This is a genomic window from Maridesulfovibrio zosterae DSM 11974, from assembly GCF_000425265.1.
In the GTDB taxonomy this organism is placed as follows: Bacteria; Desulfobacterota; Desulfovibrionia; order Desulfovibrionales; family Desulfovibrionaceae; genus Maridesulfovibrio; species Maridesulfovibrio zosterae.
Window position 1 is genome coordinate 2,673 of sequence record NZ_KE384344.1, and the last position, 57,671, is coordinate 60,343.

The following is a 57,671-nucleotide window of genomic DNA, read 5'->3' on the forward strand; positions in this document are numbered from 1 at the left end:
CCGCTTCGCTCAAAAACTCAAGCCATATATCCATGGCATTCTGGTTCACTGCGATTTCCGATTACACACCAGTCTATTGGAAGGGATCAACAACAAAATCAAGGTGATCAAAAGAATGGCATACGGGTTCAGGGATCATGAATATTTCTTTCTAAAAATCAGGGCTGCTTTTCCCGGAAATAGGTGATGAACCTTTTAATTGGAGCAAGCGATATTCAGGATGTATTTACGAGTTATGCTGTAATAAAAGTAGCTGCTAAGTTCATATTTATTACTGAAGATATTTTCCTCACAATTGGTAGGAATAAAACCTCAAGGAGCATGACGCCCCACTGCAGCTAATGGGTCAACTTCAGAAAACATACTATAAGGATAGTTTGCTATGAACATTATAGCCTTTAACGGCAGCCCGCGTAAAAAGAATTGGAACACAGTTTCACTGCTGGAAAGTGCTCTTGAAGGTGCGGCATCGGCAGGAGCGGAAACAGAACTTGTGAATCTTTACGATCTTGAATTTTCAGGATGCATCAGTTGTTTTGCCTGTAAGAAACTGAACCGCAAACAGGATGGATTCTGTGCTGTAAAAGACGACCTTTCCCCGGTTCTGGAGCGGGTGCGAAATGCAGACGCTCTGATTGTTGGAACACCAGTGTATTACGGTGCTGAATCTGCTGCCACCCGTGCGCTGCTGGAACGTCTGCTGTTCCCATACAATAATTATTCAAAGGATATGAAATCGCAATTCCCCAGAACCATTAATACTGCTTTGATTTACACCATGAATGTTAGCCTTGAGGATGCTGACAGCTATGGATACAACCAGCATTTCGGCCTGACCCAGACAATGATGTCCAGACATTTCGGCCCCTGTGAATTGTTGGTTTCTGGAGATACCCTGCAATACAGCGATTATTCAAAATATGAGTCCGAGAAGTTTGATGCAGCCGCAAAGCTTAGGCGGCGAGAAGAGATATTCCCCAGGGAATGTGAAGAAGCTTTTGCTCTGGGCAAACGGTTGGTTATACCTGCCTAGTCATAACTAGTCTTTATCTCATAATAGCTTTCGGATCAAAAAATCCCCGACTGAACTTGTTCAACCGGGGATTTCAGATTGCTGACCAACCCCGCTTTTTTCCGGTTCATCACCGATTTCCGGGATAAATATCTGAATTGAGACAACGACAACCTCTTGATATCTTAAAGGTCACCACACACTTGAGATGTCACAAAGAAGGCTGCCGTTGTCGAAGAAGGATATTCCGAATGTTTTGGGTGTTTGGAAAGGCTATCGGATAGGTTCTGTTCAACGGTTTGAGGCAGGAGAGAAAGCACCCGCCCCTGAAACATGGATTGAACTCCTGCCGAACAACCGTAGACGCATGAAATGCAGTAGTTGTGGGCGACTTGCAAGCCACGTTCACGATTATGAGGAAAGATGGGGCCGTGATCTTCCGATTCTGGGAGCCCGGACGAATCTACTTGTCTGGCGTAGACGCGTAGCCTGTCCGAACTGTGGACCAAAACTGGAATAATTGCCCTGGCTGGGCAGGTATGCACGAGTTACCCGTCGGTTGGCGGAAAGCGTAGCAAGACTTTGCATTGTAGCTTCGGTCAAGCATGTTGCTGAATTCTTCGAACTGAGTTGGGGCAGGGTCAAACACATTGAAAAACAGTATCTTTCTGAAATACTGGGAGAAGTGGATCTCTCCGGTCTGACCGTACAGGCCATGGATGAATTCGCCTTGCAGAAAGGTCAACGATACGCGACCGTCATTGTGGAACGATACGCAAGACGCGTTGTTTGGGTTGGCAAAGGTCGCAGTCAAGAAAGCATACGCCCGTTCTTTGAAAAAAAACTTAGCCCTGCCGGATGCCAGCAGATCAAGGCTTTGGGCCTGGATATGAATTGAGCGTTCGAGGCCGAAGTCCGGGCATAATATCCTAAAGCAGGAATTATTTATGATATATTTCAAATAGTTGCCAAGTTTGGCCGCGAAGTAGTGGATGAAGTCCGCAAGGAAGATTTGAAACAACTCTGGTCGTATCGCTACCGCAAGTCTGCCATTAAATTTTGGCGCGGCTGGTATCGCAGAGCTCTGCGGAGCGGTGTCGAACCTCCCCGCCGCTTCGCTCAAAAACTCAAGCCATATATCCATGGCATTCTGGCTCACTGCGAGTTCCGATTACACACCAGTCTATTGGAAGGGATCAACAACAAAATCAAGGTGATCAAAAGAATGGCATACGGGTTTCGGGGCCATGAATATTTCTTCCTGAAAAATCAGGGCTGCTTTTCCCGGAAATCGGTGATGAACCAGATTTTTGAAGAGCAAAAAGACTATTTTTTTAAGTTCAGAAATTAAAGCTGTTTTTCTACTCATACAACCTTAAAAGCAATAGAATTGATAAATGCGTACGATTCTATAAAAAGATTTTTTCTACGTGGCTAGTTTTTAACTGATCAATTTATTGAGCACATTTTTGGAGAGCAATGGCTTTGAGTTGTTTCATTTTTTCTTTGTTTTGTAGAAGAGCTTTCATTTCAGGATTATTTGCAATGATGAATGAAATAAGTGAACTTGCTAGGGCAGGATCATATTGAGCTTTTTTCTCTGAAATAATGATTGCGGCAAGGATCGGATTAAGTGCTGCCCGATGCCAGCGCTCAGAGATCATACCGCAAAATGCATCTGCTATGGCACATACTCGAGCTTCAGTTGAAATTGCTTCTGCTCTTCTTCCTCTTGGGTATCCGCTACCGTCTATGCGTTCATGATGATCAAAAACACATGATTTTACTATTTCATCTTTAATATCAAGCCGATATAGCATCTTTTCAGAAATATCAACATGCTCTTGCATGCGCATTCTTTCTTTATATAAAAAAGGACTATTTTTAGTACTTAGAGCCGTTGGGAGCTGAGTCATCCCCAAATCATGTAGAATAAGTCCCATTGCAATGGGGCGTAAGTCGAGTTTCTTTTTAGGATTATATACCACTTTCAGATAGATTGCTGTTCCAACAAAAAGTGTATTAACTACGTGGCAGCACAGGTCTTTTTCCCTCCTGAGTGTATTAAAAAAATATGTCCATCTGTTGGGATCTATCCAAACGTATTCGCAGTATATTGCTAATGTCGATTTGAGATCTTCCAGTGTTTCACCAATGGGATTGGAGTAAAATGCTCTAACTTTCTCTAAAACTCCATCATAAAATATTTTAGCTGCGTCTGTTTCTTCAAGATAATGTTCTGTAAGAAGAGATCCAAGGTTTTTACTTATGTGCCCGGCTAGTTTCGCATAGTCTTCCTTGGATATAAAAAGATTTCCTTCAGCACAGTAGTTATCAATAGTTTGACGTTTTTTATCTGAAATTCGGGTCTCACGTTCAAATAAAGGAACAACCCTGTCAATTTCATCATCATGGATGCAAATTGATACTGGAAGCCTATTTCCAAATGTGCTGACTATATTTGTACTTATCTGTAGAAATTCTTCAGAACTAACGTCATCATGATTCGTAATATTTACCATACCTGCATCCTTATTTGAGTAAATAAAACAGACTGCATACTAATCTCAATGTATTAAATTAATACTTATATATTAAATAGTAAACAATTATATAAATTGATGTAAAGTAAAAGTTAGTTATTACAGAGGATGGAGAACAAATTTATAATACATTTAGTTGTCTGTAAAAAAATCAAGATTGAACTAGCTATAGAAATAGTTTATATTTCTATACTATTTATTTTAAATGTGTAACCATTTTTTTATGTATGTTTTGTTGTAGGTGATTATGGATAGGAAGATTTCTAAGCGATTTATGCATTCAGCTAAAGAAATAATGGGCAATGATCCTAGGTTAAAAAATAAATTGGAAAAGGCCATGGGGAAGGTTGCAGATTCTTTAGTTAAAGAAAAGTACCTCAAGGATAGTGACGAACTGGATAAAGATGATGATTCGCAGAAACCAGCGAGTTAGATTCATTTTCTAGAAATTAAAATAAATTATCACTTGCTCCGTAGGATTTCATTTCGCCGCGGTAGGCAGAAAGTATATCTTCCTTCGTGATAAATCCGACGAAATTATCATCCTTCATGTAGGGAAGGGTGTTTTTACCGCTTCTATTCATAATTTCCAAAATTTCAGCTGCTCCCATGCCTTCTTCAGTTATAGGAGCGTTCTTATCAATGGCTATCTCGCCTATATTATTTTGCTGGCTCTCCGGATCAAGGATAGATGAACGAGCTGAAGCAACATCGACAATACCAATGAATTTATTTGTTTCGCTGTCTATAATGGGGATATGGGTTTGTGTGGTATTGGTCAGCATCTGGATAAAGTCTCGAACAGGCATTTGAGGGCAGACTCTTGTAAGCTGTTGGTGGACTAAACTTTCTGGATCTATATCGGAAAGAATTTTGGCATCTGTTTTTGGACGTAGAAGCTGTCCTTTCTCTACCAGATCTTTGAAGTAAAATGATGAGGGTTCGAAAGCATGAGTCAACATAGAGGCTAGAAAAGTGACAATCATAATATGCATAACTGCCTGATAGCCGTTGGTTATCTCCAGAACCAGGAAAACACTGGTCAATGGTGCCTGCATGACTCCACTGACTATGCCGGCCATTCCCAGAACTGCATATGATCCTTCATGACTCAGCCACTGTGGAGGTATTAAATATGAGATAGCTCTATAGAAGAATGTTCCGAAAAGAGATCCGATGACAAGGCAGGGAGCAAATATCCCTCCTAGAGCGCCACTTCCAAGAGTTAGTGACGTGGTCAATATTCTGGTTAAGAGCATTAGTGCAACTATGCCAAGGCCAGTCGGAAGAGAGCCGTGAATAGCCATTTTTATGGAAGGATATCCTTCACCAAGGGCTAGGGGAAAGAATATACCGATAAGCCCTACAGAGAGACCTCCTGCCGCTGCCTTGATCCATGGGACATTAGTATAGTTGGAGCACGAAGATCCTACTTGTCTGATTGCGCGAACAAAAAAGACTGATACAAGCGCAGCTAGAACAGCTAGAAGAACTGATGCTCCAAGATCTGCGATACTCATTTGAGGAAATGTTTCACTAAATGGGATTACATTACCTTCAAGTGTCCGTGAAGTCTGTGTTGCTACAACAGAGGATATGGCAATAGGGATCAGATGATAAGGGGTCCATTCTCCCAGAATTATCTCCACAGCGAAAATCATCCCGGTTACCGGAGCATTGAATATGGCTGAGATTGATCCTGCAGCTCCGCAACCGATAAGTGTCATTCTGGATTGGCCGCTCATCTTGAGGAGTCTTGAAAGATTGGACCCCATAGATGCTCCGCTTACTACGACAGGTGATTCTGGTCCGGCGGATCCTCCGCTGGCAATTGTTATCAGGCTGGTCAGGAGCGCACTTATTATGGATATTGGTCGCAGTATTCCCTGCTTTAAACCCACCTTAGCGATGACTTCACCAACTCCGTGTCCGCCTGATTCTTTAAGAATGTTGCGGCTGATGAATACTCCTCCTGCGCATCCGACTGCAGGCAGAATAAATATCCACCAGTGATTAGAGTGTGTATGACGCAGAGTTGTAAGAAATTCAAGAGCTGTGTTTAAGGCTATAGCAGCCAATGCAGATCCTATTCCAATCACTATGGCAGCTAAAATTAGGACTGCATTTTTTGAAGGAGTTCTCCTGTGCAGAAAGTTTCTAAGTTGTGCCGGTGCAACGCTGTTTTTAAAGTGCAACATGTTTATTACAAGTCTCTTTTTGACTAAATTTTAGTATAAAAGGCCTACTATTGCACCTGTCATACAGGTTGCAAGAGTTCCTCCCACAACAGATCTGAGACCAAGTTCGACTATTTCAGTTTTACGATTAGGTGCTATGGATATGAGTCCGCCAATCAGAATTCCAAGACTGCCAAGATTGGCAAAACCGCACATAGCATAGGTCATTATAATAATGGATCGAGGTGACAGGGTACCGGCTGGAAGATTGGCCATTTGCAGATAGGCAAGAAACTCATTTAGAATTGTTTTTGTTCCCATGAGTGATGAAGCAGCAAAAGCTTCATTTGCGGGGATGCCCATAAGCCAGACAATGGGCCACATAGCAACGCCAAGAATGCGTTGTAAAGTTATTGGTTCTCCTGAAATGTCAGGTAGAAAAGTCAATATTTGGTTGGCAAGAGCAACAAGGGCCACCAAGACCAGCAGCAAAGCGGTCACGTTTATTAAGAGTTGTACCCCATCAGAAGTCCCTTTTACAATCGCATCCATAGAGCTTGAAGCTGATGAGCCTATGAATGTTTTGCCACTTTGGTTTACAATTGATTTTTCAGGAACCATTAGCCTTGAAATCAGAATGGCTGCAGGAGCACTTATAATGGAGGCTGTCAATATATGGCCTATGGCTCCGGGAATAACCGGATTTAAAATGGAGGCATATAGAACAAGTACTGTACCTGAAATTGTAGCCATACCGCTTATCATCAAAGTCATGAGTTCACTGCGGGTCATATCTTTTACGTAAGGTGTGATTACTATTGGGGCTTCAACCATGCCTACAAAAATATTTGAGGCAACACCGAGTCCAAGCGCTCCTTGTATGTCCATTGTCTTTTGTAAAACAAACGAAAAAGCTTTGACGATGATAGGTATAATGCGCCAGTAAAACAAAAGAGCTGAAAGGGCACTGACAACCAGGATTAGTGGAAGAGCCCTAAAAGCAAAGGTCCAGCTGCCTCCTGGAGAAATTTCTTTAAATGGAAGCGGGCCTCCGCCCAGATATCCGAAAATAAAGCTGGTACCGGCTGTAGTCGCATTCTGCAAGGCATCCACAACATGATTTAAGTACATCATTATATTGTTGAAAGCAGGAACTTTGAGCGTCAAAGCAGCGACTGCCATCTGGAGAGCTAAGCCAGTTAATATATTTTTGATACTGACATTTTTTTTGTCTTCGCTAAATAGCCATGCTACAAAAATAAGGCCCATGAGGCCAAACAGGCTTTGAATCATTTTATTATCTTATCCTTTCATTGGTAAAACTTTTATAGTTATATTAATGAGTTTTACACCATCCTACTAAAGCGTGCAACACTGTGCCGATCAATCTAATATGAAGTTTGTAGCCTTTGCTAGTGCAAAAAAGGTGAGGATACATTTTTTGGTCGGCAAATGTTTGTTTTTGAGTTATAACCCAGTACTTATAGTGGGGAAAAAGAACTTTAATGTGGTGGGTCTTGAACCTTTTTGGTTTTATAGCTAGTATCCTTAAAAGATAAAGGTATAAGCAGATAGAATTGAGGTGAGCCCCGATTGGGAAATAACATCTGATAAGGGAAATTTTTATGAAAGCGGAATTAGCTAAACCGTTTATCAAGGCAGCAGTTGACGTGTTGTCTATGATGGCAATGGTTACTCCTATCCCTGGAAAACCTTATGTTAAAAAGGGAAAAACAGCTGTCGGTGATGTTACTGGACTAGTTGGAATTACAGGGGATATGAATGGAACTATTTCTATCTCTTTTACCAAAAGTTGCGCAGTAACTATTGTTAAAAATATGCTTGGAGATGATATTCAGGATATTATTCAGGATGTACAGGATGCCGTCGGTGAAATTACGAATATGGTCTCTGGGCAGGCCCGTGCGGGGCTTGCTGAACATGGACTTACTTTTTCCGGTTCAACTCCTTCTGTAATTATGGGGGATAACCATACTATTGCTCATATTTCTTCTACTCCGATTATGGCTATTCCGTTTAATTCCGATGCCGGGGAATTTACAATTGAATTTTGCTTTGAGTAATTTAAGCACTAATGAAAAAAAGTGAGTCTTTGATATGTCTATGTTAGCTGGGTTCAGAGAGAAACCATTTTTGGATAAAATCACCATCCTCAATGAGGTCGCAACAGGTAAAGATGTTGCTGAACTTGAGGGGCTGCTTGATCTTTTTCAGACTCCTCTAAATGACACTTCTGTAGATTATATGGTTGTGACTGCTTTGAACGGAGTTTTGTCATCTGATGAGCAAAGTACTGTTAAACTTCTGGATAGTGATGATGAGAAGTTAAAAGTTCTGTGCATCAGAATGAGTGGTGAGTTTCAATTTAAATCAGCAATCCCTAATTTGCTGAAAATGGCTGAAAGTGAAATCAAAGCAGATCTTCTTTTTGAGGTTTTGACGTCACTTTCAAAAATAGGTGGAGATGAAGCTATTGATCTTTACCGTGCCAATTTGACAAATGATGATGACTTGATTGTTGTTATGTCAATTGAAATGCTTGGCGAGCTTAAGGATGAGCAGTCCATTGAAGGGTTGAAAGAGATTGTTCTGCACAACAATGAGGATGACAGATACGAGGTTTGTGATCTGACAACCTGGAAAGCTGTAGAAGCTCTAACTCTGATAGGTTCTGATGAAGCACTTATTTTTGTTGTTGAGAATCTGCATCATCGTAACCCTACAGTTAGAAGAGTCGTGACAGATTCTTTGACTTCTTTAGGCAGCTCAGCAGTTCCTCACCTTAAGAAAATAATCAGCCCTGATTCTGATAAAGACGATATTATTTTAGCTGCAAATGTTCTTGGATTTATTGGTGATAAAGAAGGCCTTGATGTGCTCATGGATGCCATTGAGAAAAAGTATTCTGATGATTCAAGTGTCAGGTATGCTCTTTATGAGGCCATTGGAAAGATAGGAACAATGAAAGGTGTTATCAGTCTTATTGATGGCCTTCAAGATGATGACGAACTGATTACTGTTGCCGTATTGACCGGACTTGATTCTCTGGTTAATCCGGGCGTTCTTAAGAAAATGGTCGAACTTATCGGAGCTGGCGGCAGCAAAGCAGGAAAGATTCTCAGAGCTATTGTTACTGCCAGGGCAGTTAATATCTTCGAGGGATTGTATTCTGAAGGTAAGATCGGGCGTTTTATGATGAATGCTGTCGCAGCATCAAAAGACCATGTTGTACATGACGCTTTTCGTGATAAGCTACGTGAAATCGGCGGAGAGGAAGCTAAAGCTGATATGGAACGGTTGCCTGAACGTGTTCAAGGTCAAGGCCGCAGAGCTCTTGCCGTTGATGACTCTAAGTCTATGCTTGCTCTCTATCGTTCTATTTTAACCAATGCCGGTTATGAACCTACTGTGGCTGAAAATGGTCACGAAGCTTATAGTTATGCTGAGCAGGGCGATATCTTTGATGTTATCATTACGGATATGAATATGCCTGTCATGGATGGTATGGAGCTGGTCTCTAAGCTTAGGCAGACTGACGGATTTGAAACTGTTCCAGTAATAATGGTTACCACTGAGTCGGAATATTCTCAGCAGGAGCTGGCTAGGAAGACTGGGGTTAATGACTTTATTACCAAACCTTTTACTCCTGAACAGTTGAAAGCAAAGATTGAAGAGTTCGTTTCTTAGCAGTTAAGATTTTTTAATTATGTCTATATTAAAGGCTGAAACTAAGCACTTGCTTGTATGTGCTTAGTTTCAGCCTTTTTGTATGCTAAGAGTCGTTAGTGCTCTGAATTTTGCTTATTCTTTCTGCTACGATTGCAGCTACTTTACGACTGTATAACATGGCAACATGGCCTAAAGCCGGACTCCGAATAATTTTCCAGTCCTGAGTGTCTGGTTCTAGATTTTGCCATGGAATAACCATTTCATCTGTTGGAGATATTATTGCTGTTTTGGATATTTTAGTGGGGTATAAAATTTTATTATTGCCTTTAAACAGTGAACTGGAAGGATGAAGACTTCTACCTAAATGTCCCGTAGCAATCAGCGCAAGCACGCTGCCTCTAAATGGGGTTCCGATTGTTATCAGTCCAGATACCATTTTCTCGATTTCAGGATTATTAGACGCTCCTGAAATTACAAGTCCTCCGAGACTATGTCCTACAAGTATTATTTTGCAGTTATTTTCATTGTGGAGCCTGATTATTTCTTTACGTAGTTTGAGTATCAGCTCCGGGTATGAGGTGGTAAAACTGTTATATTGCCATGTTGTTGTATTGCTGTAGTTGGCAGAGTTAAGTTTTTGTTTCATTAGCAACCATGCTGTCCTGTTGTGGTATAGCCCGTGTACCATTAAAATTGGAACCTTGTTTTGTCCTTTTTTTACTGGCTGGATTTTGTCAAGAAAGGTAAATGGGCGGGTGGTAATTGCAATGCACATACTCATTCCGGATGAGATAATGGCTCTGACAAGTTTTACTGCGTTTTGAGAAAGTGGCTTCGTTTTGATTCTTTTCCAATTAAGCACAGTTGCTAAAATTAACAATGGTGTTGGCAGGAAGAAAATAATTATTACGATTAACAGAATTATTTTTGTCATATTGTATATTTTAAAAAACAAGGTTGCAGGTATTTTCTCTGATTCGTTGTGTCAGTATAACATAAGATATCTAGTTTATTTTCAATTGACGGAAATTGTCTCAACCTGCAACATATTTTAATAATTTTAACAGAAACGGAGACACAAAGTTGAGCCGAAAGATATTAAGTCTGGATATTGGCAGCGGTACGCAGGATGTTCTTTATTACAGGGAAGGAGTGGAAATAGAAAATTGTTTTAAGTTTGTTTTACCTTCTCCTGCTAGGGTTGTTGGAGAAAAGATCCGAGAACAGACCAGACGTGGTGTGAATATTTATCTTACCGGAAAGAATATGGGAGGAGGATTTGCTCGTGCTGTTTTTCCTCATATGGAGGCCGGATTTAAAGTTTTTGCTGATCCTCAGGCAGCCCTTGCTCTTGGAGATGACCTTTCTCAGCTTGAAAAAAAAGGTATTATTTTAAAAGATTCGCTGCCATCCGATACTATTCCTGTGCATTTATGTGATTTCGATGCAGGCTGGTGGCAGTGCTTTTTATCTGCTGCCGGTCTTGAATACCCTGATCTTGTTGTCGCTTCGGTACAGGATCATGGTTATCATCCCGGTAAAAGTAACCGTATTGGCAGATTTAATCTCTGGGAAAAACTATTGCTGGTTCATAAAGGGAATCCGGCAAGTCTGCTGTTTGATATAGTTCCATCTGAGTTTACCAGACTGAGAGAATTACAGCAGTCCATCGGTGGCGGACCTGTGTCAGATACCGGAGCTGCCGCTGTACTGGGTGCTTTGTTTGTAGATGAGATTATGGACCATAGCCATAGAGAGGGGATTTGTCTGATTAATGTCGGTAATAGTCATATTGTTTCGTTTTTAATTTATAAAGGACTGGTATTTGGCGTATATGAACATCATACCGGCAATATGACCTCCGAAAAGCTATGGAATGAATCCTTATCGTTTCGCAAAGGTGATATATGCTTTCAGGATGTATTTGATGACTGGGGGCATGGTTGCATGACTCTGGACCTTCCTGATGCTGCTGGAGGTTTTATTCCAACCTATGTGATGGGGCCAAAGCGCAATCTATTAAATGATTATCCTGTTGAGTTTCCATCCCCAGGTGGTGATATGATGCTTGCTGGGTGTTTTGGACTTATAAAAGGATTGCAGCTTAAAGGCAGATTGTAATCAATATTCTTTGCTGCGGACTTGCTCTGAATGATTAATGAAGATAATAGTATGTTATATTTTATTCATTAGCTGTTTTTAAGCTTACAAGTTTAATCGGATGATAATCAGAGTTATGATGCGTAATATACTTTTGGTCTTATTAGTACTGCTCCCCGGGTGTACGGATATTTTTGCACACGGGTGGCTTTCTAATTCTATTACAGAGCTTGGGGCTGCTGATCTGGACCGTATTTTTGCAATTAGTGCAGGAGTTGTGATTACGGTTTTGCTGGCTTTTATTGCTTTTCTCTATCTCAATATTGATAAGCGTAAAAAGGTTGAGCTTGAATTGCAGCGTGAGCGTGATCTTATGGGAAGTATTATGGAAACCAGTCCCATGGGAATCCTGGTGATGGACAATGACGGTAAAATTATTTTTGCAAATGAACAGGCCGCAAGGGTACATGGCGTTTCTCGTGAAGATATTATAGGCAGGCAGCATAACGATCCTATCTGGAAAATTCGTGGACATGACGGCTCACTTTTTCCTGAGGAGCGTCTTGCTTTTAACCGTGTTATGAAGATTCGTAATGCCGTTCTTGACATCCGCTATGCCATCCACTGGCTGGATGGTCGAAGGGTTTTGTTGTCTATTAACGCATCTCCTCTTTTTGCTGATGATGGAAGTATTAAAAAGGTCGTCGCTACAGTCGAAGATATTACCACCAGAAAAAAAGTGGAAGAGGCTTTGAAAGAGAGTGCTTACCGTTTTCGTTCTTTGGTTAAGACCGCAGAAAGTGTTATAATTCTGCTCTCGCCGGACAAAAAGATTCTAGAGTTTAACCGTATGGCAGAGGAACTTTTCGGTAGAACCCGTCACGAAGTTTTGGGGCGTGATTATTATGAACTGTTTGTGCCTGAGCGTCTGTGGGGCGACTCTTCCCGTCAATTTGCTACTGTGCTATCTGGTACTCCATTGAGATTACAGGAGAATTATGTACAAACAAGTGACGGAGAAGAATCTCTGGTACAGTGGTCTTTGTCCCGTTTACTTGATGCTAAAGGTGATGCTCTTGGTGTTTTAGCCGTGGGGCAGGATATCACTGAAAGAAAGCGCGGTGAAGTTGAGCTTTGCGAAGCAAGAGATGCAGCAGAGGAAGCGAACAGAGCTAAAAGCGAGTTTTTAGCTAATATGAGTCATGAAATTCGTACTCCGATAAGTGCAATTATTGGTATGACTGATATGACGCTGAATACCTATCTTACAGGTGAGCAGAAAGGGTATCTGGCCACGGTAAAGAAGGCAGCAGAATCACTGTTACATATAATTAATGATATTCTTGATATTTCTAAAATAGAAGCCCGCAAGATGGAACTTAGGCCTGAGGATTTTGATTTTCATGAGATGCTCAGTAAGCAGCTATCTGTACTTGAGGTTCAGGCTGAGGAAAAGGGAATTGAGTTGCGGAGCAATATTAATGAAAATGTTTCAAGATTTTACCATGGTGATGAATACAGGCTTGGGCAGATCATTATTAATCTTGTAGGTAATTCCATTAAGTTTACAGAAAAAGGATATGTTGAAATTTCTGTTGATCATGTGGGAAGTTATGATGAGGGGGCTATACTTGAGTTCAGGGTTAGGGATACAGGAATAGGAATTTCTAAAGATAAAGCAGAAAAGTTGTTCGAAAGTTTTGTGCAGCTTAATGCCGGATACTCAAAACGGCATCCGGGCAGCGGCCTTGGACTTGCTATTTCGCGTCAACTTGTCAAAATGATGGGTGGGCATATTGATTTCAACAGTAAGATTGGTTGGGGAACTGAATTCAAGTTTACCGTTAGGCTTAAATCAAGTGAAGGACAAAGGGTTAACAAATCAACACTTATTGATAATGGGAATGAGGGGGTTAAGTCTGGAGCGAATATTCTTCTTGCTGAAGATAATGCCACGAATCAGGTTTATATCTCGCATTTTTTGACAGAAGAAGGTTTTCATGTGCAGGCCGCAGAGAATGGGCTTGAAGCTCTTGAGCTGCTTGAAAATGAGGGGCCTTTTGACGTTATTCTTATGGATGTGCAGATGCCGGAAATGGATGGGTTGGAAGCAACAAGAAAAATCAGGGAATCAGGTAATGATATTCCGATCATTGCTCTAACTGCATATGCAATGGAAGGTGATCGCGAAAAATTTTTAGATAGTGGAATGGATGCTTATTCATCTAAACCTGTCAAAATTGACGAATTAGTAAAGATAATAGGCAGACTCATTCCTAAAGGGTAAGATAGGCCGCACCTTTTGTAAGGAGCAGCCGTATTACTAAAAAATGATATTTTATTGAGCTGTTTTTGGTGCTTCAGTATTACCAACTAGATCTTTGTGCAGAATTTCTGCAATTTGTCCCTTAAAGTCCATCAGCTCTTTATTGTTAATCCCATCAATTATATCTTGTGCCGATTCGATTTCATCAAATCCTTGTGGCAAAGAACAAATCAGATGAATGCCAACTTTTTTACCCTCAAGGTCTACCAAGCCTAGGATATTAGATTTTTTTATTTTTTTCCGCACTGCCTGGGGCAGGTTGGGAATTCCGAGCAACATGTCACGGGGGTAAAAAAGATATCCGAATGAAAATTTTTCTGCGGTAAATGCGTCGTTCTGAAATCCACTGTTTAAATTAAGATTGCTGCTTTTAGCTGATTCCAACATCTGCATGATGTCAGATGCAATAGTTTCTGCGTATCCTTTATCCATCGTATGCTCCTTTTTTCTTATGTCTCTTCTGGAGTTATCTCCATTTTTTATCTAAGATCCTCTATTCCTTTTCATAATTCTTATTAAGTGTTCGGCGCATTATGAATATAATGGTAGAGGGTAAACGTCTGTTAATGAAAATTGTTTATGTCGGCAAAATGGTTTAAATGTGTTTTGAACATTCTGTTGCCGGAAGCTGAATCAAGCATTTGCATGCTATTACTGTCAAGTGTTGTTGATGGCTGACATATACTTAACTGTAAGTGAGGAAATAAATATGAAGTCTTATAGACATGAATTGTTGTTTGAGGTTCCCGGCCGCAGAGACTTTATCAACATCACGTCTGATGTTGAAAAGTGTATTGCTGAGTCCTGTGTAAAAGAAGGCCTTTGCCTGGTCAATGCCATGCATATTACAGCCAGTGTTTTTATTAATGACGATGAGCCCGGTCTTCATCATGATTATGAGCAGTGGTTGGAAAAATTGGCCCCACATGAGCCTGTTAGCCAGTACCGTCATAATGGGTATGAAGATAATGCCGATGCGCACATGAAACGGCAGGTTATGGGACGCGAAGTTGTGGTTGCCATTACTGATGGTATGCTTGATTTTGGTACTTGGGAACAAATTTTTTATGGTGAGTTTGACGGTGGACGTAAAAAACGTGTGCTGGTCAAAATTATAGGAGAGTAAGGGAGAAGCTGTCATACCAGTTGCAATATGTCGATTTTTTAGGACATATTTGATTTTCTTTGAAATGAGCTGTTTTTTCCCCAAGGTTTGAAAACTGAAATTAACACTAACAGAAGCAGGCAGCCGAATACTATAAAGGCGGTAACTTCGTTGAGCATTTGGCTGCGAAGGTATTCAGGGGTAAGCTGGGCCATAAGTTGTGTTTTTCCAGATAGTTCACTCATGTGATCAAGCCAAGGCATGTAAAATAAGAAGCCGAATATGATGAAACCGACGTTGATAATCCATTTGGTTATTATCCAGTTATATTTAAAAAATCCCCAAGAGTTTTTCCACGCAAAGATAGTTCCAGTAATGAGACAGCCGAATGCACCAGTCGTGACGACGTATTGGTCAATCGCTTTTATGCAGAGGTCTCGACCGTAAAGGGCTTCTCCTGAAAAGGGAGTAATCGTGCTGTGCAGCAATACCATTGAAAGGGCTCCTCCCCCCCATAGGCATGCGCTCAGCATGTGGATTGCTCTATTCCATTTTGTTTGGCTTACGCTAAGTTTTGTCATCACTTTATCCTATTATGCAAGGCAAGAATTGTTCGTAGGAGAGCTGCCTGTTTGATTGGTTTGGGAAGAAAATCATCAGCCCCGGCTTCGAGGCATTTTTCTCTAAACTCTGATGATGCATGGGCCGTAAGGGCTATAATCCCAGTTCTTTTATCGTGTGTTTCCATTTCTTTCTTCCTGAACTGACTGAGAAATTCATAGCCATCCATCACAGGCATTTCCATGTCTATGAGGATGATGTCATATTTCTCATAAAGAGCCAGCTCTAACCCTTCTTTACCATTTGTTGCCATAATAAGGGTTGCTTCTGTCTTTTTAAAGAAGTGTCTTACTAATTCACGGTTTGATATGTTGTCCTCTACAAGAAGAACTCTTATATCAGGTAGTTGTGCTAAATCATTCCTAGATGAATCCTGTATAGTTGCTGGAGAAATTGCCAGCATTTTCATTATAGTCCGCAGAAGCGTGCGCTTCGGCGGCGGCATCGTTATACCTTGTGCGTTGATCATTCCCTGTAATAGATTACGGTCAAAACTGACACCCTGCTGCATTAAAAGTACAGGAGGAAGTTTAACTCCAGATTGTTGTATATTCTCTAGTAGGTTAAGATTTTTATTTTTTTGAAAAGTCATGTCATAAGCTAAAATGTTATGCTTGTAATCTGATTGTGCTGATAAAAGTACACGAAGTGACTCTGCGTTGAAGCAAGGGGTAGTTGTAGCCCCGAATGAGTTTAGAGTTTCGCAGATAGCGTTAAGAGCATTAGGGTTGCGGACCGCAACAATTATTTCCGTATTATCCAGACTTGGTTGCTTACTGGAGGATGATTCAAGATCGCGGGGTAGAGGAAGAGTAACTTTAAAACAGCTTCCAACACCTGGAGTACTTTCAGCTTTAATATTTCCGCCCATAAGTTCTGACAATTTTTTGCTGATAGAAAGTCCCAGACCTGAACCTCCGAACCTTCTGGTGGTAGAGCTGTCTGCCTGTGAGAAAGGAGCAAAAATTGATTCAAGCTTCTCTGGATCTATGCCTACTCCTGTGTCGGCAATAGTGAAGATAATATCATCAGACTTATTTGGATTTGAACTCCGGGCAACAGTCATGCTGACTTCTCCATGAGAAGTAAACTTAACTGCATTTGAAACTATATTGAGTAAGACTTGACGCAACCTTGTCGGGTCTCCGATAACAAATTCTGGTACATCCGGTTTGAATCTGCAAACCAGTTCTATTCCACGCATAATTGCAGCTGTGGCTTGCAGCGAAAGTATGGATTCAATTTCCTGCAGCAGGTCAATATGGATGCTTTCAAGCTTAACATGGTTTGCTTCTATTTTTGAAAAATCCAATATATCATTAATAATGGATAGAAGTATTTCACTGGAAGATTCAAATATATTTACATACTCTGCTTGTTCATCAGATATTTCCGTGCCTTTGAGCAGATCAGCAACTCCTATAATTGAATTTAGCGGAGTACGTATTTCATGGCTCATACTGGCGAGAAATGCACTTTTAGCCTGATTGGCTTCCTCAGCTTTTATTATAGCATCCTCAAGTTGTTGCTCTGTTTTCATATGCTCTTCTATTTCATGACTTAGATCTGCTGTCTTTTTATCAACCTGGCGGGCAAGACTCTCTCGTTGCCTTTGTACTGCTAGGATTCGTAACTGCATAAAAAGTAGTGATGAGAAAAGAATAATAAATATTACTAAAGACTTAAACCACCATGTATTCCAGAATGGAGGGATAATCTTTACCTTGATACTGGTACCTATTTTGTTCCATACTCCGTCACTGTTGGAAGCAATTACTTTGAATGTGTATGTGCCATGGTCAAAGTTGGTGAAGGTTGCAGAAGCATCTGATATTGCGTCTATCCAGCGATCATTAAAACCTTCTAGTTTATATTTGTATTTGTTCAGTTTTGGATTTTGATAATCAAGAGCTGCAAAGGAAAATGTGAACATTGCATCTTTCCACGACAGGGTGATTTCCTTAGTTTCAGAAATGTTCGTGCCGAGGTTTACCGGAGTGTTCATTATAGTAAGATTGGTGATTACAACTGGCGGCGGAACATGATTAATTTTTATATCACGAGGGTCAAACATGTTCATTCCCTTAAGTCCTCCGAAATACATTTTCCCGCTTTGACCTTTATTATAAGAGTTTATCCAGTATTCTATCCCTTGTAGTCCGTCAGAAAGACCGAAATTCCATATTTTTCCTGTGGTCGGTTCAAGGGTTGAAATTCCCTTAAAGGTTGAAACCCATATTTTACCGCTATTATCTATGCAAAGACCTTGAATTCCATCATTTGCCAGCCTGTTTTCTTTTGTGAAGCGTGTAAAAGTTTCGGTTACCGGATCAAATCTGTTCAGACCCTGATCAGTGCCTATCCATAAAGAACCATCAGCAGCCTCTGCAATAGGTGTTACTCTATTGTTGGAAATTGTATTTGGGTTTTCTGGGTCATGCTTGTAGTGTTTGAATGTTCCGTTTGTCCGGTCCATCAGATTCAGCCCTGCATTGGTGCAGACCCAGAAATTATGGTGGCTGTCCTCAAAAATATTGCGCACCCTGTTATGTCCAAGACTGGTTGGATCTTTGTCAGAGTGGCTGAAAAGTTTAATTTTACCGGTCTTCGGATCTAGCCTATTCAACCCTTTTTTACTGGTACCTATCCATATATAGCCTTTACTGCCTTGGTAAATCCACCAGACATTATTCTGGCTCAGAGTTTCAGGATCTTTTTTATTTCTACGATAGCGAGAAACAATTCCTTTATTTTTATCAATTACAAATACACCATTTTTACGTGTACCCACCCAGAAAAGTCCATTGGAATCTTCAAAGATACAGTTGATTCTATTGCCAGAAAGATTCCATGGTTTCTTTGAATTTTTGCTATAGTTTCTGAAAATATTGGTATGTGGATTATAAATACTGAGTCCGTTTTTGTATGTCCCAATCCATACCTCCCCCTGGCTGTCTTCAAGAACTGCACTTACTTCCATTCCCGGCAGAGTGTTTTTTTTCCAAGGATGACGAGATTTGATGCCAAAGGCCTGCATTTTTGGGGTCAGTAAGCTCAGCCCGTCACCATATGTACCTATCCATAAAACTCCGGAGCGGTCTTCTAAAATTTTTATGATCTTATTGTCACCGATACTTTGGGGATCCATCTGGTTCTTGGTGAAGAAGGTAAAATGCATTTTTTCGGGAGAAAGCGATGCTGTTTCTGCAGATCTTTTTGCCAGTCCTTCAAGAGTACCCAGCCAGAGAGTCCCTTTGTTGTCTTCGTAGATATCATTAATTTCTAATGATCTGAATAATGTTTCAAAGTTGTCAGACGTCGGGTTGTATATTGATATTCCTTTTTTTGTTCCTATCCATAATTCATTTTTTTTGTTTTGATAAAAACAAAGTATTGTATCATCACAAATACTGGATGGATTTGCTGGATCGTTCCGGTATTTTTTAAATTTTTTTCCATCATCGAGCAGTAGATTTAAACCTACAGCTGTTCCAACCCATATATGGCCTTGCATATCTTCATGGATGCTGCGTATTTCATTATGACTGATACTAGCCGTTGAATTTGAAGCTTGAAATTTCTTGAATTTTCCAGATGACCGGTCAAAAAGGTTTAGGCCATGGTGTGTTCCTATCCACATCCGTCCTTTTGAGTCTTCATAAATACACCGGATATTTTTTCCTGAAATTGAGTCAGGGTTATCTTTTTCAGGCAGATAACTTTTAAATGTGTCTGTTTTTCGATCATAAAAATTAAGTCCATTTCCAGTTCCTACCCAGAGTTGGCCTTTTGAATCTTCATATAGAGCACGAATATTACCGTCAGAAATACTTCCCGGTTTTTTAGATGGTTTATAAATTTTTATATTCTGTCCATCATAGCGGTTAAGACCATCATAGGTGCCGAACCACATGAACCCTTTTGAATCTTGAATCATGCATAGTAATGATGACTGTGACAGTCTTTCATTTAAAGGAAATTTTTGAAATCTAAGATCTTGCTGGAAAGCAAAAGCTGTATACGGAATTGATATAAAAATAAGGAAGAAAGAAAATGCTATAATGAAGAGTGGATTTATCCTGCAATGCATAATTTATCCGTTGCTGAAAGGGTATGTGTGACTCAGTTTCTAGAAAACCGTTGAGCCTATTAAATTATAGTGTGTATTTAAGTATTTTAAAATACAATAGCCTAACTATACATGATAATTAGACTACTATACTAGTATTATTAGCCTGATAACGCTTCCGAGATTCGTTCAAGGGCCCATTCGACCTGTTCTGCCGTTATGACTAAAGGTGGAGCAAATCGAATAATGTTATCATGCGTTTCTTTGCATAGCAGCCCATTTTCTTTTAATTCTTCACAGTATTTTCTAGCTCCGCCAGCATTTAATTTGAATTCAACGGCGAGGAGCAGTCCTCGGCCACGAACCTCTTTTATCTTGTTGTTTTTTATCTTTTTAAGGCCTGAAAGAAATTTTTTACCTATAATTGCGGCATTCTCAATAAGATTTTCTTCTGTGAGTATTTTAAGAGCTTCTCTTGATACTGCGCAGGCCAGAGGATTGCCACCAAACGTTGAGCCGTGTTCGCCCGGTTTTAGCACTCCTAGAACTTCGGTATTTGAAAGAACTGCTGAGACTGGATAGAACCCTCCTGAAAGAGCTTTGCCAATCAGAGTAATGTCCGCTTCGATATCCTCATGTTCTTCTGCCAGAAGTTTACCTGTCCGGCCTAGTCCTGTCTGGATTTCATCTAGGATCAGATTAACATTATTGATGGTGCATAGCTCCCGCACTTTCTTAAAGTAACCGTGCGGAGGAATGATTACTCCTGCTTCGCCTTGAATCGGTTCGACGAGAAATGCTACTGTTTCTGGAGCAATAGCGTTTTCTAATGCTTTACTGTCCCCAAAGGGAATAACTTTAAATCCTGGTGTGAATGGGCCAAATCCCCTGCGCGAAATTGGGTCAGTTGAGAATCCGACAATGGTTATTGTGCGGCCATGAAAGTTATCGGCACAAACAATTATTTCTGCGCGGTCTTCTGGAACTCCTTTAACCATATAACCCCATTTGCGGACGGCTTTAATCGCTGTTTCAACTGCTTCAGCCCCACTGTTCATGGGTAGAACTTTATGTGAATTAGTAAGCGCACACAGTTCCTCATAGAACATGCCCAGTTGATCATTCCTGAACGCTCTGGAAGTAAGAGTCAGTTTTTTCATTTGGTTTTGCATTGCCGCTTTAATCCGAGGATGGCAGTGTCCCTGATTCACCGCTGAATATGCAGACAGGCAGTCCATATATTTATTGCCATCAACGTCCCATACCCAAACGCCTTCTCCTCTTTCTAAAACAACATCAAGGGGTTTATAGTTTCGGGCACCGAACTTGTCTTCAAGTTTAATATAGTCTGTTTGCAGCATGTTATCCCCTCCGTCTTGTCTGGGATTATGGTAATAATTACTATAGGTGTGTTAATTTTACCAGTTAAGTTTGTATTTGTGATGAGAATTTAGTTTGGCTCTTTAATAAGACGGAGCATGACTTTTTCAGCTTAGCAAAGAAAAGCCCCCTTTTCAGATTTCTGAAAAGGGGGCTTTTCTTTGCTATCAGTTCGTTTTTACTGCCGTTTATCTGTCTGAACGGATATTTTTTCAACCCATTTACTTACTGTGGGAGCTTCGTAATTTGAATATGCTTCAATTAATTCGGATGGGCTGCTTGCAGTGATCAGCATTTCTTTATGTATTTCACCAAGGAATCCTTCTTGTACAACTCCGCCAAGAAATTCTATGAGCTTGTCATAGTAGCCGTCAATATTTAGGAGGCCACATGGCTTGTTGTGGAATCCAAGCTGCGCCCAGGTAAAGATTTCAAAAATTTCATCCATTGTTCCAATGCCGCCGGGAAGGGCAACAAATCCATCAGATAATTCGGCCATCAAAGCTTTGCGCTCGTGCATGGATTCAGCAATATGTAATTTGGTAAGTCCGTAGTGGGCTACTTCTTTTTTTACCAGACTTTCCGGGATGACTCCAACAACTTCACCTCCGGCTTCAAGTGCACTTTCTGCCAGAATGCCCATAAGTCCCATGTTTGAGCCACCGTATATTATTCTGATATTTCTTTTTGCTAATTCTCGACCCATATTTCTGGCTGTCTGGGCATATTTGGGGTCATTTCCAGGGTTTGCACCGAGGAAAACACATATACTTTTCATTTTATTCTCCTGACTTATTAAGAACAGAGTGTTTAGGTGTTGTGTAGAATGAATTATAGGCAAAGGTAAGCAAGACTGCAAAACCTGCTGATGAAACTCCTAATATCGTATTATAGAATGGAGGAGCGGCTAAAGCCAACCGGATAAGCATCGTCACAAGTGCAAATCCTGAATTTCTGAAAACAGCATGAAATGAAGGTAGAAAACGCTGTGAGATAAGTACAAGAAGTATATCACTGAATATAAGAACTGTATAAAATGTACTAAAGAAATCGAAGGCATGCTCGCCTTTCAAAACAAAACTGAAGTCATAAATTCCAAGACCAGCAAATAATACTAGAAGCATTAAAGCTACTAGTTTTTTCGATGCCACATAGCTGAATTTGAATACAGGTTTCATAGCCGGTAAGGGCTTTTGTATTCGGTAATAAATTCCAAGCAGTACGAATACAATAAAGGCTCCCATTCCATCTGAAAGAATCTGATAGATAGGAGTCATATTACCTGTGAAGTTGATTGGCTCAGGGAAGTTGACCAGCTCTTTGAAAGAGTTACGCATGAGAATCAGGCACAGGATTTCAAACTGTTTACCTACTGATTTTGCGAAAGAACAGGGGAGTACAAAAATCAGACCGATAACCTCAAGTACCAGAACCAGCGTGAATGCTATGCCTACTGCTGCGTAATGGCTGTGAGGTGTTTTCGCTGCAATAAATGCAGGCAGAAGGTTATGTCTGCCAAGTTCAATACCGGCAAGAGCGAGAATAAAGCAGACAATAAGTATACCTGCAACTCTACGCTGGGTTTTTTCACTTTCCCAGAAGGCATGCAGGGGGTCAAAGGCGTATGTCGCTAATTCGTAGATTGAATATTTCATATAAATTTTATTACGATGGCCGTACAGTCATCTTCAAGGGGGAGTCCCCTACGGTGGTTTTGGACTTCTAAAAGTAGCAGGTCTACTATTTCCTGCGCAGGCTTATGACAGTTCTCACATATAATTTGACGCAGGTAGTCTTTGCCAAATTGTATTCCCGCCGGACTGTGAGCTTCCCATATTCCATCTGTATACAGTACTAATATCTGCCCTGTTTGTATTTGAGTTATATGTTCTTCATATACATAGTCTTCATCGACACCAAGGGCCATTCCTGTGCCTTTAAGTTCTGTGAATGAATCTGTTTGCGGTGTATATATCAAGGCCGGATCATGTCCTGCCCGTATCCAGTGGAGTTTTTTCGTGTTGAGGTCACAGGTAGCAGTGAACATAGTCATAAAATGACCGGTTTGCATGCAGTCTTTAGTTACAAGTCTGTTAATATTCTTAACACTCCAAACCAACGAATTTCCTTGTCCTGTATATGCTCTGGTGTAGGCCCGAGCGCTGGTCATGAGCAGTGCGGCAGTTATGCCGTGACCGGAAACATCACCTATGGCTGTTGCAAATACACTTGGCCCACATGTTTTGCATCCGATGAAATCGTAATAATCGCCGCCTGTTTTTTCAGAAAAGGTACAGCGGGCACCAATGTCAACACCATCGATTTTAGGAGTTGCCTGCGGGAAAAGACTTTTTTGTGCCTCATCTGCAAGGATGAGGGCCTGCTTCGTTGCCGAGTGTTCCCGTAATTGTGGAACCATTATGTTGAAATTTTCTGCGAGTTCCCCAAGTTCATCACTGGAGTGAAAATCAGCGCGAACACTCCAGTCGCCTTTTCCTATTTTAATAACTGCTTCAGATAACATTCTAATTGGTCTGGAAAGGCTTTGAGAAACAAAATAGGCTACAACAGAAACGCAAAGAATGACGACAATGGCAATTAGAGACGTTCCTTCATATTGATTGGCAATGCTCTCTCGCACATACTGTTCAGCTTCATCTGCTTCGGCTGTAAAGTCCGTTGTCGGGGTGATGAGCAGCAAGGCAATAGTATTGTTAATCGGGCTGAAAGTCCATAAAGAGGGTACTCCCTTGTAATTCATTTGAATAACGCCATTATGTCCATCGTTAATATCCTGCACCAGTGTTCTAAATTCCGGATTATTTTCTTTCAGCCATTCTTGGTCCGGTGGACTCTGCCAGAAATGTCTTTGAGCTTGAACAGAATCCATGTTCTTATATCTATCTCCAGCCTTACCTATAATCAGGAGTTTGCTGTCAGAGAAACTTTCCGGGTTTTCACTGGCTACAACCATAAGTGTAGTTCCCGGTTGCAGGGCATGTATTAGTGATCCATGAATGGGCATGCTGACCGCGATGACGAGTGAGGTTGTTCCGATGAACTCTCCGTTATCGTTAAACAGCGGGGCAGTGAGTCTATGGCATAGTGAGCGGGTTGCGGCATCCGGCACTGGAAGGTTCCACAACGTTTTCTTTTGTTTTTTTACCTTTTTGTACCATGCATTTTTACGGGGATCATATTTACCGGGAAAAGAATCGTGGCCGGGATATGTTGCCACAAGACCGTTTTCAAGTGTTATCTCTTGCCATAATACTAATTTTTCAAGTGTGGCACTACAGTTTTTAAAACTGGTTAACATGGGGGACAGTTTTTTTATGTAGGGCTCGGCTTGTTTAAGAGTTAGCCCGTCCGTTAACCAGAATGATATTCGCTCTTTCGTAATGGGTAAATCAATAAGAGCTCCACGTTTAATTTCGGTCATGTCGTGTGTCTTTTTACGGTTGGCACCTTTACCCATCAGAGCTCTTTTTTTGTAATCCGGGGCCGAAGTAAATTCCGGGTTGTTGATGGTAGAGTGAGGAGAAGTTACATAATAATCTGGAATTGAAGGTTCCAGTTCACTGCTTGAGAGGCGTATTTCAGCCTCAGCTTGAATGCTTTTGAGGGATGTATGATATAAGCGGGATTCTAAATTAATGATTGCAGCTCTACCCTTTGCCATAGAAGAAAGAGATTCTGTTGCCCGTTCCAGAAGTGTAAGTCTGGTCTGTATCTGTAGATCTGAGCCAAGCTCAGTCAGCGACCTGAGACCATAGAGTCTTGTCACAACCAAAGGCATCAATGAAAAGATGAGCAGAATGATAAGTATTTTCCAACGGATTTTCATGGATACATTTAAACCTATCCGTCCAGATTATTCAATCAGGAAAATGTAAAATACATTTAACAGTGTTAAAGCGTTAACCTATCAGAACTGTGAGAAGTACGACAACCACAAGTGAAGGTAACAGGTTTGAAAGATTTATACGTTTTATTTCCAGTAAAGTCAGGCTGATACCAAGTATGAGCAGACCGCCTGTTGCGGTAAGTTGGTCAATTATCAGTGGAGAGAACCACTCGTGAAATGAGCTTGCAAAAAGAGTTAGCGATCCTTGATAGAGCATGACTGGAATAAATGAGAACAGTACTCCAATCCCGTAAGAAGAAGCCAGGGCTATGGATGCAAATCCGTCTAAAAGTGATTTAGTGTAAAGGATTGTAGTATTGCCATTAATACCTTCTTCAAAAGATCCGATAATGGCCATTGCCCCTATGCAGAATATTAATGAAGCCGTTATCATACCATCAATAAATCCAGTATCCTTGGAACCAACCATCTGTTTTAATTTGCTGGCTCCGCGTTCAAAAAGAGTATCGAGCTGTAGAAGCTCTCCAATGATTCCTCCAATGAGCAAACTAAACATAAGTATCAGAATATCTTGTACTTTCAAGGCCATCTGAAGCCCAATAAGGATTGTGCCGAGTCCAAGTGCTTGAAATACTATTTGTCTGATGCGTTCTGGGAAACGGCTGTGTAGTATGACGCCAAGTAAAGATCCGCCAATAATGGCAGCTCCATTAACAAGGGAACCGGTAGGTATCATGTGAATCTCGCTTAGAAGAGTTGTGGATAGGCATCATGGTTATCATTGACTTTTAGTGTTTACAATAGTTGAAGTTCGTATAATTGATTTATTATTGTGATTTTAAAATAGAAATATTTTTATTGCAAAAAGCTGTATATTTTAAATTTTCCTTGTAAATAAACTTGACAGTATCTGGATCATTTAATATTAACAATCCCTCACATAGGCCGGGATGGCGGAATTGGTAGACGCAGCGGACTCAAAATCCGCCGGTAGCAATGCCTTGCGAGTTCGAGTCTCGCTCCCGGTACCAGATATTACAAGGGTTTTTCGCAAAAAGCGAAAGGCCCTTTTTTCATGTCCAAAACAGTTCTCCCCCCACTCTTCCCCATAAAATGAAAAAAGTGAAAGAATTTTGATTAAGTTCAAATTTTTTTCACTTAGCGTTCCCCATGTCTGTTTAACTACTCAGTTAATTTACTGACTTTTTAGATTTGTAAATATAATTTAGCTCGCTTAAGGATGGCTAAGCCTGATAAAGTTATGGAGAGATTGAGCATGAATAAAGAACATAATGATGAATCTACAGTAAGAGTCTGTACTAGCGGAAGCTGCATTCCAGAGAGAAAAGATTTATCTCAGCACCCTTTTGTTACTTCTGGCTTGAAGCTGAAGCTGGATGTGGTGGAAAAAGTTTTTAGCATCCTTCTTTTACTGACGGGAATATATTTGGGCTGCTTGATTTTCATCCTCTTGCCGTCAAATCCAAAGTTGGGTGCTTCATACAAAGCTTTTGTCATGACTCTTTTGGCAGGTTTGTTCGTATGGCTTGTAAGGTGTGCGGCTGCTTGGTGGGTTAAGGAGAGGGCTTTGATTGTTAAATATTTCCATTCGCAATTCATGTCGGAGAAAGAGCAAATAGCTACTCTTTTTAAAGAGGTTGAGCGTAAATCGAAGCATGGTTCCCTAAGTCTATTGGCTTTGGCATGTCCTTCAGTGTTTTTTGCAGCTATAGATTGAAAAGTGTCTTTCTTTGCGTTGTTAAAGAAAATGATTGTTTCTTTATTTAATTTTGGACTGTACCTGCCCCACATAAGGATAGAGAAAAGCACCTCGACCAATATAAAATATAATAAATGCCAGCCATAGACCGGTGTTGCCCCATAGCGGAACGCAAACTGCCAGTGTTCCTAAAAATCCTAATAGTGCCTTGAATGTTGAATTTCGTACCGGGCGAGTCGCTCCAGCTCCGGTAAATATGCCGTAAAGTGTCAGGCCGAAGCCTGCTGCTATGGGGAAAATGATTCCCCAGTAATATACGGTTTGATAATTGGTCAGGATTTCCGGGATATTTGTAAATATTCTTCCAAGATCTCTACCAAATATTCCTACTATGCTGGACATTATGAGCATTACCCCTATTGTCCATTGTCTGTTCCTAAGGAAAGTCAGTGACATTAGTTCCGCGTCTTGCTGACCGACTGATTTGCCGGAAAAAACACTTGATGTGTTGGCAATGCCATCAAATATATAGCTAATGATGAAAGTTACCTGCATCAGCACTGCATTTGTTGCCAGCTCTGTTGCGCCAAGAGATGCTCCTACTTTAGTCATGAGGTTGAACATTATGAGTAGGCATACTGTACGCAGCAGCAGGTCTATGTTTGAGGAAGCAATAATCCTTATATCATCACTTTTCATACGGAGTTGTGCCAGATAATCTGATAGCGAAATGGGAGCCGTTTGGTGCACGAAGTATAATCCCAAAGCAAGGGTAGAGAATTGGGCGATAAGACTTGCTACTGCAACCCCTGCAACTCCAAGTCTGAATCCAGTTACAAAAATAATATCCAAAATAATATTTAGAATATTACCACTTACCTGGGTGATAAGGGTTTCCCGTGTCTTAGCTTGCCCCATGAGCCAGCCGATGACTGTATAGTTAAGTAAAACAAAAGGTGCGCCCCATATCAGGATTGAAAAATAAATACCTGCCTGCTCAGCTACTTTCGGCTCCGGGGCCATGAGTGACCGGGCTGCATGCCAAATTGGGATTTGCAGCATTACGAAGAGCAGACCCATTCCTGCAGCGAGAATAAAGGGACGAGAAAGACTGGCAATGATATCTTCTTTCTTTTTAGTGCCCAAGGCCATTGCGCTCTGGCTGGTTGTGCTTACCCTGAGGAATCCGAACAGCCAGTAAAGAGTATTTAGAATCACTGTGCCGATTGCAACTCCACCAATATATATAGGTGAATCGAGATGTCCTACAACGGCAGTATCTACAGCCCCTAGCAGAGGCTGGGTGACTGTTGAAACAATGAACGGCAGGGCTATAGCGAAGTATTGGCGATGGGTGATGGATTTACTGTTCATTCTGTATTCTACGTGTGAATGGTTTTTCGAGAAAATGTGCAGCCTGAAGAAGATCTTTAGCATATTCATTTTTCGCGTAATTTAATTTTTTCATGTCATTGATATGTTCGGCAACGATTCCTTTGTTGAGAAATATGAGTTTGTCGCAGACGTATGTCGCCACAGTAATGTCATGGGTGATAAACATAAAGGCAATATTGTGTTTTTCTTTCAGGGTGCGCATAAGCATGAGGACTTGGGCTTGAACGGATACGTCAAGTGAGCTTACGGCTTCATCAAAGAGAATAAATGCAGGATTGGGCGCGATCGCTCTTGCAATGCACACGCGTTGTAACTGGCCTCCACTCAACTGGTGTGGGTAGCGTTCAGCTAGATCTGTACCAAGTCCTACTTCATTTAGAAGTTCTACAATACGTTTTTTTAGAGCTGTTTTTTTCATTGCGGAACGCAGGAGCGGTTCTGCAATGGCTTGCTTAATCAGCATTCTAGGATTTACGGATGTTGTATAATCTTGAAAGACAACACTTTTGGCTAGGGGGCTGGCGGTCACTTCTGGCGAGAAAGTTACTGTGCCGCTGTCAGCATCTTCCAGTCCCAGAATGATCCTGCCCAGAGTGCTTTTACCACTTCCTGACTCTCCTACAATACCAAGGCATTCTCCTTTTTCCATAGAGAAAGTTACGCCTTTGAGTATTTGCTGCCGTTGTTTGGAAAACAAGTCTTCGCCAACCGGAAAACTTTTGGTCACGTTTTGTACATTAAGGAGCATGTTTTTATCCCATAATCTGAGTGAAAGTTTGTACTATATGTTGACGGGTTTCAATTAGGTTTTTGGTATAGTCTTCCTGCGGGGTAAAGAACACCTCATCGGCTTTACCTTTTTCTACTACGCTGCCGTTATGCATTACGATGATATTGTCGGCCAGATGCGAGACAAGGCTCAGGTCGTGGCTGATAAAAATCAGTGCTGTATTGAAGTATTCACGTATAGATTTAAGTTCTCTGATCACATCCTGCTGACTCATATAATCAATTGCAGTCGTTGGTTCATCAGCAATGATCAGGTCCGGGCGCATGACCAAGGCTAAAGCGACCATGATTCGTTGGAGCATTCCTCCGCTTAGTTCATGAGGATACTTGTTGAATATGGTTTCCGGATCTTTGAGATTCACCTGTGAAAAAATCTTTGCCATGCAGTCAAGAGCATCGGCGGGCGATAACTTCTGATGGGAGGTTATTGTTTCAACAACATGGTAGCCTATCGTGAATAGCGGGTTAAAAGCAGTCATCGGGTTCTGCAAAATCATGCATATTTTTCGTCCACGAATTTTTCTACGTTCTTCCTTGTTCATGGTCAGCAGGTCATGGCCTTTGAATACAGCCCTACCTGTTATTTCAAAATGGTTATTTAAAAATCCGTTTATTGCCAAGCAGGTGAGACTTTTCCCGCTACCGGATTCACCCACAATGCCAAGGCATTGATTGTGGTCTAAAGAAAAGGATACATCCTGAGTCAGTGGAGTGGATTTTCCGTGTCCATAATGGGTTATGGACAGGTTTTCTACTTGTAGCAGCATAATTATTGGTGCTCCTTGGGATCGAAAATATCACGCAGGCTGTCACCCAGAAGGTTGAAAGCCGAGACCACAATCATGATTGCTAGGCCGGGTAAAATCATCTGTTCGGGGTTACTGAAAAGCACTTCTTTGGCTTCGTTAAGCATTGCTCCCCATTCTGCCGTGGGAGGTTGAACGCCGAGTCCAAGGAAGGATAGCGTAGATATATTGATGATGATCCAACCTACATCAAGTGTTGCCAGCAGAGTTATTTCACTCGCTACGTTGGGCATGAGGTGCCGAACCAGAATGTATCTTTTTGAAGTTCCGATGGTTTGCGAATATTGAATATAATTGCTGTGTGTATAAGAGATTACCGCGCAGCGTATCATCCTTACATACCACGCCAACTTGGCCACGATGTTAGCTAGGACGATATTGAAAAGTCCGGGGCCGAGAATTCCAACAATGCTTAAAACGAGAACTTCATAAGGAAATGAAAGCATAACATCACAACCACGCATGACGAGTTCGTCAAATTTTCCTCTGAAGTACCCTGAAGTAATACCTATAACAGCGCCTATTGCAGCAGTTATGAGCATGGTTAAAAAGGAATAGAAGAGGGAGGTTCTAACTCCAAAGATGATTCTTGAAGCTACATCTCGCCCTAACTGGTCTGTTCCGAGTGGATATTTCCATGAAGATGGAGCGAAGGTGTTAATGATATCAGTTTCATTGGGATCGTGGGGGGCAATCCAGGGAGCGAAGATACCCACAATAGTAAAGATCGCTATGATCACAATGCAAAATACAGCGGTTTTATTTTTAAGTATTTTATGCATGTTGCGCCCTCGTCTTCAATCTTGGGTCAACCATGCAGTGTAGTATGTCTATGCTGAAGTTCGTGAGTACGAAAAATACGCCCATGATAAAAATATATGCTTGTAGGGTAGGGTAGTCGCGGTTGAAAATACTAGCCACACAGAGTCTTCCTATTCCGGGAATGGCAAAAATATTTTCGATTACCACTGTTCCGGAGAGTATGCGGACTATCCCTATCCCCAGTGCGGTTATGGATGATTGAAGTGAGTTCTTAAGCACGTGCAGCCAGATAATCTTTTTTTCAGAAATACCGCGAGCCCGGGCGTAGAGAGTATAATTTTCTTTCATGTTTTCCAGCATACTGTTGCGTATCAAGCGTACATAGGTCGCAATATAGAGAGTGTTCAGAGAAAGTGCTGGAAGAATGTAATGTGCGAGGGAGCTGGTCCCGCTGCTTGGCAAAATTTTCCAAGTTAGTGAGAATAGCCAGATTAGGAGAAATGCCAACCAGTAATTAGGTACTGATGTTCCTGCGAAAATTATGAACCGCACACCTTTATCAAAGAGGCTGTCTTTCCATACTGCGCTGGCTACTCCCACCGGCAAACTGATGAGAATTAGGAGGACAAGCGCTACACTTGTCAGTTTAAGTGTATATGGAAAGCTACGGGCAAGTTCTCCGGCAACAGTACGATTCGTGTTGGTAAATGATGTTCCGAAATCCAAATGAGCACAGCGCTCCAACCAGATGGCGTAACGAACCAGAAACGGTTTATCCATACCGAGCTCAATCTTCATTTCCTGAATGGCTTCCGGTGTTGGAATCACATCATTGACCCGCAAAGCCACCTCAGCCGGATTGGCTGGAGTAAGATTGACTAATGAAAATGAAAGGAATGAAACCGCGAGCAGTGTTGCAAGGGCGATCAGGGTCCTGCGGATAATATAAACATGCATACAGTTTTGTCTGCCGGGTTTGGGTTTAGAAAATAAATTTACTAAGGGTGAATTCTTGTAGGACCTGCATCCATATAGAGCAGGCCCTTTGTTTTATTGTAGTTTCATGCGCTGGAGCGGAATTTCAAACTGGGATGGATTGAATCCTACATCCTTGACTTTATCACTGAAAATAGCGCGGTTGCGCTCGTAAGTAAGCGGCAGATAAACAGCCTCTTCGTGCAGTGTTTTCAAAATGTATGTGTAATGTTCCTGGCGTTTTTTTATGTCCACGGATTTCAGGGCATCAAGGATAGCCTGATCAATCTGAGCTTTTTCTTTAAGTCCCTGCTGCGCAGCGTAGTCTCCGTATACTGGTTTGCGCATAGCTCCGATGAATGATTGCGGATCGTATGGAGTTCCCCAAGATATGTTGAAGGAGATGTCGAAATCTCCGCCTTTGAGACGGTCGCGGTGAGCCTGTTCTTCTTCACCTACGATTTTCATCTTAACTCCAGATTTGCCCCACATGCTTTGCAGGTATTGAGCTATGGTGCGTTCAAGGACTTTGTCGCTGTCGTAAGTCAACGTTATTTTGAGCTCTTTTCCGTCTTTCTTACGGATGGAACCATCCATTTTCCAGCCTGCTTCATCTAGCAGAACAGCAGCTTTTTTAGGATCGTATTTGTAAGGTTCAAGATCAATATTTGCGCAGGGGATGTTTTTGGAAAACAGAGTGTATGCCGGAGTTTCCATTCCAAGCATAATTTTGTCACTGATGATTTGGCGATTGGTAAGATATTGGAGAGCTCTACGTACGCGAGCATCGCTAAGCTCGGGGCGAGTAGTGTTCAAGATCATCATGCGGGTGGACATGGGATCGGACATAACTGTTCCGAAACCTTTTTTATTTTCGAAACGTTTATAAGCTTTAGGGCTGATCAGATTGAGACCGTAAACGAGGTCGATATCACCGCTTTCAAGTGCTATCAGGCGAGCCTGATTGTCGGGGATAACTTTGGCGATAATCTTTTTGATAGCAGGTTTCTTACCCCAGTAGTTTTCATTGGCAACAAATTCAGAATATTCATCAACTGTGTTGTCTTTCAGTATATAACTGCCTGTTCCGTGCAGGCAGTTTACGCCGTTTTTGGATGTTTTTCCTTTAAAGCATTTGGGGGAAATCATGCGGAAAGGGCGTGTTACGCCAAGCTCTACAATAAAAGGGTAATAAGGCTCAGCAAATTCTATTTCCAGTGTGTATTCGCCTGTCGTGCGAACAGCTTCTTTACCTTTATTTTGTACTGCGAGCATGAGCCTAATGGACTCCAGCCAGCCATGACGGGTGCCATTCTCAAGCAGGGTGTCAAAGTTTTGTTTAGCTGTTTTTGCGTTGAATTTAGTTCCATCAGTGAAGGATACATCGTCGCGCAGTTTAAAAGTATATAGCTTGCCGTCAGGGCTAACTTTCCAGCTTTCTGCAAGCCACGGAGTTGGATTTCCGGTTTGATCCAGAAATACAAGCCCTTCAAAAAGAAGGTTTTGACCAAAAATTTCACCGCCATAGAGGTGAGGATTCAGATCTCGCAGGTCGCGGTAGTTGGCCATGACCAAGGTGTCCTTAGCGGTGGTGGCCTGTCCCAAAGCTGTAAGGCCAAAAACCATCGTAAGAACAAGCAAAACAATCAAAGATTTGTTACGCATCATTTCTCCATTAACGGGTTACTTAAGGTTGTTGAAAGTATGTTATCGAAAACGAAAACAACTCTCATTTTCAATTAATAAAACTACTCGTCAACATATTAACTCTATGGTCTCGAGTTTTTTGTATAAAAAATTGGAGAGGCAATGGTGCTTACCAATATGTTTGATTTATTTTTTAGTATAGTATGATCGCTCACTTGATATTGATGTTGAGAATGAATGTCAATATAAAAATATTTCACTAGTATTTGGTTGAGTAAAAATGATTTTTATATGTGTGATTTTCTTTTTTGAGATATTTTGGAGTTTTATAATACTAATTTATACGTATGTTCTGGAAAGAGTAGGGGAAGTAGGCCACTAAAAAAAATATGGAGTTCTTGAAGGCATTTGTTAAGAACTAGTAGAATAATTCGCTTATTATTATCTTGTGATTGATATGATATGTTTATTACATGCGGATTGGATGGTGCGTTGAGGGAGTTGGGGAGGTTGTCTAAGGCTAAGGCGCATCCGGGTGAATCAGAAGTGAGGAGCATTGACTGCTGATGAGATCAAGTAAAATCTATTTTGCTATGATTATATCTAGCGCTATGTTATTACGGATTCGTTTACAGTGTTTGTTACTTGATTCAGACTGAAGTTAACTTTTATCCTGAGGTCGTGGGTTATGAAAAACAGTTTCCGTATATTTGCATCTGTGTTCTTGTTTATAAGTTTCCTTTCTATTTCATCTATATCTACTGCGTCCGAAAAAATATCCATTCCAGAGGATTGTCCATGTAAAGGGGCTATTACAGATCTTATCGATGCTTATAATCATGATAAGGTCTTTAAGGTGCTTATTGATGAGGCATTTAAAAATATGCAGCCTGTTTCGGAAGAATACAGGAAAGGTGGTAATCCTTGGGTGGGGAGAACATTTGCCGACCTGATTCCGTTTTTTGTGGAGTGGAGTTCTTTTCTACCGGAAGCAAAGGGCAGTCATGATAACGGGCTTAAATATATAGAACAGATGGATCTGTTTGCATATAAAAATCCATTTGGTCGAGTCGCTTTCCAGACTTCACCGGGAATTGATATATTCAATCGTTTTGCACGTGAGCGCGGTGAATATCTATCAAGCAGAGCTTCGATAAAATATGTAGCCAAATGGCTCGCTGATCCCCGTATTGAAAAGGAAGAATACGACTTGCCAAATCCAAAAGCTGCTGATGGTGGATTTAAGTCTTACAATGACTTTTTTTCACGTAAGTTTAAAGATATCAACAAGGTCCGCCCGCAGACTATGCCGGGCCGAGATTATATTATTTCCGCGCCGACCGATGCTATTATGAATTCCATTCCTGCAAAAATTGTAGATCGAACCACCAAGATCAGGACTAAAGGTACTCAGGAACTGAATATTAAGGAGCTACTGAAAGGATCACGCTATTGGAGTCATTTTGTTGGTGGTACGGCTCTATCTTGTATTCTGATGCCTAATACCTACCACTACTATCATGCTCCGGTCGGCGGTAAAATTATTGAAACACGTCTAGTGGACGGAGCATTGCTGGGGATGGAAGATTTTCCAAAATTCGTTCCGGCTAATGGCAACGTAGGGGCTTACGGTGCAAGTTTTGGTGCGTTTGAAAGCTATCAGCGTGGTTATTTTATTATAGATACCGGAAAATACGGTCTTGTAGGAGTTGTTCCTGTGGGGCTAAGCACTGTTGGGTCCGTTATATTCAAAGACAAGTTTCTCAAAGCGAAAGATCCGGTAGCGGTCAAGCGTGGTGATGAATTGGGACACTTTCTTTATGGAGGGTCTATGGTTATTTTAATTTTTGAACCCGGAAAATACAGTTCCGATGCGATTAAGGTTCGTCTGGGGAATCAAATCGGTATATTTGATACCAATTCAACTAATTAATATTTAAGAAAAAAACAGAATATGTAAGACCGGAAACAAGATAGTTCCCGGTCTTTTTTAATGGTTATAATAATTGAACTTATCACCTAAATACCTGCCAACAACAATTCGTGAAAATAAGTTTTTAAAAAATAGTTAAATATAATATTTTTTGTTTCAATACAGAAATATTTGGAGTGGCGTGTAATCAGTACTTTCAGCAAACTGTCCAAACAATAGCTGTGCTGGTGAAGGCGTGATTCTTTACAAGAGAGATTATTTGATCTTATATGGATCAGCTGTTTGAATTTATTGATAATAAAGAATTGATTTAAAAGAGATGGTCATGGGTAAAAAAATAAAGATGTAACCATCAAAGTTAACGAAAAACAGTTGCCTGTATGGGCTTCAAATATTTTATCTCAATTTGCTGGCTAAAACTATGCAACTAAGTGTTATGCTCGGTTAAGATTTGGAACACTTTTTATGAAGTTTAGCTTCAGTAATCAAATCCCATGTGAGTTTTTATATGAAAATTTAATTTTAATCTGTTGGGAGAATACGCTGTGACTAATCAAGGTGAAAACGTCAATTCCGGGCGACTGCCTGAAGAGATCTCTGACGTTTTTGAGTCTTTTTCAGACTTCATTTTATTTACCGATGATAGCGGTCTTATCTGTTCGGCGAATCCTCCTGCTGTAGATTTTTTTGATGGGCCTTTGACTAAACGAAGAATATGGAGCCTTTTAGGGGTCGATTCATCGGGAATAGATGCCTTTTTACAATCTTTTCCTGCTGAAAGTGTCCATGAAATTCCTTATGGCGAAAGCGGTGGAAGCTATTCCCTACGCTTCATTTCCTTAAGGAGACCGTACTGTTCGGGAGGATTTGTTGCAATTATTACAAATAATGCTCCACTCGTAGAGCTGCATGAGACCTATGAGGAGCGTATTGAAGATAATATTGCAGCATTAGATGATAGTATTTCTCTTTTCAATGCTTTGTTTGAAGCCGCGCAAGACCCCACAATACTTGCTGATTCTACCTTTAGAATACTGACATCGAATCCTGCTTCTGAGAGACTTCTCGGACGTAGTTCAACTCTTTCCGGGAACAGTTGCCTTAATATTTTCAATGCTGAATCAGCCAGAGTTGTGCGACAGTATTTTGAGACTTGCACTACTGAAATACCTGTTCCATTTGATGACCTGCTAACAGTGCGTGATAGTGACGGTAACGATATTTCTGTTGAGTTGACCATGCATAAAGTCCGGCTGCAGTCGGGGATAGTTTTTCATCTTGTGCTGCGTGATATGAGTGATATTCAACGCCTTGAAACCGGTCTTGAAGAGAGCCGTGAGCAGGTTGACGGAATGAACGTGGCTCTGCGTACTGTCATTGAGTCGGTAGAGGAAGAGAAGAAGGATATGCATGAAGAATTTGCCCTGCAGGTCCGGGAGCAGATCTTACCCGCATTGGACCGTATGATAAAAGAGCCGCTTCCGCAGCTGCGCACCAGCTTTGGTCTGTTTATAAAAGAACGCCTTTCAGCTTTAGCAGGTGAGAGCGGGGATCATTTTGAGGAACTCCTGCTTAAGCTTACTCCTCGTGAAGTTGAAATCTGCCGCTATATTGAGTCTGGAAAGAGTTCTGAAAGAATTGCTGAGTTGTTGGCGATAGCGGCAGACACAGTACGTACCCACCGAAAAAATATCCGCCGTAAACTTGGTTTGCGTGGCAAGAGTGTTTCTCTGATTTCTTATCTTAAAAGCCAGATTGGCTCATAAAATTATTGGGTAGTCAATATACCCAATAGATACCCATAAAGTCGCCTTGTTGTTATATGTAAATTAGGTTCTATTATACCCGTTAACAGGATGGTAGTCTTTTAATTTGTATTTAAGAGTGCTTATGTACTCTAAATAACTTACAAGAATTAATCTTAGAGATGCACTATTTAATGCTGTATTCTCTCTTACTGCATTGATTGTATTTAAGATATTTTCATTTATGCATCGTATGAAAATTCAAAAAATCACGTCTACTTCATCTGTGATCGTATATAAAAGCGTATACGACAAAAATTAATATTACATATTTAGGAGAAAACATGAGACGTTTTACTACCTTGTACCTTATGGTGTTCACTTTGTTTATCGCTGTGGCTGTATCCGGCTGTGCCCAGCAGGAAAAAAAAGGTTTGGAGAAAGTTAAAGAGTCCGGTGAAGTCAGTTTTGCTATGAGTGGGGGGTACCCTCCGTTTAATTTTTACAACAATAAGAATGAGCTCGTCGGCTTTGATGTGGATGTGGCTAAAGAAGTTGCAAAAAGACTAGGCGTGAAGCTTAAACCTGTCACCACTGAATGGAGCGGCATAATTGAAGGGTTACGTTCCGGAATTTATAGCGGGATTCTTGGCAGTATGGCCGCCACCGAACAGCGTAAGAAGGTCGTGGATTTTTCCATTCCTTATTATTATTCGGGCGCACAAATGTTCGTCCGTGAAGATGCTCCATTTAAATCCGTTCAGGACTTGAAATCAAAGGCTATCGGGCTCGTTACCGGAACCACTTTTGAGCAGGATGCCAAAAAACTGGGAGTCACCGACATTCGCCTTTATAAGGACGACACTCAAACTCTTACCGAACTTTCAAATGGTGTTATCGACGGAGTTATTACCGACCGCGTTGTGGGCGTGAATGCCATGAATAGTGGTAAATTTAAGATAAAACCTCTCGGTTCCCCTCTGCGCAGGGAAGATATTGCAGTTGCTTTTCGTAAGGATGACAAGACATTGACTGATCAGGTGGATAAGATACTTAACCAGATGCACGAAGATGGCACTCTTACGAAGCTTAGTAAGAAGTGGCTAAATGTGGATATTACTAAAAAATAATAAAAAAATAAGGGGCTGAAAAGCTCCTTATCTTTTTTGATTAAAGGTAGAAAAATGTATTTTGATTTTACAAGCCTGCCGGATTATATTCCGTATTTTCTCCCGGCGGCATGGATGACTCTTGAGATTACCATGCTTGGTATTCTTCTTGGACTGATCCTCGGACTTATTACAGTCTTCATGCGTATCTCAGATAAGAAGATATTTAATCTTCCAGCTCATGCATATATCTATGTAATTCGTGGAACTCCGCTTCTGCTGCAGTTATTGTTTATCTATTTTGGTATGCGAAGCCTTATAGGATTGTCGGCACTGCCTGCGGCCGTTTTGGCTCTTGGTGTTCATAATGGGGCTTATATCGCTGAGATTTTTAGAGGTGCGATTGTTTCTATCTCTTCCGGGCAGATGGAGGCGGCTCGCAGTATAGGGATGAGTTACCCTCGAGCAATGCTCAGAATTATTTTGCCCCAGGCATTTAAGCGCGCAATTCCGGCTTTAGGGAATCAGTTTATTATTGCTTTGAAAGATTCATCTCTGGCCAGTGCGATTACAATCAATGAGTTATTGCTTAAAGCGCAGCAACTGGCTTCATCAAACTTTATGATGATGGAAATGCTGACCATAGCCGGGGTTTTCTACCTTATTTATACCGGGGCTTTCACTTTTATTTTTCATCGAATTGAAAGACGCCTTGATACCAGCAGAGCATAAAGACCAAATTTTTGAAATAGTTATATCTATACCGGAATAAACCGGTAGAAAGTCCAATGCAGGTTGCTGACGAATTCGCTCGAGGAGAAATTATTTCCGAAAGCTCAAAGGTAAGCATCCTTTACACAGGAGGACTCATGCAAGATACAATCAATATTGAAGGCGTTCACAAATGGTTTGATGTAAACCATGTGCTGAAAGGTGTGGACCTGACCGTTGGCAACTCCGACGTTGTAGTGGTTATCGGGGCCAGTGGATCAGGTAAATCTACACTTCTTAGATGTGTGAACCGTCTTGAAACCTACACCAAAGGCCAGATCAGCCTTAACGGGGATAAGATCCCCAGTGGTGAGAAAGAAATCAACGCTCTGCGCAGTCGGGTGGGAATGGTTTTTCAGCATTTCAACCTATTTCCGCATATGAGTGTACTGGGCAACGTTATCGAAGGTCCCATGCAGGTTAAAAAATGCCCGAAGAAGGAAGCTGTTGAGATAGGCATGTCTTTTCTAGACAAAGTCGGTTTGGCTGAAAAAGCCGATGCTTATCCAGAGACTTTATCCGGTGGGCAGAAGCAGAGAGTGGCAATTGCCCGTGCCTTAGCAATGGAACCTGAAGTAATGCTTTTTGACGAACCTACTTCCGCTCTTGATCCAGAACTGGTCGGTGAAGTTCTTACCGTTATGCGCGATCTTGCAGATGAAGGTATGACTATGATGGTCGTGACTCATGAAATGGGGTTTGCGAATGAAGTCGCGGATTCAGTTGCTTTTATGGATCAGGGAGTGATTCTTGAGCAGGATTCTCCTTCCAGATTGTTCTCAGCTCCTTCCGAGCAGCGAACACAGGAATTTCTCTCTCAAATTTTATAATTTTAAACTTATAGGAAATTATGACTGTTTATACAGAACGACAGGAAGAATTGGCCGGCGTAATTGATGATGACTCTTGCAAAACAGACTGGACTGATTGGAAGTGGCATGTTCGCAATACAATTAAAACTGTCTCCGGTTTTGAAAAAGCACTTGGAATAAAATTTAGCGACAGTGATAGAAAGAAGCATGAACTGACATTGAGGAAATTCCCTCTGGCTATTACACCTTATTATCTTTCACTGATTGATGTGGAGGACTATGAAAATGACCCCGTGTTCCTGCAGTCATTTCCAAGTCCTGAAGAATTGAAAATTGAACGTTGCGATATGATTGATCCGTTACACGAGGATAAAGACAGTCCTGTGCCAGGTCTTACTCATCGTTATCCTGACCGAGTGCTTTTCCATATCAGCAATCTTTGCTCCATGTACTGCAGACACTGCACCCGCAAGCGTAAAGTAGGTGATAAGGATTCTATTCCTTCAACAGATCAGCTGGAGCAGGGAATTGAGTACATACGCAATACTCCGCAGGTGCGTGATGTGCTATTGTCTGGTGGTGATCCATTCATGCTTTCCGACGAGAAACTGGACTGGATTCTAACTAAAATCGGTGAGATTGAGCATGTTGAGGTTATTCGTATCGGAACCCGCATGCCAGTGGTACTGCCCTACCGTATCACCGATAATTTAATTAACATGCTCAAAAAACATCACCCTCTGTGGATTAATACACACTTCAACCACCCTCGTGAGGTTACAGACTCCTCAAGAAGGGCTCTTAGCAAGCTTGCTGATGCTGGAATTCCATTGGGGAATCAAAGTGTGCTTCTTGCCGGAGTGAATGATTGTCCTCGGTTGATTAAAACGTTGAATCAGAAGCTGGTCAAGAACAGAGTGCGTCCTTACTACCTGTACCAGTGTGATCTTTCTGAAGGTTTAAGTCATTTTCGTACTCCTGTGGGGAAAGGAATAGAGATTCTTGAAAGCCTGCGCGGACATACAAGCGGATTTTCTGTACCGACCTACGTCGTTGATGCTCCGGGGGGAGGCGGTAAAATTCCTGTCATGCCGAACTATATTGTCTCATGGGCTACTAACAAAGTGGTTCTCAGGAATTACGAAGGTGTGATTACAACTTATACCGAGCCTGATTCTTACGAGAGCAACTACTGCGACCGAAATTGCAGTGATTGTAATCTTCAGCTTAAAGAAGACGGCGCTAAAGAAAAGGCAATCGGTATTGAAAAGCTCATTTCTGATTGGGATGATACCCTGAGCTTGACTCCAGAGGATAATGAAAGGGCGGAGCGCAATTCTAATGTCGCATGATTTAATTGTTAAAATTGGGAGGAGCAATATTCAGATTGGAGATTATAATGATCGAATATATCTGATGTCGCTTTTTCCTGAAGAGAGCCCGGAAATTGTTAATCGATTGATAAATATGGCTGTCGATAGGGATTTATCAAAAATTTTTGCCAAGGTTCCCAAATCGCTATCAACTCATTTCTTGTCTGGAGGATTTGAAAAAGAGGCGGAAGTGCCGGGAATGTATCCTGACGAGGATGGAGTCTTTCTGAGTTTCTACCGCTATCCATGGAGGAAGAAGCAGGATAACAAGGCTGAACTTGAAAGTGTTCTTTCTGTCGCTGAAAGCAAAAAGGGTAAAGGCAATGTTTGCACTCTTCCAAGTAACTTGCATCTGAATCGGCTCGGGCTGAAAGATTCACATGCGCTTGCGCGACTTTATGAACGTACTTTTAAAACTTATCCTTTTCCAATAAATGATCCTGCATTTATTGAAGGCGAGATGGAAAGTGGAGTTCGTTTTTTTGGCGTATTTGAGAATGATGAGCTGGTTGGTGCTGCCTCTGCAGAAGTTAGTGAAGATGGCTATAGTGCGGAAATGACTGATTTCGCAGTTAATCCTGATTATCGTAGAATGGGTATTGCCGGAGCATTGCTCCAGGCCTTGGAAAGTTACTGCGTTGAGTCAGGAATAAGATGCCTTTTTACTATTGCACGAGCCTGTTCTTATGGGATTAACTCAATGTTCTCTAAGGGAAACTACGAGTACTCAGGACAATTGATTAATAATACAAATATAAGTGGCAGTCTTGAGTCAATGAATGTCTGGCATAAAATGGTCTAGTGACTTCTTTCGTAAAATAGATTCGAGCTCAATAAGCCCCCTCCTGAATATCAGGAGGGGGCTTATTTGTATTATCTATAGATTATGCTGTTTTCTATTTATTATAAAAATACATGACACTTAGTTATAAATTTATTAATATTTATCTAAAGATTTGATTAAGTGTGCCGATCATATTATTACGAAAATTATTTTTTATCATCATGACACGTATTCATTTTTGATTTTGTAACTTCTACTCATACATTTGGAAACGCTTATGTCTGCACCAATTTCTGCTAATCCCGGTAGTTTAACGAGCCAACAACTTTTGACTGAAGATAAGCTGAAAGAAAATAGTGAGACACAATCTGTTACTGCTGGCACTAAACAGAAAACCAGCACTGCAGGGACTGTTGCTAAGGGTGATAGTGTACAAATTTCAGAAGAGGCCAGTCTGCTATCCAGCAATATGACAGCTGAGAATAATGAAGGCGAACTTGAAGCTATCCGGATCACAATGCCTGGAACTATGCTCTATGGCAAAAATGGTTATGCCACATCCAGTATAAGCCAGAGCAACAGTGTTTCAAGGTTGGGGCAGGTTATTGAGCAGACATTTGCGAATTCCAAAAGTGATACTACGGAGCAGAGCGGTACAGAAGATACTAGTACTCCAGAGGAAGCAGAGCCAAAAGTTTATATGAGCAGCAGTTCAGAAATCACACCGAAAGCAGAGACAGAAAAAAGTACAGAGTCAACACCGAAAGCTGAAGTTAGCCGTAGTTCTGAGCCCACGGAGAAACCAACTGCCAGCAGCACAGAACCTGAATCATCTGTAGCTGGCAACGAGGAAGAAAAAGTCGCTCTAACGAGTGAAAGCAATTATGTAAGTCAGGGAACAGACGGTGATGATACTGTTATTGGTACCGTAGGTGACGATATCCTTCTCGGCGGAGCAGGTAACGATATTATTATTGCCGGTAGCGGAAATGATGCTCTGGATGGCGGGGATGGTAATGATATTTTGTCAGGTGGGGCAGGTGCAGATCGATTAAACGGAGGAGCTGGAACGGATGCTGTTGATTATAGTTCTTCTTCCGCCGTTTATGTTGATCTCGAAAAGGGGACCGGTGTTGGCGGAGATGCCGATGGAGATACTTTCAGCAATATTGAGCGAGTCCAAGGGTCAGCCTATGGTGATACTATTACCGGAGACGGGAATGATAATGCCTTGTGGGGTGTAGATGGTGATGATAATTTGTTTGGCAATAGTGGTGATGACACTCTATATGGTGGAGATGGCAACGATGCTTTAGCGGGTGATGCTGGAACTGACTATCTGGCTGGTGGTGCTGGAAACGATGCATATATATTTCATCAGGGCAGCGTACATGATGTAATTATTGAAGCTGATGATGAAGGCAATGATATGGCCTATATTAAAGATTATACGAATGTAAGGCTGTATAAAAGCGGGGACGATCTGCTTATCAGCTCCAGCAATAAAAAAGACATGATGCAGTTTCAAAATTGGTTTTCCACACGCAATGTAGAGTCATTCTATTTTGAAACTGTAGATACAATGTACACTGCCGATGAGATCGCAGGTCTGGCAGAAGATATTACTCCTCAGGGAACGTAAAATTTTAGTCCTTTTTCTGTATGATATATCCATGTAAAAAAAAGTGGTTACAGTAAGAAACTGTAACCACTTTTTTCTTAAAGTATCATTTTTTAATAGATAAAGTCTTTTATTCAAAGACAGAAAATAATCTGATGAATTACCCTATGCAGATGGGTTTGACGTTTACAAATGCCCGGATTCCGTGTTTTCCGAGTTCGCGTCCATATCCAGAATTGCCTATGCCTCCGAATGGGAGATGAACATCGCTGCGGACCAGACTGTTGATAAACATACATCCAGTCTTGACTTTCGCAGCTATTTCAACTGCGGTGTCTTCATCTTTTGACCAGATTGATCCGCCCAGCCCAAATGGAGTATCATTAGCAAGTGAGATAGCTTCATCTACAGACGAAACTCGAAATACAAGAGCTACAGGACCGAATAACTCTTCTTTGCATACATCTGCGTGAGTCGGAATATCAGTGATTATGGTAGGTGGATAATAATATCCCACACTGTCGGGAATGCTTCCTCCAATCAGGATTTTACCTCCAGCATCTACACAGCGGTTAACCTGTTCCTGCAGTTCTTGACGCAGAGGACCAGAGGACATTGGTCCCATATCCGTTTTTTGATCAAGAGGATCACCTACGATCAGTTTGGACATGCTCTCAGAAAGTTTGGCGACAAAGTTATCATAAACTTCATCCTGCACAATAAAACGCTTGGCTGCGATACATGTCTGCCCTGTGTTTCCGCATCTTGATAGTGTGGCAATTTTAACGGCTTCATCAAGGTCGGCATCAGAGAGCACAATGAACGGATCACTACCGCCAAGCTCCATCACAGATTTTTTCAGTCTTGCACCTGCTGCAGAAGCTACCTTGCGTCCTGCCGGTTCACTGCCTGTCAGACTGACTGCAAATATTGAGTCATGATCCAAAACTGATTCTACCTGACGTGCTCCGATAAGCAGCGTTCGAAATAGATCCTCGGGAAAGCCGGCATCTTTAAATACCTGTTCAATGGCCATAGCACACTGGGGCACATTGGAGGCATGCTTCAGAACCATAGAATTGCCCGCCATAAGAGAGGGGGCCGCAATGCGGAATACCTGCCAGAAAGGGAAGTTCCACGGCATAACTGTTAAAACCGTTCCGAGTGGTTCAAACGTTATAAAAGCTTTTCTGCCAGCTCCTTCTACAGGTTCAGGTGCAAGCATAGACTCGCCCTCATCGGCATAATAATCACATACTACGGCACATTTGAGGACCTCTCCTTCACCTTGCCGAACAGGCTTGCCCATTTCAAGAGCCATTATTTCAGCAAGTTCAGGAGCTCTTTTACGAAGAATTTCAGCAGCTTTTTTCAGGCAGGCTTTGCGTTCACTGAAATTTTTTATGCTCCACATTGGCCAGGCTTTTGCCGTGGCGTCGAGTACTGCCTGAGTTTTGTCAGCTGAAAATTCTTCGAAAGAAGCGATGATTTCTTCGGTTGCCGGATTAAGGCTTTGAATGCTCATATTAATTTACTCCTGTATTTAATAGCAATATGCGATAGTGCAAACCTGTTTATCATTTTCTTTATATAAGTCAGTAATTTTCTTAAATAGCAGTTTCTAAATGCCGAGGTAAGCAGTTTTAATATGCGGGTTACTAAGCAGATCCTTAGCACTGCCTTCCATCGCAACTCGTCCATGCTCCAGAACATAACCACGGTCAGACAGTGAAAGCGAGTGCTGAACATCTTGTTCTACCAGCAGTATTGTAGTTCCCTGATTGGCTATCTCTCTTACGTTGGCGAAAATCTCTTTAATAAGAATAGGAGCAAGTCCCAAAGAAGGCTCATCAAGCATCATCAGTTTAGGGCAGGCCATAATTCCTCTGCCGATAGCAACCATTTGCTGCTCTCCGCCTGAAAGAGTCATGGCAAGCTGATCTTTGCGCTCTTTAAGACGGGGAAACATTTTATAGACTGTTTCTAATGATTCCGCGATGTTATTTTTAGCTCTGTTATTGTATGCCCCAACAATAAGGTTGTCGTATACAGACATCAGAGAGAATAACTTTCGACCTTCCGGTACATGGATAAGACCTGTCTCTACAATTTTTTCAGGGGGATTGCCTTGAATATTTTCCCCGTCAAAACAGATTTCACCATCTGCTGGATCCAGAAGTCCTGAAATTGTCCGTAACAGAGTGGATTTGCCCGCTCCGTTGCCTCCAATGATAGATACGACTTCTCCCTGATTCACGTTAAGTGAAAGGTCAAAAATGACCTGCACATCTCCGTAAAATGTATTGATCTTATTTATATCAAGAAGCGACATAGTCACCTCCAAGGTATGCTTTTATCACATTTTCGTCCTTTGCGACTTCTTCTGGCTTTCCTTCAGAAATTTTGGTGCCGAAATGAATAACCACCAGTTCATCAGAAAGAGCCATTATCGCACGCATGATGTGTTCAATGACGAAGATCGTTACGCCGTTGTCACGGATATTTTTAAAGATATCGATCATTTCATCAACTTCAGTCGGCCTGAGTCCTGCCATAACTTCATCAAGAAGTAACAGTTTCGGTTTAGTAGCCATAGCCTTAGCAATTTCAAGCCGTTTCCGGTCTGCGATTGTCATAGCTCCGGGCAGGTCGTCCTTGCGGTGATCCAGATGCATGCTTTTAAGCACATCCAAAGCAATAGATTCCGCTTCATCGCGGTTGCTGGTCGTTGCAAAGGCTGCAACTGTTGTATTGTAAAGAACAGATTTGGTTGCAAATGGTTTAACGATCTGGAACGTACGGGCCAGTCCTTTGCGGCATAAATCCCACGGCTTTGCTCCGGTAATATCCTCACCATCGAAGTATATTTTGCCGGAAGTAGGTTTATATACGCCTGCTGCACAGTTGAAGACAGTAGATTTCCCCGCGCCATTCGGGCCGATAAGACCTAGAATCTGTCCTTTTTCAATTTCAATATTAAGTGCATTTACGGCGGTTAGACCACCAAACTGCATTGTGACGTCTTCAAATTTAAGCATGCTCATCGCTTACGCCCCTAGGTTTTGTTTTTCTATTTGCTATTTTTTCTACGATGGCGTTGAATTTTTTAGTAAGTGGTGCTGTAAGCCCGCTTGGCTGGAGCAACATGACTACTATAAGAATTGCCCCGAAGAGAATCAGGTGCATCCCAGGTAAAGAATCACTTAAATAAATACGGCTGAATTCACTTACCGGGCGAAGTAGCAGAGCGCCAACAACAGGTCCTGCAATTGAACCTCGGCCACCAATTAGAGCGATGAAAGCCAGCTCAAAGGAAAGGTCCAGTGTTAGAACTGATTTTGGATAGATAAAAAGAGTCAGCTGAGCTAGAAAAGTACCTGCTAATGATGTTAAAAATGCACTCATTACCATGGCCTGAACTTTGTATCTGGTTACATTAATGCCAAGGGCCTCAGCTGCTTCAGGTTCTTCTCCTCCTGCAATAAGTGAGTATCCCATTTTTGAGCGGGAGACATACCATGTAAGGGCCAGAACAGCTATCAGCATGATTAGGATAATGTAATAATATGGTTCCTTGTGTGCAAACTGGAAAGCGAAGAAACTATTTTCACCGGCAGGGATGGGAGGAATATTAAGTCCACGTGGACCGTTGAGTTTAAATGGTCCGATGTAGCTTAGATTCTCCACGACAACCCTTACGCCTTCAACAAAGGCCATGGTGGACAAGGCGAAGTAAGCTCCACGCATTTTTAAAGTAGGTTTACCTATGAGATAGCCTACAATACCGGAAACTACGCCTCCGATCAGCATGCCGATCCATGGAGAGATAGAGTACTGAAGCCATAACACCGTTGAGGTATATGCCCCGATACCGACAAAAACAGAGTGCCCGAGGGGTAATACGCCTGCAAAGCCGCCGACAAGGTTCCATGAGGTTGTCATGTAGGCGAAAAGAAGAAGCATAATTGAGATGTGCAGGTAAGTCGGGCTATGGACAAAGAGAGGCATTGCAAATGCAAACAGTACACATGCCGCCAAACAACATTTCTTGATGTAATCTACAGTCATAACTTGTTCCTACCAATCGTATTTCTGGCCGAAGAGGCCGGAAGGTTTTACAAAGAGCACCAGCAGAAACAACATGTAAACGATGGCTTCCGTCCAGGTTGAAGTCATATATACCGGGCCGACGGATTCAATCAGGCCGATAATAATGCCGCCTATAATTGCTCCAGGAATAGATCCCAAGCCGCCAAGAACAACAATTACAAATGATTTTACATCAAAAGGAACGCCGACAGTTGGATAAACATTATAAAAAGGGGTTAGGACTACTCCTGAAATGCCTGCTATGGCTGTGCCTATTCCAAATGCAATGTTAAAAATCTTCCACTGGTTAATGCCCATGAGTGAGGCTGCGTCGCGGTCGAGACTTGTAGCTCTGATTGCGCGGCCTGTGCGTGTTTTTTGCAGAAAAAGATAGAGCAGCAGGGCTGTGGCAATAGCAATTAGAAAGCCGTATAGTTTTGGGACTGATATAAAAATATCTCCGAACTCAAGCATCTGGCCTTTTAGTGGATTGGGAGTCAGTGCTCTGTAGCCGGGGCCGAAAATAAGCAGGGCCATGTTATCGAGCATGTACCACACGCCGGTAGTAACGATAATTACTGTTGTAGGTTCTCTTACGTCTTTCTCAGCTACAAAAATTGGCTTAATTAAGAAATTCTGTAAAAAGTATCCGAAGTAAAACATTACAGGTACGACAATGCAGAGAGCTACATAGGGATGTAGTCCCGTCAATGATACGGCCCAATATGATGCATACATACCCACCATGAGAAACGATCCGTGTGCAAAGTTGATTACTTTCAGCACTCCGAAAACCAGTGTCAGGCCCAGCGCGATAAGACCATAGATGGATCCCATTAGAATTCCGCTGATGATGTCCTGTAAGAGAAATGCAAAATCCATAGAAACCGCCAATGCTAATTAGTTATAAGGATGCAAAGACTATTTTGAGGAGAGGGGATGCACTCCCCCTCCCCCCGGTTAAGAATTTATTTTTTAGGAATGGGGAATACGGGTGTGTATCCTGCACGGCGTGCGGATTTGGGCCAGATTGTGATGCGTTCAAGGCCTTTGCCCAGATTATTGACCTGTACAATTACCGGAGAAGCAAATTTATTCTGGCCGGTTTCATCGAATTCAATGGCGTCGTAAGAGACAATCGCTGCCGGTCCTGTTTTCAGATTGGTTTTTGCGAGAGCGGATCTAACCTTATCAGCATCAGTGGACCCGGCTCTTTCGAGCGCATCCGCAAGAACGTATACGGATACGTAAGCATCTACAGCTTCACCTGTGAGGTTATTGCCGTATTTCGCTTTGTACTTCTCATTGATTTCTTTCACACCGGGTTTGTTGATGTCAGTTTCCCACTCAACAATATCAAAGATGTACTGGGCATTATCACCTGTTCCACTTAGGAATGTCGGGTCTGCATGTCCGCCGCCTGTTCCGAGAATTACTTTGGGGCGAACTTTATAGTTAGCCATGGTGTTGGTCAGCAGAATTGCATCGGCAGCATTGGAAGTCAGTAAAAGAATATCAGGTCTGGCCCGGCGGATTTTGTTGACAACAGGTGTGAGGTCGGTCGCACTGGAAGGGTAGGGTTCGTCCAGAACAATTTTGTATCCGGAGTTTTCTATCAATTTTTTCCACTGTGCAGCAAGACCTGTTCCCCAGTCCCCGTTCTCATAGACCATGGCAACTGTTTTGAGTTCAGTTCCGAATTCTTTTGACATATCTTTGAGGAAAGCGAACTGGTCTCTTGCCCACCATGAGTCTTTGGCTGCAATGCGGAATACGTTTTTAAATCCACGCTCAGTTATGGTGTCGCGAACTGATACAGGAACAATGAAAGGTATACCGTAACGCTCGGCAACAGCAGATGTCGGGTAGGTTACACCTGAGTTCCAGCAGCCTGTAAGAACTTTAACTTTTTCAGTATTAATGAATCGTTCTGCCTCTGTGACACCTACATTAGGATCACTTTTTGAGTCAGCATAAAGCATCTCAAGTTTGGCACCGCCAAGAGATTTGATCCCTCCAGCATTATTGATTTCCTCAACAGCCATTTCTCTGGCCTGTTTGCCCTGCTGACCAACTGCAGCTGAAGGTCCTGACAGAGGGAGAATGTTGCCTATTTTAATAGAATCAACAGCCAGAGCGAAAGAACTGAGTCCTAAAGTCATGAAGCAGAGCAATACTGCGCCTAGAGTTAATTTGAAACTTTTCATTTTGAATCTCCTGTTTAAGGTGAAAAATTAATTACAAAAATCTTCAGTATTTAACCTGATTTCTGCTGATTAACTTTGTTCAATGATTGCTTTCTCCAGAATAGACAGTCCCTTATCTAAAGTCTGGTCATCTACTGACAGTGGTACAAGTATTCTGATGACGTTGCCGAAATTACCGCAGGACAGTATAAGCAGTTTATTTTTTACCGCTTCGGCAACTATTTTTTTGGTAAGGTCAGGGGCAGGGGTTTTACTGTCTTTATCTGTGACAATTTCCAGTGCGATCATGGCTCCAAGGCCACGAACATCACCGATTATTGAGTATTTTTTCTTCCAGCTGTTAAATACATCTTTGACTTTCTTACCGAGAGCCTGACCCTTTTCGAGAATACCTTCATTTTCAAGAGCGTTTATTGCTGCCAGGGCTGCTGCGCATGATACAGGGTTGCCGCCATACGTTCCGCCAAGTCCGCCGGGATGCACTGCGTCCATGATTTCTTTTCTGCCAACTACAGCAGAGATGGGCATGCCGCCGCCAATGCTTTTTGCCATGGTCATAAGATCCGGTTCGACTCCCCAATGGTCGATGGCACAAAATTTACCTGTGCGTCCGCCGCCGGTCTGGATTTCGTCAGCAACGAAATAAATTCCGTTGTCTGCACATATCTCTTTGATTCTTGGGAAATATTCAGGTGGAGGAGTGAGGAAACCACCCTCACCGGCAATCGGCTCAGCGACTATGGCGGCGATGTTTTCAGGTGCTGCGTTTCCTATGAACCAGCTTTTAAGCTGTTCGGCGCAATGGATATCGCAGGAAGGATATTCTTTACCATAAGGACAGCGGTAACAGTATGGATAAGGTATTCTGTATATTTCAGGTGCATAAGGACCGAATTTGAATTTGTAGGGTTTGACTTTACTGGTCATGCTCATGGTGAGCAATGTACGCCCGTGAAAGCCTCCTTCATAAACAATAATACCGCTTTTGCCGCTTGCTAGTCGTGAAATTTTAACCGCATTTTCTACAGCTTCTGCTCCACTGTTAAGGAGAACCGCTTTTTTTTCGAAATCACCGGGAGTAATTTCAATTAGTTTTTCAGCTAAGGCAATGTACGATTCATACATTGCAATGTGAAAGCATGAGTGGATAAGTTTTTCAGCCTGTTCCTTGATGGCAGCAACAACTTTCTCGTTGCAATGACCTACATTGTTAACGCCTATCCCCCCAACGAAATCAATGTATTCGTTTCCATCAACATCGGTGACTACCGAGTTTTGGGCTCGATCAGCAAAAACAGGGGCCAAATTGCCTACTCCAAGAGCAACTGCTTTGTTACGTCTTTCCAGCAGTGTTTCTGATTTACTCATGTCTGTAACCGTCCTTTTTTGATTTTGGACTGATAAAGCATTTAATATGCCATAATAATATATTCATATATTACAACTAGTTAATAATTTTTACTGCGTTGCTGATCTTAGTTTTTGATTCACAAATGAATCAAAAACGGTGAAATAATGCTTATGTAAGAAGATTTTTGATTTATTTATGAATCAAAAAAAGTATTGAATAACTTTTTTACTGCAAGAATTAAAAATAGAACCGCATAGTAAGTTAATAAAAGCAAGTAGTAAGCTAGCAAAGAAGCGTAGTTGTAATTTGCTTAAATTTTGAACCATTTTTGAATCAAGATAAATTTTAATGATGATTCAGGCCGTATTTTTTTAATTTTCGTACAATCGATGGCTGGCTGATTTTAAGGTATTTGGCCATGTCTCTGGTCGTCAGACATGCTCGCTGGGCTTCTTTGAGCATTTCAAGCTCAACCTGCTCCAGAGATTCTTTTAAAGAGGAGTCTCTTGAGAATTTATATCCGCTTATGCTCTCTCCGTGGATAGTCTGTTCAAGGAAGTTATCAAGAAGTGGTTCTTCGGCCACGGCGACCCCCTTTTTTATCAGGCTGTTTAACTCTCTGATATTACCGGGGAAGGAATAATTGTTTAAAATCCTTAGACCTTTGTGTGAAAGAGTCTTACGTTTGCCATACTTATGATTGTATTTGTCAAGGAAGGCACTGGATAGCGCAAAAATATCCTCAGTTCTATCACGTAGAGGAGGTAAGGTGAGCGTGAAAACATTAAGTCTATAAAACAGATCTTTTCGGAACTGTTTTTGTTTAACCATTTTTTCTAAATTCTTGTTTGTTGCGGCAATGATTACACAGTTTATTTTTTTGGGTGAAGATCCCCCAAGAGGTGTGAATTCTTTTTCATCGATACATTTTAAAAGTTTGGCCTGAATTGAGGGAGGCATTTCACCTATTTCATCAAGAAAGAAAGTCCCTCCGTCCGCAAGGGTCATGAGTCCGGCCTTTCCGGTTTCCTTGGCCCCGGTAAAAGCTCCTTTTTCATACCCGAAAAGTTCTGCTTCAAAGAGCTGTTCCGGTACAGCGGCGCAGTTGATAGCCAGAAATGGGCCTGATGAGCGGGGACTCTGCTGATGAAGAAGTTTTGCCAGCATGGATTTTCCCGTTCCTGACTCTCCAAGCAACAGGATACCTGATGCATCCAGCTGGGCCAGCTTGAGAGCGCTTCCCAGCACACGGTGCATTGATTTGCTCTCAGAAATAAATTCACCCTGTCCCAGTTCTAGCATATTCAGGCTGGTAATTTCAGTTCGAGCTTTTTCGGTGATTTCCCGTGCCGTCTTCAAGTGTTCTCTTAAATCAAGCAGTTCAGTTACATCGCGTTCATTAACTACGATCATGGAAAGATTTTTTTTACCGTCATAAACAGGAGTTCCTGTGCAGAGGAGTTGCCGTCCTGTTTTAGTAATGTTTTGCAACATGCTGATCTGATGATTTGTTTTGAGTACTTCCTTTGATACTGAAATATCTATGAGTCCTTTTTTGACGATATTATCAATGTGTTTTCCAAGTACCTGAGCGCTTTTGACTCCATTAAGGACCTCTGAGGCTTTGTTCATGTTGGTAACAATTCCTTCACCGCTTGTAACCCAGATGCCGTCACTTGATGAGTCAAAAATTGCTTGTAATTTAGCCGCCATTTCTTGAAAAGAGCTAAGCTCGACGGCCAGTTCTTCAAAGCGAGATGGCTTCTGGAGGCTGATAACCGCTCCTTCAAGTTCTTCTTCAATGATCAGAGGAGTTATTTCGAAGAATAGTTCAGTACCTTTTTTAACAATTCTTCCTGATCCCTCCCGGAATTCTTCTGAACCCAGTCCTTTTTTTATAAATGGTGCAGCTATGGGGAGTATCTGGTCGACATGAATACCTATCGACGTTGTGCGGTCACGGCGTTTCAAGAATTCCAAAGCCACATTGTTCATGCTTATTACTACGCAGTTTTTGTCAACAACAACAATTGCGTAACTTACACAGTTGATTATATGCTGCCTCAAATCAGGTTGCATAGCTTTGCCTTTAATTAAATTTTTAAGCATCAGTTGCACTTCTTATGTAGATCAGAGTAGTCAATGTATCTTTAATGTAGGGTATTTTTAAAATCACAAATAAGGATGATTAATAAAGTTTAATACTTTATGATATTAAATTTACTAAAACGGTATTTCTTATCGTATATTGCATTTTATTAAAGAGCAAACTTACATATATGTATCAAACATTGTTTTTTTATCATGATGTATTGTATGAAATTATAGTTGATATTTTGCGTATAACGATGTTGTTTGGTTTCTGATTATTTGAATCCAATAAAAAGACTATGACCAACTATACCAGTTAAATGCGGAGAACAAAAAAATGAAATATTCATTGGATTTTTCAGCAGTTATTTTCGATCTTGACGGTACTTTACTTTATACTCTGGAAGAAATTGCGGCTGCCGGGAATGCGGCTCTTTTAAGTCAGGGATATGCTGAATACCCGGTTGAGGCATATCGTAATTTTGTGGGCGCAGGTGCCGCAAAACTGGCTTGGCGTATTCTTCCGGAAAGCAAGCGCAACAAAGAAAATCATGACGAGATTTTTCCAGCTCTTCTTGAAGAATTTGAACGTGTTCTGAATACTATTGCCCGGCCATATTTAGGAGTTCTTGAAGTGCTTTCGGCTCTGTCCAGCGCAGATAAGAAAATTGCAGTGCTTTCCAATAAACCTGATGAATTCACAAAAAAAGCAGTGAAAAAGTTTTTGCCGGATACAGACTTTTTTGCGGTTCGTGGTGGAGTTTCGGACGTACCTTTGAAACCAGCCCCGGATGGAGCTATCAAACTTGCCGAAGAAATGGGCGTTGAACCTGAACATACTGTTTTTGTGGGTGATTCTGACGTGGATATTCAGACGGCTGTTAATGCAGGTATGATAGCCGTTGGTGCTGGATGGGGATTTCGCGGTGCTAAAGAGCTTATCAATGCTGGAGCAAAAATCGTTTTTGATGAACCATTAGATTTACTGGGACTGCTTTAACTGTGTTGTGGCAGAAGCATATTATCTTCTTGTTTGCAAAAGTATGCGGAAAATATTTGGACGAATTTATTATAGAAATGTATTTATGTAGCTTGCATTAAGTTTAATTATATAAAAATATGATAGATTGAGTTGTTTGTCATTGTAATATTCTATTTGTGTCATTGTGTTGCTATAATATATCCGCTGGACAAAATTCAAAGTTTATACAATGAGTCTAGCATTAATTTGTGTGAACTATACAGCTGCATGCAAAGCTGCCTGCACACATTTTGTAAAAGTTACAATGACAGGAGCTGTGGTGCTTAATACTTTTTCAATACGGTTGCATCCGGGACAGGATCTACTAAAAGAAATTGATAGAGTTGTTACAGAGCAAGAGATTGAAGCCGCTTGTGTTTTAACTTGCGTAGGGAGCCTGACAACAGCTGTACTTCGGTTCGCCAATCAGGAACATTCTGAAGAGCTTAGCGGTCATTTTGAAATTGTTTCACTTACCGGAGTCTTGTCTGTTCATGGTTCACATTGTCATATCTCAATTGCTGATAAGCACGGGCGTACGATCGGTGCGCATCTCTTGGAGGGCTGCAAAGTTTATACAACTGCAGAAATTGTTCTGGGAGTATGCGAAGGAGTCCGTTTTTTGAGAACTTTTGATCCGGATACAGGATATCCTGAACTTGAAATAAAAAAGACAGATTAGGGAGAAAATTATCATGGGCTTTTCAGATCAAATCAAGAAAGATTTTTCAACTTTTACAATGGTTTTAATTGCGGTGGCTATTGTTCTTAACATTGCTGTCGGGCAATTGGTCTCCCTTCTTAAACTACCTGTTTTTCTGGATTCTATAGGAACTGTCTTAGTTGCCGTTCTGGCTGGACCATGGGCCGGAGGTTTGACAGGGCTGCTTACAAATCTGATCTGGGGCATGATTACTTCTCCTGTTGCTGCAGCTTTTTCTCCAGTGGCAATGGTTATCGGTTTATCTGCCGGCTATTGTGCCAGATATGGACTGTTTAAAAATATATGGTTGGTAATTTTAAGCGGTGTGATCATTACTATTTTTACAGCGATTGTTGCTGTTCCCATCCGTCTGTATATGTTCGGAGGAATAACCGGAAGTGGTGCTGATTTTCTTACCGCATACATGATGGCCCTTGGTAAAGACCTTTTCGGTTCAGTAGTTGTAACTGTTTTTACGTCCAATCTGCTTGATAAAATAGTAACTGCTGCGCTCGTATGGGGGATTGTTAAAACTCTTCCTGCAAGAACAACGTCACGTTTTATGAGCTCCCCTCAACGTTCATAAAGTTAAAGAACAAATTTAGTGCATGATAGTTCAGAAAATATAACGCTTTATATTAAGAGTGAATCCAGGATTAAAAGATTGCATCCCTTCAATAAGCTGGCTTACATCTTATTGACAGGGATGCTAGTCTATCTTGGTCCTGCTGCTTTAGAAATCGGGCTAGTTTTCATTTTCATTAATATGTTGCTGGCGGTCTATGGCGGAGTTGCCGCTCCTGTATTGAAGACGGTATGTTGCACAATATTGCCTCTAGCTGTGTTTATGCTTCCAATCCATGGTTTTCTTTATCCTGACAACAAAACTGTTTTATATTCTTGGCATATGATTTCGCTTTACCGTGAGGGGCTTATATTTGCCTGCACGGTTTTAGTGCAGCTTACAGCTTTGCTTACAGCTTCCTTACTTTTTGTGTTTACGACTCACCCTGCTGATTTTCTGACTGCACTTACAGAGAGCGGATGCTCTCCTGTTTTAGCATATCTTATAGGAAGTCCTTTGCTTCTTCTGCCTGCTATGCGGGATCGAGTGGGAGTAATTCAAGCGGCGCAACGGGCAAGAGGTATGGATTGTGAGGGCAGTTTGTGGAAAAGGATTCAGGCTGTTAAACCTCTATTAAGTCCTTTTGTTTTGGGAACTCTGGTTGAGATTGAGCAGCGAGCTATATCGCTTGAAGTTCGTGGATTCAACTCCTGCCGTAGAGTTTCTTCATGGCATCAGGTTGAAGATTCCCTAGGGCAGCAGATTTGTCGCTGGACTATGCTTGTCTGTTGTGCCGGAATTATAGTTTATCATTTTCTGAGTTAATCTATGCACATGCTGAAAATTGAAAATTTGACTTATACCTATGCCGATTCAAATACGAAATCACTTGATTCTATTTCTATGCAAGTGGAAGAGGGAGAGTTTGTTGCCGTTATTGGAGCCAATAATTCCGGAAAATCAACTTTGTGTAATGCAATAGCCGGAGTAATTCCACATCTGTACCATGGAGAAATAAGCGGAAAAGTATGGGTACAGGATAAGGACAGCTTCAAGATGTCTGTCAGTGAGATCGCTATGTCCGTCGGGCTTGTAATGCAGGACCCTGTTCGCCAGTTATCAGGTGTTCGTTATACTGTTTTTGAGGAGGTTGCATTCAGCCTTGAAAATCGCGGTGTAGAGCGATCAAAAATGAAAGAGCAGGTTGATAATGTTCTAAATATGATCGGTCTGGCAGAGCTTTCCGATAGACCTCCTTATCAACTTTCAGGAGGACAGCAGCAGAAGGTAGCTTTAGCGTCAGTAATGGCTTGTGATCCTTCTATTCTGGTGCTGGATGAGGCAACTACTTTTTTAGATCCTCAGGGAGTTCTCCAGATTTTTGAAATTATGCTGCGCCTTAAAAAAAACGGGAAAACGATTGTCATGGCTGATCAACATCTGGAATGGGTGGCGAAATATGCTGATAGAGTTGTTGTTATGAATAGTGGAAAAATAGTTATGCAAGGCACTCCTGCAGAGGTTTTGACTTCTCCGCTCATAAAAGAGATCGGCTTGGATTGGACCCGTTATACTCATGTTGCAAGCCTGGCAAAGACCATTGGAATATGGAGCAATGCAAGTGGGCTTGGAATCACGTTTGAAGAAGTTGTAGACGGTTTGACCCTGTCTTAAAGGCTATGATGTGCAGATAAACGTTAATAATATTTATTTCAGCTACCCTAATGGACATAAAGCTCTGAACAACGTTTCTTTAAGTATTAAGAGCGGTGAGATGGTGGCTCTTCTGGGGCATAATGGTTCCGGTAAGAGCACTTTGGCAAAGCATCTGAATGGACTTTTGGTACCAGATGATGGTGAAGTTGAAGTCAGCGGTCTGGTCACAGGCTCTACTTCCGTTTCACATATGGCTGGAAAAGTTGCTTTGCTCTTTCAGAATCCTGATAATCAGATATGTAAGCGCCGTGTATATGATGAGGTTGCTTTTGGTCCACGTAATCTGGGCTATTCTGCGGATAGAGTTGATAGGCTTGTTCATGATTCGCTGGCCGCTCTTGAGCTTCAGTCAAAAGAAGAAAGCAATCCGCATGATCTGGGTTACAGTGAACGTAAGCGTCTGGCTTTAGCTTCAGTTATAGCAATGGACACGGATGTTTTAGTACTTGATGAACCTACTTCTGCACTTGATTCCCATGAAATTTCGCTTCTTGTTCAGGTTTTGCAGCGCTGTAAAGCACAAGGTAAGACTGTCCTTATTATCAGTCATGACATGGATTTTATTGCTGAATATTTTTCTCGTGTCATTTGTCTGCAAAATGGACAGAAGAGTTTTGACGGCATGATGATTGACTTTTTTAATGAAAAAGAATTGTTAAGTGATTGCGGTCTGTTGCCTCCTCAAATTGTCCGTCTTAATAAGCATTTTGATATTACAACTTCTTCAATCACACCTGAAGATTTCATTGATGAATTTATTGCGAGCAACAAATAGTTAAAAAATTATTTTTATCA

The 57,671-nt window shown here is 41.5% G+C and carries 49 protein-coding genes, 1 tRNA gene and 1 pseudogene; 25 read left to right on the top strand and 26 right to left on the bottom strand.

Features of this window, described 5'->3' with window-relative positions; genetic code table 11:
• The 3 genes and pseudogenes from H589_RS20715 to H589_RS20720 all read left to right on the top strand — a co-directional run.
• Positions 1–187 (top strand): transposase (locus H589_RS20715; RefSeq protein ID WP_211225353.1); only part of this gene is annotated, 187 nt, incomplete at its 5' end.
• Positions 188–382: 195 nt separating this feature from the next.
• Positions 383–1,033: a flavodoxin family protein gene (locus H589_RS0117970; RefSeq protein WP_027723310.1), complete on the top strand. Its 651-nt coding sequence runs from the start codon at positions 383–385 to the stop codon at positions 1,031–1,033.
• A 208-nt stretch (positions 1,034–1,241) separates the two neighbouring features.
• Positions 1,242–2,310: pseudogene (locus tag H589_RS20720) on the top strand (transposase).
• Between the two features lie 156 nt (positions 2,311–2,466).
• Here H589_RS20720 and H589_RS0117985 read toward each other — a convergent pair.
• Positions 2,467–3,534 (bottom strand): HD-GYP domain-containing protein, encoded by a 1,068-nt coding sequence (locus H589_RS0117985; RefSeq protein WP_027723313.1) that lies wholly within the window; start codon positions 3,532–3,534, stop codon positions 2,467–2,469.
• 268 nt (positions 3,535–3,802) lie between these two features.
• Between H589_RS0117985 and H589_RS0117990 the strand changes: the two genes are divergently transcribed.
• Entirely contained in the window at positions 3,803–3,988 is a 186-nt protein-coding gene (locus tag H589_RS0117990; protein WP_027723314.1) for a hypothetical protein, read from the top strand.
• A gap of 16 nt (positions 3,989–4,004) precedes the next feature.
• Here H589_RS0117990 and H589_RS0117995 read toward each other — a convergent pair whose 3' ends face one another.
• Together H589_RS0117995 and H589_RS0118000 are read right to left on the bottom strand one after the other, a co-directional pair.
• Entirely contained in the window at positions 4,005–5,753 is a 1,749-nt protein-coding gene (locus H589_RS0117995) for a chloride channel protein (protein WP_027723315.1), read from the bottom strand.
• A 30-nt stretch (positions 5,754–5,783) separates the two neighbouring features.
• The gene (locus tag H589_RS0118000; protein ID WP_027723316.1) at positions 5,784–7,025 is read right to left on the bottom strand and encodes a NupC/NupG family nucleoside CNT transporter; all 1,242 of its coding nucleotides are present in this window, start codon (positions 7,023–7,025) and stop codon (positions 5,784–5,786) included.
• A gap of 332 nt (positions 7,026–7,357) precedes the next feature.
• On the opposite strand from H589_RS0118000, the gene H589_RS0118005 reads away from it, so the two are divergent.
• Together H589_RS0118005 and H589_RS0118010 are read left to right on the top strand one after the other, a co-directional pair.
• Positions 7,358–7,816, top strand: a complete 459-nt coding sequence (locus H589_RS0118005; protein ID WP_027723317.1) for a chemotaxis protein CheX — start codon at positions 7,358–7,360, stop codon at positions 7,814–7,816.
• Between the two features lie 34 nt (positions 7,817–7,850).
• The gene (locus tag H589_RS0118010; protein ID WP_027723318.1) at positions 7,851–9,440 is read left to right on the top strand and encodes a HEAT repeat domain-containing protein; all 1,590 of its coding nucleotides are present in this window, start codon (positions 7,851–7,853) and stop codon (positions 9,438–9,440) included.
• 85 nt (positions 9,441–9,525) lie between these two features.
• Here the strand turns inward: H589_RS0118010 and H589_RS0118015 are convergent, their stop codons facing one another.
• The gene (locus tag H589_RS0118015; RefSeq protein WP_027723319.1) at positions 9,526–10,356 is read right to left on the bottom strand and encodes a PGAP1-like alpha/beta domain-containing protein; all 831 of its coding nucleotides are present in this window, start codon (positions 10,354–10,356) and stop codon (positions 9,526–9,528) included.
• Positions 10,357–10,505: 149 nt separating this feature from the next.
• Here H589_RS0118015 and H589_RS0118020 point away from each other — a divergent pair, with 149 nt between their 5' ends.
• Positions 10,506–11,543, top strand: a complete 1,038-nt coding sequence (locus tag H589_RS0118020) for a DUF1786 domain-containing protein (protein WP_027723320.1) — start codon at positions 10,506–10,508, stop codon at positions 11,541–11,543.
• A 118-nt stretch (positions 11,544–11,661) separates the two neighbouring features.
• Positions 11,662–13,809 (top strand): PAS domain-containing hybrid sensor histidine kinase/response regulator, encoded by a 2,148-nt coding sequence (locus tag H589_RS0118025; protein WP_245577208.1) that lies wholly within the window; start codon positions 11,662–11,664, stop codon positions 13,807–13,809.
• 51 nt (positions 13,810–13,860) lie between these two features.
• Here the strand turns inward: H589_RS0118025 and H589_RS0118030 are convergent, their stop codons facing one another.
• Entirely contained in the window at positions 13,861–14,280 is a 420-nt protein-coding gene (locus H589_RS0118030; RefSeq protein WP_027723322.1) for a hypothetical protein, read from the bottom strand.
• Positions 14,281–14,557: 277 nt separating this feature from the next.
• Here H589_RS0118030 and H589_RS0118035 point away from each other — a divergent pair, with 277 nt between their 5' ends.
• Positions 14,558–14,974 carry a secondary thiamine-phosphate synthase enzyme YjbQ gene (locus H589_RS0118035; protein ID WP_027723323.1) on the top strand — a complete coding sequence of 139 codons (417 nt, stop codon included), beginning with the start codon at positions 14,558–14,560 and terminating at the stop codon, positions 14,972–14,974.
• Between the two features lie 38 nt (positions 14,975–15,012).
• On the opposite strand, the gene H589_RS0118040 is transcribed toward H589_RS0118035, so the two are convergent.
• From H589_RS0118040 to H589_RS0118070, 7 genes are all read right to left on the bottom strand, one after another.
• Complete coding sequence (locus H589_RS0118040; RefSeq protein WP_027723324.1) at positions 15,013–15,534, bottom strand: DUF2269 family protein; 522 nt, start codon at positions 15,532–15,534, stop codon at positions 15,013–15,015.
• Positions 15,534–19,664: a hybrid sensor histidine kinase/response regulator gene (locus H589_RS20105; RefSeq protein WP_051249818.1), complete on the bottom strand. Its 4,131-nt coding sequence runs from the start codon at positions 19,662–19,664 to the stop codon at positions 15,534–15,536. The genes H589_RS0118040 and H589_RS20105 overlap by 1 nt, the downstream gene beginning before the upstream one ends.
• Positions 19,665–19,804: 140 nt before the next feature.
• Entirely contained in the window at positions 19,805–21,004 is a 1,200-nt protein-coding gene (gene rocD / locus H589_RS0118050; protein ID WP_027723325.1) for an ornithine--oxo-acid transaminase, read from the bottom strand.
• Positions 21,005–21,201: 197 nt separating this feature from the next.
• Entirely contained in the window at positions 21,202–21,801 is a 600-nt protein-coding gene (locus tag H589_RS0118055) for an LOG family protein (protein ID WP_027723326.1), read from the bottom strand.
• A 1-nt stretch (position 21,802) separates the two neighbouring features.
• Positions 21,803–22,678: a hypothetical protein gene (locus H589_RS0118060; protein WP_027723327.1), complete on the bottom strand. Its 876-nt coding sequence runs from the start codon at positions 22,676–22,678 to the stop codon at positions 21,803–21,805.
• Positions 22,675–24,870, bottom strand: a complete 2,196-nt coding sequence (locus tag H589_RS0118065) for a SpoIIE family protein phosphatase (protein WP_027723328.1) — start codon at positions 24,868–24,870, stop codon at positions 22,675–22,677. Before H589_RS0118065 ends, H589_RS0118060 begins: the two co-directional genes overlap by 4 nt.
• 73 nt (positions 24,871–24,943) lie before the next feature.
• Complete coding sequence (locus tag H589_RS0118070; protein WP_027723329.1) at positions 24,944–25,627, bottom strand: DUF554 domain-containing protein; 684 nt, start codon at positions 25,625–25,627, stop codon at positions 24,944–24,946.
• Between the two features lie 208 nt (positions 25,628–25,835).
• Between H589_RS0118070 and H589_RS0118075 the strand changes: the two genes are divergently transcribed.
• Both H589_RS0118075 and H589_RS0118080 read left to right on the top strand, forming a co-directional pair.
• A tRNA-Leu gene (locus H589_RS0118075) sits at positions 25,836–25,922 on the top strand.
• A gap of 245 nt (positions 25,923–26,167) precedes the next feature.
• Positions 26,168–26,629, top strand: coding sequence for a hypothetical protein (locus H589_RS0118080; RefSeq protein WP_027723330.1), 462 nt, complete (start codon positions 26,168–26,170; stop codon positions 26,627–26,629).
• A gap of 42 nt (positions 26,630–26,671) precedes the next feature.
• Here the strand turns inward: H589_RS0118080 and H589_RS0118085 are convergent, their stop codons facing one another.
• From H589_RS0118085 to nikA, 6 genes are all read right to left on the bottom strand, one after another.
• Entirely contained in the window at positions 26,672–27,985 is a 1,314-nt protein-coding gene (locus H589_RS0118085) for an MATE family efflux transporter (RefSeq protein WP_027723331.1), read from the bottom strand.
• Positions 27,975–28,754 carry an ABC transporter ATP-binding protein gene (locus H589_RS0118090; RefSeq protein WP_027723332.1) on the bottom strand — a complete coding sequence of 260 codons (780 nt, stop codon included), beginning with the start codon at positions 28,752–28,754 and terminating at the stop codon, positions 27,975–27,977. The genes H589_RS0118085 and H589_RS0118090 overlap by 11 nt, the downstream gene beginning before the upstream one ends.
• 4 nt (positions 28,755–28,758) lie before the next feature.
• Positions 28,759–29,562 carry an ABC transporter ATP-binding protein gene (locus H589_RS0118095; RefSeq protein ID WP_027723333.1) on the bottom strand — a complete coding sequence of 268 codons (804 nt, stop codon included), beginning with the start codon at positions 29,560–29,562 and terminating at the stop codon, positions 28,759–28,761.
• 2 nt (positions 29,563–29,564) lie between these two features.
• The gene (gene opp1C / locus H589_RS0118100; protein ID WP_027723334.1) at positions 29,565–30,383 is read right to left on the bottom strand and encodes a nickel/cobalt ABC transporter permease; all 819 of its coding nucleotides are present in this window, start codon (positions 30,381–30,383) and stop codon (positions 29,565–29,567) included.
• Complete coding sequence (gene opp1B / locus H589_RS0118105; RefSeq protein WP_027723335.1) at positions 30,376–31,320, bottom strand: nickel/cobalt ABC transporter permease; 945 nt, start codon at positions 31,318–31,320, stop codon at positions 30,376–30,378. The genes opp1C and opp1B overlap by 8 nt, the downstream gene beginning before the upstream one ends.
• Positions 31,321–31,413: 93 nt before the next feature.
• Positions 31,414–33,003: a nickel ABC transporter substrate-binding protein gene (gene nikA / locus H589_RS0118110; RefSeq protein ID WP_035076703.1), complete on the bottom strand. Its 1,590-nt coding sequence runs from the start codon at positions 33,001–33,003 to the stop codon at positions 31,414–31,416.
• A 670-nt stretch (positions 33,004–33,673) separates the two neighbouring features.
• Between nikA and H589_RS0118115 the strand changes: the two genes are divergently transcribed.
• The 8 genes from H589_RS0118115 (at position 33,674) to H589_RS21175 (ending at position 43,154) form a co-directional block, all read left to right on the top strand.
• Positions 33,674–34,918, top strand: coding sequence for a phosphatidylserine decarboxylase (locus H589_RS0118115; RefSeq protein ID WP_027723337.1), 1,245 nt, complete (start codon positions 33,674–33,676; stop codon positions 34,916–34,918).
• A gap of 545 nt (positions 34,919–35,463) precedes the next feature.
• Positions 35,464–36,684, top strand: a complete 1,221-nt coding sequence (locus H589_RS0118120) for a LuxR C-terminal-related transcriptional regulator (RefSeq protein WP_027723338.1) — start codon at positions 35,464–35,466, stop codon at positions 36,682–36,684.
• Between the two features lie 323 nt (positions 36,685–37,007).
• Entirely contained in the window at positions 37,008–37,793 is a 786-nt protein-coding gene (locus tag H589_RS0118125; RefSeq protein ID WP_027723339.1) for an ABC transporter substrate-binding protein, read from the top strand.
• A 54-nt stretch (positions 37,794–37,847) separates the two neighbouring features.
• Positions 37,848–38,504 (top strand): amino acid ABC transporter permease, encoded by a 657-nt coding sequence (locus H589_RS0118130; protein ID WP_027723340.1) that lies wholly within the window; start codon positions 37,848–37,850, stop codon positions 38,502–38,504.
• 137 nt (positions 38,505–38,641) lie between these two features.
• Positions 38,642–39,373, top strand: a complete 732-nt coding sequence (locus H589_RS0118135) for an amino acid ABC transporter ATP-binding protein (RefSeq protein WP_027723341.1) — start codon at positions 38,642–38,644, stop codon at positions 39,371–39,373.
• A gap of 20 nt (positions 39,374–39,393) precedes the next feature.
• Positions 39,394–40,707: a lysine 2,3-aminomutase gene (kamA, locus tag H589_RS0118140; RefSeq protein WP_027723342.1), complete on the top strand. Its 1,314-nt coding sequence runs from the start codon at positions 39,394–39,396 to the stop codon at positions 40,705–40,707.
• Positions 40,697–41,530 carry a putative beta-lysine N-acetyltransferase gene (gene ablB, locus H589_RS0118145; protein WP_027723343.1) on the top strand — a complete coding sequence of 278 codons (834 nt, stop codon included), beginning with the start codon at positions 40,697–40,699 and terminating at the stop codon, positions 41,528–41,530. Before kamA ends, ablB begins: the two co-directional genes overlap by 11 nt.
• A 259-nt stretch (positions 41,531–41,789) precedes the next feature.
• Positions 41,790–43,154 (top strand): calcium-binding protein, encoded by a 1,365-nt coding sequence (locus H589_RS21175; RefSeq protein WP_051249819.1) that lies wholly within the window; start codon positions 41,790–41,792, stop codon positions 43,152–43,154.
• Positions 43,155–43,293: 139 nt separating this feature from the next.
• Here H589_RS21175 and H589_RS0118155 read toward each other — a convergent pair whose 3' ends face one another.
• From H589_RS0118155 to H589_RS0118190, 8 genes are all read right to left on the bottom strand, one after another.
• The gene (locus H589_RS0118155) at positions 43,294–44,658 is read right to left on the bottom strand and encodes an NAD-dependent succinate-semialdehyde dehydrogenase (protein WP_027723344.1); all 1,365 of its coding nucleotides are present in this window, start codon (positions 44,656–44,658) and stop codon (positions 43,294–43,296) included.
• A 96-nt stretch (positions 44,659–44,754) separates the two neighbouring features.
• Positions 44,755–45,465 carry an ABC transporter ATP-binding protein gene (locus H589_RS0118160; protein WP_027723345.1) on the bottom strand — a complete coding sequence of 237 codons (711 nt, stop codon included), beginning with the start codon at positions 45,463–45,465 and terminating at the stop codon, positions 44,755–44,757.
• Positions 45,452–46,177 carry an ABC transporter ATP-binding protein gene (locus H589_RS0118165; RefSeq protein ID WP_027723346.1) on the bottom strand — a complete coding sequence of 242 codons (726 nt, stop codon included), beginning with the start codon at positions 46,175–46,177 and terminating at the stop codon, positions 45,452–45,454. The genes H589_RS0118160 and H589_RS0118165 overlap by 14 nt, the downstream gene beginning before the upstream one ends.
• Positions 46,164–47,201 (bottom strand): branched-chain amino acid ABC transporter permease, encoded by a 1,038-nt coding sequence (locus H589_RS0118170; protein WP_027723347.1) that lies wholly within the window; start codon positions 47,199–47,201, stop codon positions 46,164–46,166. The genes H589_RS0118165 and H589_RS0118170 overlap by 14 nt, the downstream gene beginning before the upstream one ends.
• A 9-nt stretch (positions 47,202–47,210) precedes the next feature.
• Positions 47,211–48,104 carry a branched-chain amino acid ABC transporter permease gene (locus tag H589_RS0118175; RefSeq protein WP_027723348.1) on the bottom strand — a complete coding sequence of 298 codons (894 nt, stop codon included), beginning with the start codon at positions 48,102–48,104 and terminating at the stop codon, positions 47,211–47,213.
• An 86-nt stretch (positions 48,105–48,190) separates the two neighbouring features.
• Positions 48,191–49,429, bottom strand: a complete 1,239-nt coding sequence (locus tag H589_RS0118180; protein WP_027723349.1) for an ABC transporter substrate-binding protein — start codon at positions 49,427–49,429, stop codon at positions 48,191–48,193.
• 69 nt (positions 49,430–49,498) lie between these two features.
• Complete coding sequence (gene gabT, locus H589_RS0118185; RefSeq protein ID WP_027723350.1) at positions 49,499–50,797, bottom strand: 4-aminobutyrate--2-oxoglutarate transaminase; 1,299 nt, start codon at positions 50,795–50,797, stop codon at positions 49,499–49,501.
• Between the two features lie 328 nt (positions 50,798–51,125).
• Positions 51,126–52,889 (bottom strand): sigma 54-interacting transcriptional regulator, encoded by a 1,764-nt coding sequence (locus H589_RS0118190; protein WP_245577209.1) that lies wholly within the window; start codon positions 52,887–52,889, stop codon positions 51,126–51,128.
• A 319-nt stretch (positions 52,890–53,208) separates the two neighbouring features.
• Here H589_RS0118190 and H589_RS0118195 point away from each other — a divergent pair, with 319 nt between their 5' ends.
• The 6 genes from H589_RS0118195 to H589_RS0118220 all read left to right on the top strand — a co-directional run bounded on the left by H589_RS0118195 (position 53,209) and on the right by H589_RS0118220 (position 57,651).
• A complete protein-coding gene (locus H589_RS0118195) occupies positions 53,209–53,871 on the top strand; it encodes an HAD family hydrolase (protein ID WP_027723352.1) in 663 nt (220 codons plus the stop codon).
• Positions 53,872–54,082: 211 nt separating this feature from the next.
• Positions 54,083–54,574, top strand: a complete 492-nt coding sequence (locus tag H589_RS0118200; protein WP_245577211.1) for a PPC domain-containing DNA-binding protein — start codon at positions 54,083–54,085, stop codon at positions 54,572–54,574.
• Positions 54,575–54,587: 13 nt separating this feature from the next.
• Complete coding sequence (locus H589_RS0118205; RefSeq protein ID WP_035076710.1) at positions 54,588–55,181, top strand: ECF transporter S component; 594 nt, start codon at positions 54,588–54,590, stop codon at positions 55,179–55,181.
• 18 nt (positions 55,182–55,199) lie between these two features.
• Positions 55,200–55,985 carry an energy-coupling factor transporter transmembrane component T family protein gene (locus H589_RS0118210; protein ID WP_027723355.1) on the top strand — a complete coding sequence of 262 codons (786 nt, stop codon included), beginning with the start codon at positions 55,200–55,202 and terminating at the stop codon, positions 55,983–55,985.
• A 9-nt stretch (positions 55,986–55,994) separates the two neighbouring features.
• Complete coding sequence (locus tag H589_RS0118215; RefSeq protein WP_245577215.1) at positions 55,995–56,834, top strand: energy-coupling factor ABC transporter ATP-binding protein; 840 nt, start codon at positions 55,995–55,997, stop codon at positions 56,832–56,834.
• Positions 56,835–56,844: 10 nt separating this feature from the next.
• Complete coding sequence (locus H589_RS0118220; protein ID WP_027723357.1) at positions 56,845–57,651, top strand: energy-coupling factor ABC transporter ATP-binding protein; 807 nt, start codon at positions 56,845–56,847, stop codon at positions 57,649–57,651.
• Positions 57,652–57,671 lie beyond the last annotated feature (20 nt).

Excerpts from the sequence above, each read along its gene's own strand:
- nikA (WP_035076703.1), bottom strand. The coding sequence starts at position 33,003 with ATGCGTAACAAATCTTTGATTGTTTTGCTTGTTCTTACGATGGTTTTT.
- H589_RS0117995 (WP_027723315.1), bottom strand. The coding sequence starts at position 5,753 with ATGTTGCACTTTAAAAACAGCGTTGCACCGGCACAACTTAGAAACTTT.
- opp1B (WP_027723335.1), bottom strand. The coding sequence starts at position 31,320 with ATGCATGTTTATATTATCCGCAGGACCCTGATCGCCCTTGCAACACTG.
- H589_RS0118130 (WP_027723340.1), top strand. The coding sequence starts at position 37,848 with ATGTATTTTGATTTTACAAGCCTGCCGGATTATATTCCGTATTTTCTC.
- H589_RS0118175 (WP_027723348.1), bottom strand. The coding sequence starts at position 48,104 with ATGGATTTTGCATTTCTCTTACAGGACATCATCAGCGGAATTCTAATG.
- H589_RS0118215 (WP_245577215.1), top strand. The coding sequence starts at position 55,995 with ATGCTGAAAATTGAAAATTTGACTTATACCTATGCCGATTCAAATACG.
- H589_RS0118095 (WP_027723333.1), bottom strand. The coding sequence starts at position 29,562 with ATGCTGCTACAAGTAGAAAACCTGTCCATAACCCATTATGGACACGGA.
- gabT (WP_027723350.1), bottom strand. The coding sequence starts at position 50,797 with ATGAGTAAATCAGAAACACTGCTGGAAAGACGTAACAAAGCAGTTGCT.
- H589_RS0117985 (WP_027723313.1), bottom strand. The coding sequence starts at position 3,534 with ATGGTAAATATTACGAATCATGATGACGTTAGTTCTGAAGAATTTCTA.
- H589_RS0118090 (WP_027723332.1), bottom strand. The coding sequence starts at position 28,754 with ATGCTCCTTAATGTACAAAACGTGACCAAAAGTTTTCCGGTTGGCGAA.
- H589_RS0118085 (WP_027723331.1), bottom strand. The coding sequence starts at position 27,985 with ATGAACAGTAAATCCATCACCCATCGCCAATACTTCGCTATAGCCCTG.
- H589_RS0118005 (WP_027723317.1), top strand. The coding sequence starts at position 7,358 with ATGAAAGCGGAATTAGCTAAACCGTTTATCAAGGCAGCAGTTGACGTG.
- H589_RS0118165 (WP_027723346.1), bottom strand. The coding sequence starts at position 46,177 with ATGAGCATGCTTAAATTTGAAGACGTCACAATGCAGTTTGGTGGTCTA.
- H589_RS21175 (WP_051249819.1), top strand. The coding sequence starts at position 41,790 with ATGTCTGCACCAATTTCTGCTAATCCCGGTAGTTTAACGAGCCAACAA.
- H589_RS0117970 (WP_027723310.1), top strand. The coding sequence starts at position 383 with ATGAACATTATAGCCTTTAACGGCAGCCCGCGTAAAAAGAATTGGAAC.
- H589_RS0118060 (WP_027723327.1), bottom strand. The coding sequence starts at position 22,678 with ATGAAATATTCAATCTACGAATTAGCGACATACGCCTTTGACCCCCTG.
- H589_RS0117990 (WP_027723314.1), top strand. The coding sequence starts at position 3,803 with ATGGATAGGAAGATTTCTAAGCGATTTATGCATTCAGCTAAAGAAATA.
- H589_RS0118200 (WP_245577211.1), top strand. The coding sequence starts at position 54,083 with ATGAGTCTAGCATTAATTTGTGTGAACTATACAGCTGCATGCAAAGCT.
- H589_RS0118030 (WP_027723322.1), bottom strand. The coding sequence starts at position 14,280 with ATGGATAAAGGATACGCAGAAACTATTGCATCTGACATCATGCAGATG.
- H589_RS0118115 (WP_027723337.1), top strand. The coding sequence starts at position 33,674 with ATGAAAAACAGTTTCCGTATATTTGCATCTGTGTTCTTGTTTATAAGT.
- H589_RS0118000 (WP_027723316.1), bottom strand. The coding sequence starts at position 7,025 with ATGATTCAAAGCCTGTTTGGCCTCATGGGCCTTATTTTTGTAGCATGG.
- H589_RS0118055 (WP_027723326.1), bottom strand. The coding sequence starts at position 21,801 with ATGAAAAGTATATGTGTTTTCCTCGGTGCAAACCCTGGAAATGACCCC.
- ablB (WP_027723343.1), top strand. The coding sequence starts at position 40,697 with ATGTCGCATGATTTAATTGTTAAAATTGGGAGGAGCAATATTCAGATT.
- kamA (WP_027723342.1), top strand. The coding sequence starts at position 39,394 with ATGACTGTTTATACAGAACGACAGGAAGAATTGGCCGGCGTAATTGAT.
- H589_RS0118195 (WP_027723352.1), top strand. The coding sequence starts at position 53,209 with ATGAAATATTCATTGGATTTTTCAGCAGTTATTTTCGATCTTGACGGT.
- H589_RS0118205 (WP_035076710.1), top strand. The coding sequence starts at position 54,588 with ATGGGCTTTTCAGATCAAATCAAGAAAGATTTTTCAACTTTTACAATG.
- H589_RS0118135 (WP_027723341.1), top strand. The coding sequence starts at position 38,642 with ATGCAAGATACAATCAATATTGAAGGCGTTCACAAATGGTTTGATGTA.
- H589_RS0118125 (WP_027723339.1), top strand. The coding sequence starts at position 37,008 with ATGAGACGTTTTACTACCTTGTACCTTATGGTGTTCACTTTGTTTATC.
- H589_RS0118040 (WP_027723324.1), bottom strand. The coding sequence starts at position 15,534 with ATGACAAAACTTAGCGTAAGCCAAACAAAATGGAATAGAGCAATCCAC.
- H589_RS0118160 (WP_027723345.1), bottom strand. The coding sequence starts at position 45,465 with ATGTCGCTTCTTGATATAAATAAGATCAATACATTTTACGGAGATGTG.
- H589_RS0118035 (WP_027723323.1), top strand. The coding sequence starts at position 14,558 with ATGAAGTCTTATAGACATGAATTGTTGTTTGAGGTTCCCGGCCGCAGA.
- H589_RS0118010 (WP_027723318.1), top strand. The coding sequence starts at position 7,851 with ATGTCTATGTTAGCTGGGTTCAGAGAGAAACCATTTTTGGATAAAATC.
- opp1C (WP_027723334.1), bottom strand. The coding sequence starts at position 30,383 with ATGCATAAAATACTTAAAAATAAAACCGCTGTATTTTGCATTGTGATC.
- rocD (WP_027723325.1), bottom strand. The coding sequence starts at position 21,004 with ATGCTGCAAACAGACTATATTAAACTTGAAGACAAGTTCGGTGCCCGA.
- H589_RS0118025 (WP_245577208.1), top strand. The coding sequence starts at position 11,662 with ATGCGTAATATACTTTTGGTCTTATTAGTACTGCTCCCCGGGTGTACG.
- H589_RS0118070 (WP_027723329.1), bottom strand. The coding sequence starts at position 25,627 with ATGATACCTACCGGTTCCCTTGTTAATGGAGCTGCCATTATTGGCGGA.
- H589_RS0118155 (WP_027723344.1), bottom strand. The coding sequence starts at position 44,658 with ATGAGCATTCAAAGCCTTAATCCGGCAACCGAAGAAATCATCGCTTCT.
- H589_RS0118015 (WP_027723319.1), bottom strand. The coding sequence starts at position 10,356 with ATGACAAAAATAATTCTGTTAATCGTAATAATTATTTTCTTCCTGCCA.
- H589_RS0118170 (WP_027723347.1), bottom strand. The coding sequence starts at position 47,201 with ATGACTGTAGATTACATCAAGAAATGTTGTTTGGCGGCATGTGTACTG.
- H589_RS0118065 (WP_027723328.1), bottom strand. The coding sequence starts at position 24,870 with ATGAAAATCCGTTGGAAAATACTTATCATTCTGCTCATCTTTTCATTG.
- H589_RS0118180 (WP_027723349.1), bottom strand. The coding sequence starts at position 49,429 with ATGAAAAGTTTCAAATTAACTCTAGGCGCAGTATTGCTCTGCTTCATG.
- H589_RS0118190 (WP_245577209.1), bottom strand. The coding sequence starts at position 52,889 with ATGCTTAAAAATTTAATTAAAGGCAAAGCTATGCAACCTGATTTGAGG.
- H589_RS20105 (WP_051249818.1), bottom strand. The coding sequence starts at position 19,664 with ATGCATTGCAGGATAAATCCACTCTTCATTATAGCATTTTCTTTCTTC.
- H589_RS0118080 (WP_027723330.1), top strand. The coding sequence starts at position 26,168 with ATGAATAAAGAACATAATGATGAATCTACAGTAAGAGTCTGTACTAGC.